35 protein-coding genes and 1 pseudogene are annotated in these 41,725 nt (G+C 70.6%); 24 read left to right on the plus strand and 12 right to left on the minus strand.

Going from position 1 to position 41,725, the window contains the following annotated elements:
* Positions 1 to 45 precede the first annotated feature (45 nt).
* The 3 genes from ABT085_RS10395 to xseA form a co-directional block, all read right to left on the minus strand.
* Positions 46 to 636 carry a malonic semialdehyde reductase gene (locus ABT085_RS10395; RefSeq protein ID WP_351604335.1) on the minus strand — a complete coding sequence of 197 codons (591 nt, stop codon included), beginning with the start codon at positions 634 to 636 and terminating at the stop codon, positions 46 to 48.
* Positions 637 to 834: 198 nt separating this feature from the next.
* Positions 835 to 1,071, minus strand: a complete 237-nt coding sequence (locus tag ABT085_RS10400; RefSeq protein ID WP_351604337.1) for an exodeoxyribonuclease VII small subunit — start codon at positions 1,069 to 1,071, stop codon at positions 835 to 837.
* A 4-nt stretch (positions 1,072 to 1,075) separates the two neighbouring features.
* On the minus strand, positions 1,076 to 2,290 hold the full coding sequence (gene xseA, locus ABT085_RS10405; RefSeq protein ID WP_351604339.1) for an exodeoxyribonuclease VII large subunit: 1,215 nt from the start codon (positions 2,288 to 2,290) through the stop codon (positions 1,076 to 1,078).
* Between the two features lie 204 nt (positions 2,291 to 2,494).
* Here xseA and ABT085_RS10410 point away from each other — a divergent pair, with 204 nt between their 5' ends.
* Both ABT085_RS10410 and ppgK read left to right on the plus strand, forming a co-directional pair.
* Positions 2,495 to 3,520: a 4-hydroxy-3-methylbut-2-enyl diphosphate reductase gene (locus ABT085_RS10410; protein WP_351604341.1), complete on the plus strand. Its 1,026-nt coding sequence runs from the start codon at positions 2,495 to 2,497 to the stop codon at positions 3,518 to 3,520.
* 29 nt (positions 3,521 to 3,549) lie between these two features.
* The gene (ppgK, locus tag ABT085_RS10415; protein WP_351604343.1) at positions 3,550 to 4,296 is read left to right on the plus strand and encodes a polyphosphate--glucose phosphotransferase; all 747 of its coding nucleotides are present in this window, start codon (positions 3,550 to 3,552) and stop codon (positions 4,294 to 4,296) included.
* A 180-nt stretch (positions 4,297 to 4,476) separates the two neighbouring features.
* On the opposite strand, the gene ABT085_RS10420 is transcribed toward ppgK, so the two are convergent.
* The gene (locus tag ABT085_RS10420; RefSeq protein ID WP_351604345.1) at positions 4,477 to 5,151 is read right to left on the minus strand and encodes a DUF6542 domain-containing protein; all 675 of its coding nucleotides are present in this window, start codon (positions 5,149 to 5,151) and stop codon (positions 4,477 to 4,479) included.
* Positions 5,152 to 5,316: 165 nt separating this feature from the next.
* Between ABT085_RS10420 and ychF the strand changes: the two genes are divergently transcribed.
* Positions 5,317 to 6,405 carry a redox-regulated ATPase YchF gene (gene ychF / locus ABT085_RS10425; protein ID WP_351604347.1) on the plus strand — a complete coding sequence of 363 codons (1,089 nt, stop codon included), beginning with the start codon at positions 5,317 to 5,319 and terminating at the stop codon, positions 6,403 to 6,405.
* Between the two features lie 133 nt (positions 6,406 to 6,538).
* Here the strand turns inward: ychF and ABT085_RS10430 are convergent.
* Together ABT085_RS10430 and ABT085_RS10435 are read right to left on the minus strand one after the other, a co-directional pair.
* Positions 6,539 to 6,709: pseudogene (locus ABT085_RS10430) on the minus strand (DNA-binding protein); the annotation flags it as partial.
* 18 nt (positions 6,710 to 6,727) lie between these two features.
* Positions 6,728 to 7,012 carry a hypothetical protein gene (locus ABT085_RS10435; protein WP_351604349.1) on the minus strand — a complete coding sequence of 95 codons (285 nt, stop codon included), beginning with the start codon at positions 7,010 to 7,012 and terminating at the stop codon, positions 6,728 to 6,730.
* 278 nt (positions 7,013 to 7,290) lie between these two features.
* Here ABT085_RS10435 and ABT085_RS10440 point away from each other — a divergent pair, with 278 nt between their 5' ends.
* The 6 genes from ABT085_RS10440 (at position 7,291) to ABT085_RS10465 (ending at position 13,832) form a co-directional block, all read left to right on the plus strand.
* Positions 7,291 to 8,511, plus strand: a complete 1,221-nt coding sequence (locus ABT085_RS10440; protein WP_351604351.1) for a DUF4190 domain-containing protein — start codon at positions 7,291 to 7,293, stop codon at positions 8,509 to 8,511.
* 147 nt (positions 8,512 to 8,658) lie between these two features.
* Complete coding sequence (locus tag ABT085_RS10445) at positions 8,659 to 9,411, plus strand: GntR family transcriptional regulator (RefSeq protein WP_351604353.1); 753 nt, start codon at positions 8,659 to 8,661, stop codon at positions 9,409 to 9,411.
* 298 nt (positions 9,412 to 9,709) lie between these two features.
* Entirely contained in the window at positions 9,710 to 9,904 is a 195-nt protein-coding gene (locus tag ABT085_RS10450) for an SPOR domain-containing protein (RefSeq protein WP_351604355.1), read from the plus strand.
* 35 nt (positions 9,905 to 9,939) lie between these two features.
* Positions 9,940 to 10,374: a (deoxy)nucleoside triphosphate pyrophosphohydrolase gene (locus ABT085_RS10455; protein ID WP_351604357.1), complete on the plus strand. Its 435-nt coding sequence runs from the start codon at positions 9,940 to 9,942 to the stop codon at positions 10,372 to 10,374.
* A 66-nt stretch (positions 10,375 to 10,440) separates the two neighbouring features.
* Complete coding sequence (locus tag ABT085_RS10460) at positions 10,441 to 10,899, plus strand: ATP-binding protein (protein ID WP_351604359.1); 459 nt, start codon at positions 10,441 to 10,443, stop codon at positions 10,897 to 10,899.
* A 320-nt stretch (positions 10,900 to 11,219) separates the two neighbouring features.
* The gene (locus ABT085_RS10465) at positions 11,220 to 13,832 is read left to right on the plus strand and encodes a SpoIIE family protein phosphatase (RefSeq protein WP_351604361.1); all 2,613 of its coding nucleotides are present in this window, start codon (positions 11,220 to 11,222) and stop codon (positions 13,830 to 13,832) included.
* A gap of 229 nt (positions 13,833 to 14,061) precedes the next feature.
* Here the strand turns inward: ABT085_RS10465 and ABT085_RS10470 are convergent, their stop codons facing one another.
* Entirely contained in the window at positions 14,062 to 15,660 is a 1,599-nt protein-coding gene (locus tag ABT085_RS10470; protein ID WP_351604362.1) for a hypothetical protein, read from the minus strand.
* 211 nt (positions 15,661 to 15,871) lie between these two features.
* On the opposite strand from ABT085_RS10470, the gene ABT085_RS10475 reads away from it, so the two are divergent.
* Together ABT085_RS10475 and ABT085_RS10480 are read left to right on the plus strand one after the other, a co-directional pair.
* Positions 15,872 to 17,194 carry a glycoside hydrolase family 18 protein gene (locus ABT085_RS10475; RefSeq protein WP_351604363.1) on the plus strand — a complete coding sequence of 441 codons (1,323 nt, stop codon included), beginning with the start codon at positions 15,872 to 15,874 and terminating at the stop codon, positions 17,192 to 17,194.
* Between the two features lie 44 nt (positions 17,195 to 17,238).
* Positions 17,239 to 17,547: a hypothetical protein gene (locus tag ABT085_RS10480; protein WP_351604365.1), complete on the plus strand. Its 309-nt coding sequence runs from the start codon at positions 17,239 to 17,241 to the stop codon at positions 17,545 to 17,547.
* Here ABT085_RS10480 and ABT085_RS10485 read toward each other — a convergent pair.
* From ABT085_RS10485 to ABT085_RS10500, 4 genes are all read right to left on the minus strand, one after another.
* Positions 17,544 to 18,314: a succinate dehydrogenase/fumarate reductase iron-sulfur subunit gene (locus ABT085_RS10485; protein WP_351604367.1), complete on the minus strand. Its 771-nt coding sequence runs from the start codon at positions 18,312 to 18,314 to the stop codon at positions 17,544 to 17,546. The two genes, ABT085_RS10480 and ABT085_RS10485, sit on opposite strands and share 4 nt — an antisense overlap.
* Positions 18,311 to 20,257 carry a fumarate reductase/succinate dehydrogenase flavoprotein subunit gene (locus ABT085_RS10490; protein WP_351604371.1) on the minus strand — a complete coding sequence of 649 codons (1,947 nt, stop codon included), beginning with the start codon at positions 20,255 to 20,257 and terminating at the stop codon, positions 18,311 to 18,313. The genes ABT085_RS10485 and ABT085_RS10490 overlap by 4 nt, the downstream gene beginning before the upstream one ends.
* Positions 20,258 to 20,308: 51 nt before the next feature.
* Complete coding sequence (gene sdhC, locus ABT085_RS10495) at positions 20,309 to 21,130, minus strand: succinate dehydrogenase subunit SdhC (protein WP_351604373.1); 822 nt, start codon at positions 21,128 to 21,130, stop codon at positions 20,309 to 20,311.
* A gap of 88 nt (positions 21,131 to 21,218) precedes the next feature.
* Positions 21,219 to 21,506 (minus strand): Rv0250c family protein, encoded by a 288-nt coding sequence (locus ABT085_RS10500; protein ID WP_351604375.1) that lies wholly within the window; start codon positions 21,504 to 21,506, stop codon positions 21,219 to 21,221.
* A 347-nt stretch (positions 21,507 to 21,853) separates the two neighbouring features.
* Between ABT085_RS10500 and ABT085_RS10505 the strand changes: the two genes are divergently transcribed.
* From ABT085_RS10505 to ABT085_RS10560, 12 genes are all read left to right on the plus strand, one after another.
* Positions 21,854 to 24,112 (plus strand): ABC transporter family substrate-binding protein, encoded by a 2,259-nt coding sequence (locus tag ABT085_RS10505; RefSeq protein ID WP_351604377.1) that lies wholly within the window; start codon positions 21,854 to 21,856, stop codon positions 24,110 to 24,112.
* A gap of 283 nt (positions 24,113 to 24,395) precedes the next feature.
* A complete protein-coding gene (gene typA / locus ABT085_RS10510; protein WP_351604379.1) occupies positions 24,396 to 26,303 on the plus strand; it encodes a translational GTPase TypA in 1,908 nt (635 codons plus the stop codon).
* Positions 26,304 to 26,764: 461 nt separating this feature from the next.
* Positions 26,765 to 27,787 carry an ABC transporter permease gene (locus ABT085_RS10515; RefSeq protein WP_351604381.1) on the plus strand — a complete coding sequence of 341 codons (1,023 nt, stop codon included), beginning with the start codon at positions 26,765 to 26,767 and terminating at the stop codon, positions 27,785 to 27,787.
* Positions 27,788 to 27,889: 102 nt separating this feature from the next.
* Complete coding sequence (locus tag ABT085_RS10520; protein WP_351604383.1) at positions 27,890 to 29,695, plus strand: ABC transporter substrate-binding protein; 1,806 nt, start codon at positions 27,890 to 27,892, stop codon at positions 29,693 to 29,695.
* A gap of 98 nt (positions 29,696 to 29,793) precedes the next feature.
* Positions 29,794 to 30,771, plus strand: coding sequence for an ABC transporter permease (locus ABT085_RS10525; RefSeq protein ID WP_351604385.1), 978 nt, complete (start codon positions 29,794 to 29,796; stop codon positions 30,769 to 30,771).
* 15 nt (positions 30,772 to 30,786) lie between these two features.
* A complete protein-coding gene (locus tag ABT085_RS10530) occupies positions 30,787 to 31,848 on the plus strand; it encodes an ABC transporter ATP-binding protein (protein WP_351604387.1) in 1,062 nt (353 codons plus the stop codon).
* A gap of 13 nt (positions 31,849 to 31,861) precedes the next feature.
* The gene (locus tag ABT085_RS10535) at positions 31,862 to 32,983 is read left to right on the plus strand and encodes an ABC transporter ATP-binding protein (RefSeq protein WP_351604389.1); all 1,122 of its coding nucleotides are present in this window, start codon (positions 31,862 to 31,864) and stop codon (positions 32,981 to 32,983) included.
* 216 nt (positions 32,984 to 33,199) lie between these two features.
* Positions 33,200 to 34,837 carry a peptide ABC transporter substrate-binding protein gene (locus ABT085_RS10540; RefSeq protein WP_351604391.1) on the plus strand — a complete coding sequence of 546 codons (1,638 nt, stop codon included), beginning with the start codon at positions 33,200 to 33,202 and terminating at the stop codon, positions 34,835 to 34,837.
* A 6-nt stretch (positions 34,838 to 34,843) separates the two neighbouring features.
* Positions 34,844 to 35,767, plus strand: a complete 924-nt coding sequence (locus ABT085_RS10545; RefSeq protein WP_351604393.1) for an ABC transporter permease — start codon at positions 34,844 to 34,846, stop codon at positions 35,765 to 35,767.
* Positions 35,760 to 36,746 carry an ABC transporter permease gene (locus ABT085_RS10550; RefSeq protein WP_351604395.1) on the plus strand — a complete coding sequence of 329 codons (987 nt, stop codon included), beginning with the start codon at positions 35,760 to 35,762 and terminating at the stop codon, positions 36,744 to 36,746. Before ABT085_RS10545 ends, ABT085_RS10550 begins: the two co-directional genes overlap by 8 nt.
* A gap of 7 nt (positions 36,747 to 36,753) precedes the next feature.
* Complete coding sequence (locus tag ABT085_RS10555) at positions 36,754 to 37,767, plus strand: ABC transporter ATP-binding protein (protein WP_351604397.1); 1,014 nt, start codon at positions 36,754 to 36,756, stop codon at positions 37,765 to 37,767.
* The gene (locus tag ABT085_RS10560; RefSeq protein ID WP_351604399.1) at positions 37,760 to 38,821 is read left to right on the plus strand and encodes an ABC transporter ATP-binding protein; all 1,062 of its coding nucleotides are present in this window, start codon (positions 37,760 to 37,762) and stop codon (positions 38,819 to 38,821) included. Before ABT085_RS10555 ends, ABT085_RS10560 begins: the two co-directional genes overlap by 8 nt.
* Before the next feature lie 243 nt (positions 38,822 to 39,064).
* Here ABT085_RS10560 and ABT085_RS10565 read toward each other — a convergent pair whose 3' ends face one another.
* Positions 39,065 to 41,182: a S9 family peptidase gene (locus ABT085_RS10565; protein WP_351604401.1), complete on the minus strand. Its 2,118-nt coding sequence runs from the start codon at positions 41,180 to 41,182 to the stop codon at positions 39,065 to 39,067.
* A 173-nt stretch (positions 41,183 to 41,355) separates the two neighbouring features.
* Between ABT085_RS10565 and ABT085_RS10570 the strand changes: the two genes are divergently transcribed.
* Positions 41,356 to 41,550 carry a hypothetical protein gene (locus ABT085_RS10570; RefSeq protein WP_162468695.1) on the plus strand — a complete coding sequence of 65 codons (195 nt, stop codon included), beginning with the start codon at positions 41,356 to 41,358 and terminating at the stop codon, positions 41,548 to 41,550.
* Positions 41,551 to 41,725: the final 175 nt, after the last annotated feature.

The raw sequence follows: 41,725 nt of genomic DNA on the forward strand, positions 1-41,725 counted from the left end.
CTCTTCAGGGGCCGGCGGGTCGCCGCCTACCAGAACATGACCGTCTCAGACGGTGGTGACGACCTCGTCGTAGGCCAGGCGCGGGGAGCGCGGGAACCAGGCGTCGGGGCCCGGCTTGCCGATGTTGACCACCATCAGCGGGGTGTGGTCGTCGTCGAGGAACTCCTTGCGGACGCCCTCGAAGTCCAGACCGGTCATCGGGCCGGCGGCCAGACCGGCGGCGCGGACGCCGATGATGAAGTAGGCGGCCTGGAGGGCGGCGTTGAGCGCGGCGCTGGGCTCACGCACCTCGCGGGCGCCGAAGAAGGCGTCCTTGGCCTGGGGGAAGTGCGGGAAGAGCTGGGGCAGCTCCTCGTGGAACTCGTTGTCGGCGGAGAGGATCGCGACCAGCGGGGCGGTGGCGGTCTTCTGCTTGTTGCCGTCGGCCATGTGCTGCACCAGGCGCTCGCGGGCCTCGGCCGAGCGGACCAGGGTGACGCGCAGCGGCGACTGGTTCATGGAGGTCGGGCCGAACTTGACCAGGTCGTAGATCGCCTGGACCTGCTCGTCGGTCACCGGCTCGTCGGTGAAGGTGTTCGCGGTGCGGGCCTCGCGGAACAGCAGGTCCTGGGCGGCGGGGTCGAGAACGAGAGACATCTGAACCTTCTCGGGATGTGCGTCCGGCCCTGAGGTGCAGGACCGGCTGACTTCACCGACCATAAGCGAGGTGAAGTTCAAGTTTCAATCAAACGCGGAGTGTGGTGATCCGCTTCACAGCCGCCCTCTCGCCGAGGGCGCCTGCCCGCGATCACCTCCCGAAGGCGCCCCTCGCCCCGGGGCCGCAGCGCCGAGCGGCTACCCCGCCGAGCCCTCGGCCTCTGCGTCCTCCGCCTCCTCGGCGAGCGCCGCGTCCAGCCGCGCCCGCGCGCCCTCCAGCCACCGCCGGCACACCTTGGCCAGCTCCTCGCCCCGCTCCCAGAGAGCGAGCGACTCCTCCAGCGTCGTGCCGCCCGCCTCCAGCCGCCGCACGACCTCGATCAGCTCGTCACGGGCCTGCTCGTACCCGAGCGCCTCGTCCACCCTGCCGGTCATTCGCTCACTCCTGGACATCGACTCGTACGTTGAACTCGCCCTCGGCGACCCGCGCCCGCAGCGCCTCCTGCGGCGCCACCTCGCCCGGGTCCCGGACGACATGCCCGTCCGCCCGCTGGAGCACGGCGTAGCCACGCTTCAGCGTCGCCGCGGGGGAGAGGGCCACCACGCGCGCGTGGGTGTGGCCCAGTTCGGAATCCGCCCGGTCGAGGAGATGACCGAGGGTCCGCCGGGCCCGGCCGAGCAGGGACGCCACCTGGTCCTCCCGCTCGTCGACCATCCGGTGCGGGTCCTCCATCGAGGGCCGGGCCAGCGCATGGGCCAGACCGCGCTCCTCCCGGTCGACCAGCCCCTGCACGCACCGCCGGGCCCGGTCGCGCAGCATCCGCACCCGCTCGTACTCCTCGCCGACGTCCGGTACGACCTTCTTCGCCGCGTCCGTCGGCGTCGAGGCCCGCAGATCGGCCACGTAGTCGAGGAGCGGGGTGTCGGGCTCGTGCCCGATCGCGGACACCACCGGCGTACGGCAGGCGGCGACCGCACGGACCAACTGCTCGTCGGAGAACGGCAGCAGGTCCTCCACACTGCCGCCGCCGCGCGCGACGATGATCACGTCCACCTCGTCGAGCGCGTCGAGCTCCTTCACCGCCTGCACGACCTGCGGGACGGCGTGCACCCCCTGCACGGGGACGTTGCGCACCTCGAAGCGGACGGCGGGCCAGCGATGCCGGGCGTTCTCCAGCACATCGCGCTCCGCCGCCGAGGCGCGGCCGCAGACCAGCCCGACGAGCTGCGGCAGGAACGGCAGCGCCTTCTTCCGCTCGGGCGCGAACAGCCCCTCCGCCGTCAGCGACTTCTTCAGCTGCTCCAGCCGGGCCAGCAGCTCGCCGACGCCCACGGGCCGGATCTCCGCGGCCCGCAGCGACAGCTGCCCACGCGGCGCGTACCACTCGGGCTTCGCGAGGACGACGACCCGGGCGCCCTCGCCCACGACATCGGAGACCGCGTCGAACACCTGCCGGTAGCAGGTGACGCTGACGGAGATGTCGTACGACGGGTCGCGCAGCGTCAGGAACACCACCCCGGCACCCGGGCGCCGCGACAGCTGGGTGATCTGCCCCTCGACCCACACCGCGCCGAGCCGGTCGATCCATCCCCCGATGAGCCGCGAGACCTCGCCGACGGGCATCGGGGCGTCCGCGGACGTGTTCACAGCCATGCGCCCGAGCGTAACGGCCGGTACCGACAATGCGGCCCGGCCCAGGCCGAGTCGGCACCGGGATCGGCACCGGGATCGGCCACGCCCGGCGACCGGCGGACGGGGAGGCCGGCGACCGGGCCGCCGACCCGCCGCCGACCCGCCGCCGGCCTCCCCGGGCGGACCGGGGGCGGGCGATCCGTGCCCCTCGGACGCGGCCTTACGATGGGTCCCATGACTGCTTCGCCTGGCCGCCGTGTCCTGCTCGCCGCCCCCCGTGGCTACTGCGCGGGTGTGGACCGCGCCGTGATCGCCGTCGAGAAGGCCCTCGAACAGTACGGGGCCCCGATCTACGTCCGGCACGAGATCGTGCACAACAAGTACGTCGTGCAGACCCTGGAGCGGAAGGGCGCGATCTTCGTCGAGCGGACGGAGGAGGTGCCCGAGGGGAACATCGTCATGTTCTCCGCGCACGGCGTCGCCCCCGTCGTCCACGAGGAGGCCGCGCGCGGCCGCCTCGCCACCATCGACGCGACCTGCCCGCTGGTCACCAAGGTCCACAAGGAAGCCGTCCGCTTCGCCAACGAGGACTTCGACATCCTGCTGATCGGGCACGAGGGCCACGAGGAGGTCATCGGCACCTCCGGCGAGGCCCCCGACCACATCCAGCTCGTCGACGGCCCCGCCGACGTCGCCAAGGTCGAGGTCCGTGACCCGTCCCGGGTCGTCTGGCTCTCGCAGACCACCCTCTCCGTCGACGAGACCATGGAGACCGTCGACGCGCTGAAGGAGAAGTTCCCGCAGCTCATCTCGCCGCCCAGCGACGATATCTGCTACGCCACGCAGAACCGTCAGCTGGCCGTGAAGCAGATGGGCGCCGAGGCGGACCTGGTGATCGTGGTCGGCTCGCGCAACTCCTCCAACTCCGTCCGGCTCGTCGAGGTCGCCAAGCTCGCCGGCGCGCGCGCCGCGCATCTGGTGGACTTCGCCAGCGAGATCGACGAGGCCTGGCTGGAGGGCGTGAGCACGGTCGGCGTCACCTCGGGCGCGTCGGTGCCCGAGGTGCTGGTCGAGGAGGTCCTGGCCTGGCTGTCCGAGCGCGGCTACGCGGACGTCGAGCTGGTCAAGGCGGCCGAGGAGTCCATCACCTTCTCGCTGCCCAAGGAGCTCCGCCGCGATCTGCGCGAGGAGGCCGCGGCCCTGGCCGCCGAGCGCGGCGGGTCCGGCGCGGTCACCGACTCCGGGGAGTGACCATCAGCCCTACGTCGTAACGTAGGGCCATGCAGATCTTCGGCGTGGACATCGGTGGATCCGGGATCAAGGGCGCTCCCGTGGACCTGGACATGGGCGACCTCGCCCAGGAGCGGTGCAAAGTGCTCACCCCGCACCCGGCGACTCCGGACGGAGTCGCCGACGGGGTGAAGCAGGTCGTCGACCACTTCGGCTGGACCGGACCGGTCGGACTCACCTTCCCGGGCGTGGTCACCGGCGGGTCCACCATCCGTACGGCGGCCAACGTCGACAAGAGCTGGGTCGACCTGGACGCGCGCGCGTTGTTCAGCGAACGGCTGGGCGGTCTGCCGGTCACCGTGGTCAACGACGCGGACGCGGCGGGCGTCGCCGAGATGGAGTTCGGCGCGGGCCGGGGCCGCCGGGGCACGGTCATCCTGCTGACCTTCGGCACCGGGATCGGCAGTGCCCTCTTCGTCGACGGGACGCTCGTCCCCAACACCGAGCTGGGCCACCTCGAACTGAACGGTCACGACGCGGAGAAGCGCGCCTCCAGCAAGGCCAAGGAGGACGGCGAGCTGACCTGGGAGCACTGGTCGCGCCGGGTCACGAAGTACCTCGCCCATGTCGAGATGCTGTTCTCGCCCGAGCTGTTCATCATCGGCGGCGGCGTCAGCCGCAAGTCGGAGAAGTTCCTCCCCTTCATCGAGGGCATCAAGGCCGAGATCGTCCCGGCCCAGCTCCAGAACAACGCGGGAATCGTGGGAGCGGCGATGCGGGCCTTCAAGGAGGGCTAGTGCCGCGGCAGCAGGGCCTGTCCGGCGGATCGGGCCGCGGACGCGGGGGCCCCGGGGCTGCGCGGCGCGGGGTCCTCGGGGCTTCGTGACGCGGGGTCCAGGGACCTCGGCGCAGTGGGTCCTGGCGGCCGCCGGGACCCCGTGGCCGTGGGTTCTGCCGTGGGTCCCCGGCCGCCGGGTTCACCTCGGCGCCGGGCTCACCGGGGGCCGTCGGCGCCGGTTCCGCGCACGGACCCGCCGCACGATCGCGATCAGCGCGGCGACGAGCGTTCCGCCGTACAGCCACCCGGCCTGGGTGGCGAGCACCGTGATCATTCCCATCAGCCGGCTGCCGAGCCCGCCGCCGCCGTCGGCCATCGACAGCGCCCCCGCCGTGAAGGCGATCGGCACCACGACCGGCGCGGTCAGCAGGTCCCCCCGGCGCACCCACAGCGCGGTCAGCGCGCACACCGGCAGGAACAGCACCCCGTACACCGTCGGCGCCCCGTCGAACAGCAGCAGGTCGAGCCAGCCGAGCAGGACCATCACCGCCCCGCAGAACAGCCCGCCGCCCAGCCCGGTCAGCCGCGGTCCGGACGCCTGCCCGGCGGGCCGGGCGACCGGGGGAGCGGGCCGTCGTAACGTCACCTGGCGGCGCTGCACGGGTCCGCCCGCGGGAGCGCTCACCCGCGCCGGGCGGACGGACGGCGCGGGCCGGGACGAGGGCGCGGGGCGGCCGGACGGGGGTACGGGAGCGGAGGACGGCCGGGCGGGCCGCGCCGCGCCCGCACCGCCGCGTCTGCCCTGCGGGGGCAGCGGCGGGGGTGTGCCGCGTCGTGGTCCGTGCTGCTGGGGGCGCGTCCTGGGTTGCTCCACTGGACCAACTTAGGTCGGTTTATGTGTCGAACGACTCCTCAGACACGCCGGTGGGCCCGGCTTGGCCATGCGTTCGACACGAATCCGGTACGGGCCCCGGCACGCCGTAGACTGGTGGATCGGCCCCCTTGTCCCCACCCCTCTCACGTAACGGGAAGTCGCAACGTGTCGCTCACGATCGGAATCGTCGGTCTGCCGAATGTCGGCAAGTCGACCCTGTTCAACGCCCTGACCAAGAACGACGTGCTGGCGGCCAACTACCCGTTCGCCACGATCGAGCCCAACGTGGGCGTCGTCGGCGTCCCGGACGCCCGGCTCACGAAGTTGGCCGAGATCTTCTCCTCGCAGCGCGTCCTGCCGGCCACCGTCGACTTCGTCGACATCGCGGGCATCGTGCGCGGTGCCTCCGAGGGCGAGGGCCTGGGCAACAAGTTCCTCGCGAACATCCGCGAGTCGGACGCGATCTGCCAGGTCATCCGTGCCTTCAAGGACGAGAACGTCGTCCACGTCGACGGCAAGGTCTCGCCCAAGGACGACATCGAGACGATCAACACCGAGCTGATCCTCGCCGACCTCCAGACCATCGAGAAGGTCCTGCCGCGCCTCCAGAAGGAGTCGCGGATCAAGAAGGACATCGCGCCGAAGGTCGCGGCGGTCGAGGCGGCCAAGGAGATCCTGGAGAAGGGCGACACCCTGTTCTCCGCGGGCATCGCCCAGGGCTCCGGCAAGGAGGAGCTGCTGCACGACCTGCACCTGCTCACCACCAAGCCGTTCCTCTACGTCTTCAACGTCGACGAGGACGAACTGGTCGACGAGGACTTCAAGGCCGAGCAGCGCGCCCTGGTCGCCCCCGCCGAGGCGATCTTCCTCAACGCCAAGCTGGAGCAGGACCTCGCCGAGCTCGACGAGGCGGACGCCATGGAGCTCCTGGAGTCGGTCGGCGCCGAGGAGCCGGGCCTGGCCACCCTCGCCCGCGTCGGCTTCAACACCCTCGGCCTGCAGACCTACCTCACGGCAGGCCCCAAGGAGTCCCGCGCCTGGACGATCAAGAAGGGCGCGACGGCCCCCGAGGCCGCCGGTGTGATCCACACCGACTTCCAGAAGGGCTTCATCAAGGCCGAGGTCATCTCCTTCGAGGACCTGGTCGAGACGGGCTCGGTCGCCGAGGCCCGCGCCAAGGGCAAGGCCCGCATGGAGGGCAAGGAGTACGTCATGCAGGACGGCGACGTGGTGGAGTTCCGCTTCAACGTCTGACGACCGATCCGTCAATGACGCTGCCCGGCCGGCCTGTTGGCCGGCCGGGCAGAGCTGTCTGTCCGGGCGGGCCTCGTCCGTGAGGTGCTGCGGCCGACGGCCACCCGGTCCCGGCGCGGCTGCGGTCGGCCCTTCAGACCTTGACGACCTCTACGGAAGGGCCGCACAGGAGTGCCAGGTCCTCGGGGTCGGAAGTGAGGACGGTGACGGGCTGGGGTGCGTCGACGGCGATGACGGCGAAGGCCGCATCGATGGCGTACTTGTGTCCGTGGAGGTGACGGGTCCGCAGCAGGGCCGCGGCCTCGGTGACCGTGCCGGCCTGTCAGCTGTTGCGTGGCGGTGTGAGCTTGTCGAGGTCCAGGCTGATCTCGAAGGGCACCGGGCGGCGGAGGGCGCCCCGGAAGATTCCGGCGGGGGCGTAGGCGCCGGTCGGCCCGTCGAGTTCGTAGACGAGGCGGCCGTGCCAGGCCCGCTGCGGCGACATCATGAAGACAAGCGCTCCGTCGATGAGCTCGGTGTGTCCCGGCGCCTCGGGGAGGCTGTCCAGGTCCTCCGCGAACCAGCCTTCCGCGCGCGGCGGGCGCATCCGGTCGGGCAGTCCGGTCATGGCCTCACGGTAGCGGCCCGCGGCCGGGCGCGAAGGGCTGAACGATCTCGGGCAGGGGAATTCCGGTGCCTCGCCTTGCCGTACCTCCGGGATCCGCGTTCGCCGCCCGACCGGCGTCACGCCCCGGGGCGGGGCGCGCTTACCATGCGCCAAGGTCGTACGTCAGTTCTCGTCTTTCGTTTCTCGTCTCTTCCGCATCCGGGAATCCTCGGCCGCCGTACCCGAGTCGCCCGCCGCCCGTCACCTGCCGCCCCGTCAGAACCAGGAGCACGGTAGCCGTGTCCATACCTCCGCCCCCCGGGACCCACGACCCCGGGCAGCCCCAGCAGCCGCAGGGTCCCTACCAGGCGCCGCCGCCCGTTCCGTACCCGCCGCAGTACGGGGTCTACGGGCAGCCTCCGTACCAGACCTGGGGGCAGGGCTACAGCCCGTTCAACCGGCCCGCGCCCGTCAACGGCCTGGCCATCGCCTCCCTGGTCCTCGGCGTCCTGTGCTTTTTGCCCGCGGCGGGACTGGTGCTGGGGATCATCGCGCTGGTGCAGATCAAGCGACGCGGCGAGCGCGGCAAGGGGCTGGCGATCGGCGGGACGGTGATGTCGTCGATCGGGCTCGTGCTGTGGGCGCTGGTGCTCGCCACGGGCGCGGCGCACGACGCCTGGGAGGGGTTCGAGGAGGGCACCACGAACAGCGTGAGCGTGCCGGTCGGCGTCGGTGAGTGCTTCGACGCGCCGGGCGCGCAGGACGGCTACACCTACGACGTCGACGTGGTCCCCTGCGAGGGCGAGCACGACGGCGAGGCGTTCGCCGTGTTCGACCTGCGCAAGGGTGCCGACTACCCGGACGACTCCTACCCCGGCGAGACCCATGTCACGGACATCGCCGACGACAGGTGCTACCCGCTCCTGGACCGTTATGCGATGGACCCCTGGGCCGTTCCCGAGGACGTCGACGTGTACTACTTCACCCCGACCGAGGAGTCCTGGGACGTCGGCGACCGCGGGATCACCTGCTTCTTCGGCAACACGGACGAGGACGCCACGCTGACCGGCTCGCTGCGCAACGACGCCTCGATGCTCGACGCCGACCAGGAGGCCTTCCTGAAGGCGGGCCGCGCCCTGGACGCCGCGCTCGCGCAGGAGCCCCTGGACTACCCCGAGAAGGACCTGAAGAACAACACGGACTGGGCGGGCGACGTCGAGGACGGGCTCGCGGCGCAGGCCGCGGCGCTGCGCGCGCACGAGTGGCCGGCCGCCGCCGAGCGGCCCGTGGCCGCGCTGGTGAAGGACGTGGAGGCCGCCCGCAAGGAGTGGGCGAAGGCCGCCGCGGCCGACGACGCGGACACGTTCTACGCGCACTACGACAGCGGGTACGAGTTCATCGACGACGCCGCCACTGTCACCGCGCGCGAGGCTCTGGGGCTGGCCACCACCCCGCCGTCGTACGACGACTACGGCGACGGTGCGGGCGACGGCGGGCGTGGGGGGAACCTCGATGTGTGAGCGCGGCCGGAGTGGGGAGAAAGTGCCTGCGTAAAGCCCTCCACAACCGCAAGTCATCACATCGAGTGATTCTCTGGCCTTTGCTTGCACGAGACGACCCACGGTTGCCAGGCTGTTGCTGTCTGTACAACCTGATGGGAGCGGCCAGTGACATTCGGTGAGCAGCCGGCGTATCTGCGCGTCGCGGGTGATCTCCGCAAGAAGATCGTCGACGGCTCGCTGCCACCGCACACCCGGCTGCCCTCCCAGGCCAGAATCCGCGAGGAGTACGGCGTCTCGGACACCGTCGCCCTGGAGGCGCGCAAGGTGCTGATGGCCGAGGGGCTCGTCGAGGGCCGGTCCGGCTCGGGGACGTATGTGCGCGAGCGGCCCGTGCCGCGCCGGATCGCCCGCTCCGGGTTCCGCCCGACCGGCGGCGCGACCCCCTTCCGCCAGGAGCAGGCCGACGCGGACACCCGCGGCACCTGGGAGTCCAGCAGCGCACAGGCGGAGGCGAGCGGCGCGGTCGCCGAGCGGCTCGGCATCAAGCCCGGCGACCGCGTGATGTGCACGCGGTACGTGTTCCGGGAGGCCGGCGAGGTGATGATGCTCTCCACCTCCTGGGAGCCGCTCGCCGTGACCGGCCGCACGCCGGTGATGCTGCCCGAGGAGGGGCCGCTCGGCGGGATGGGCGTGGTCGAGCGGATGCGCGCCATCGACGTCATCGTGGACAACGTCACCGAGGAGGTCGGCGCCCGCCCCGGCCTCGCGGAGGAACTCCTCGCGCTGGGCGGGGTCCCCGGCCATGTCGTCCTCGTCGTCCAGCGCACGTACTACGCCTCGGGGCGCCCGGTGGAGACGGCCGACGTGGTCGTCCCGGCGGACCGCTACCGGGTCGCCTACCACCTTCCCGTGAAGTAGCGCACAACCTCTGTCCACCGCCCCCGGACGGCGCTCGGTCGAGCCCGTCCGGGGCGCTGTTGTTTTCCGGTCGTTCTCGCAGGTCGTCCTGGGTGTCTCCGGCATGCCGCCGACCGGTTGCCGTGCACTGTGCGCAGGGCGCGTCCGATGGTGCGCGCCCCCGGGGCTGGCCGGTTGCGTACCTCTTTGTGAAAAGCCGTATTCGCTGCGTGAAGGTTAGGCGTAGGCTCGGGCATATGCGGATTGCGGTTTCGTTAGAAGGCGGGGCGCGGGGCGAAGCGCGGGCGGGAGGGGTGCGATGAACGACGGCGGCACGATCGCTCTTCCCTGGCTCGTCATACGGCAGGACGACAACGGCAATCGCTATCGCGTGGGCAGGTACGCGACCCGCGCCGAGGCGCAGAAGATCGCGGACAGTCTCGACCACCGCGGACACAAGCAGCTGTACTGGGTCGAGCGGATCGGGCAGCACGACGAGGCCACCCGCAACTGACCTGCCCGCCATCCCGCTCCCGTAGGCTCCGGCCCATGACGGAACGGATCGCGGTGGTCGGGGCCGCCCTGCTCGACGACGGCCGCCTGCTCGCCGCGCGCCGCAGCGCGCCCCCCGAACTGGCCGGACGCTGGGAGCTGCCCGGCGGCAAGGTCGAGCCGGGCGAGACGCCCGAGGCGGCTCTCGTGCGCGAGCTGCGCGAGGAACTCGGCGTCGAGGCCGAGGTCGTCGAGCGCGTACCGGGCCGATGGCCGTTGAGGCCGCCGTACGTCCTGTGCGTGTGGACCGCGCGGCTGCGCGCCGGCTCCGCCGCCCCGAAGCCCCTCCAGGACCACGACGAACTGCGCTGGCTCACCCCCGCCGAGATCTGGGACGTGGACTGGCTGGAGCAGGACGTGCCCGCCGTGCGGGAGACGCTCGCGCGCCTGCATGCGGACGCCGGCGCCGGGGCTGACGCGGACACCCTCTGAGCTTCCCGTACGCCGTTTGTGCCACAGTGCGCCCCCGAACGCGGTATCGCGCACCGGATGTCGGGTATGTGCCCATTAACCCCTCGAAACCGGACATGGGGCGATCCGCTTGCCCGGGAAGTGATCGGCGTGATCGACACCGAAGGCGACTGCACCGAATGGACCTTTCCCGCAGACCCCGGCGCGGCCCGCGCCGCGCGCACGGTGGTCCGGGAGCGGCTGCGGGGCTGGGAACTCGAATCCGTCAGTGACATGGCGGCCCTGCTGGTCAGCGAACTCGTGACCAACTCCCTGCGCCATGCGACCGGTCCGATCGGAGTCCGTCTCGTGCGCCCCTCCCGGCAGCGCGGAGTGCTGGTGGAGGTCTCTGACCCGCTGCCCGACCCGCCCCGCGAGCGCGCCGCCCGCCCGGAGGACGAGAGCGGCCGCGGCCTGCAGCTGGTCGCGTCCTCCTCGCGCCGCTGGGGCACCCGCCCCGGGTCCGCGGGCAAGATCGTGTGGTTCGAGCTCGCGGTGCCGGACTGAGGCCTCGCGTGCCGGACTGAGGCATTGAAACCAGGTCTTTCGAGCGGTTTCGGAGCGTATGTCGCCCGAAGTCGTCTGTACGCGCGCCCTCGTACTGTCGACTGGCCGATTCAGGTCGACGATGATCCCCCGCGGACGTGGTTCGACGGCGTGTTCGCTGGTTAGAAGACTGGAAGTGTTGTCACGGACAGGTCCGAAAAGAACCTGGACCGTGCTGTGATCGTGAACACCGTGTCGTGCGGCACCGTAGTGCTGGATACTGCGGGCAGCCGCCCCCGGTGACCGGTGCCGGGCGCGGTGAGCTGGAGGGGACGGTTCGCGTGAGCGAGATACCAGCGAAGGCGACGGAGTCCGAGGACCCGTCGGGCGGAGCGAGGGCGGATGCCTCGGGCACCGCTGCCCACGCGGAGGTGCCGTCCGGCGATCCCCTGTGGCAGATCAGTCCGCCCGGCTCGATGTACGACTACATCCGGGTCGCGTCCTTCTCCATCGGCCCCGACGGTTTCGTGGACCAGTGGAGCCTGCGGGCCGAGGAGATCTTCGGTATCCCGGCCGAGCGCGCCGTGGGCATGGATCCCATCCAGGCCTTCGTCGACCCCGACCTGCGCGAGCGCGGTCAGCGCAAGATGGCCGAGATCCTCGACGGCCGGGAGTGGACCGGGGTGGTCCCCTTCCGGATGCCGGACGCCCCGGCGGGAGAGCGCGGCGAGGAGGGGCTCGCCGAGGTCTATGTCATGCCGACCCGGACCACGGAGGGTGACAAGGCCGCCGTCTGTATCGTCGTCGACGTCCGCACCCTGCGCAGCATCGAGACCGACCTCGCCGCCTCGCAGGCGATATTCGGCCAATCTCCGTTCGGCTTCCTGCTGATCGACGCCGACCTGCGGGTGCGCCGCGCCAACCAGCGGTTCGCCTCCATCTTCGGCGGCAGCCCCGACGACCACCGCGGCCAGGGCGTCCACGACTACCTGCCGCGCGGCGAGGCCGACCGGGTCTCCGCGACCCTGCGGCGCGTCCTGGAGACCGGCGACTCCATCACGGACATGCACGTCACGGGCTTCGTACCGGGCTCCGAGGAACGCCGGCACTGGTCCATCAACCTCTACCGCGTACACAGCGGCAGCGGCCGCCCGATCGGCATCGCCTGGCTCGGCACCGACATCACCTCCCGCCGCGCCGCCGCCCGCGAGGCCGCCGCCGCCCGCCGCAACCTCGCCCTGCTGAACGAGGCCGGCGCCCGGATCGGCAACTCCCTCGACCTGGAGACCACCGCCCGCGAACTCCTCGACGTCGTCGTACCGGGGTTCTGCGACCTCGCCACCGTCGACCTCTACCAGGGCCTGCTGGCCGGCGACGAGACCCCGCCCGGCCTCGCCGACGGCAGCGCCGAACTGCGCCGCGTCGCCTTCGCCAGCGCCGTGTCCGACGTGCCCTTCGCGGGCGCCGACCAGCCCGTCGCGGTCGGCGCGGTCCACCACTACCCCTTCAACTCCCCGTGCGCGGACGCCCTGCGCACCGCCCGCCCCGTACACATCCCGGGCGAGGACGGCGGCCTGGTGCAGTCCACGCTCGCCGTCCCGATGGTCGCCCACGACACGGTCGTGGGACTGGCGCAGTTCTCCCGGACGAAGGGCAGCGAGCCGTTCGGCGACCGGGACCGGGACCTGGCGGTGGAGCTGGCGGCACGGGCCGCCGTCTGTATCGACAACGCCCGCCTGTACCGCCGCGAGCACGAGCGGGCGCTGATCCTGCAACGGTCCCTGCTGCCGCCCGGCGATCCGGTCGCCTCCGGCCTGGACATCGCCTGCCGCTATCTGCCCGGCAACGCCTCCACCGGCCGCCCCAGCGAGGTCGGCGGCGACTGGTTCGACGTCATCGAACTCCCGGGCCACCGAACGGCCCTGGTGGTCGGCGACGTGATGGGCCGCGGGCTGCGCGCGGCGGTGGCCATGGGCGAACTGCGCACCGCCGTACGGACCCTGGCCCTCCTCGACCTCGAACCCGCCGAAGTGCTCTCGGCGTTGGACGAGATCGCCCGCGGACTCGGCACCCCCGGCGGGGTCCAGCAGGCCACCCGGGCCGCCCGCCGCCCCCGCGAGGCCGACCTCTCCGAGGTGTACCTCGCGACCTGCGTCTACGCGGTCTACGACTCCGTCACCCGCCGCTGCACCTTCGCCAACGCCGGTCATCTGCCCCCCGTCCTCGTCGAACCGGGCGAGGCCGCGCTGATGCTCGACGTGCCGCCCGGGATGCCGCTCGGCGTCGGCGGCGAGCCCTTCGAGGAGGTGGAGGTCGAACTGCCCGAGGGCGCCCTGCTGGCGCTCTACACGGACGGCCTGGTCGAATCCCGCGACCACCCCCTCGACGAGGGCCTCCAGGCGTTCGTGGGCGCGCTGACCGACCCGACGCGCCCGCTGGAGGACGTCTGCGACCACGTCCTGCGGACCCTCGACACCCACCACGGCGAGGACGACATCGCGCTGCTGATGGCCCGCGTCCAGGGACTGCCCACCGAGTCCGTCGGCGACTGGACGCTGCCGCGCGAGCCGCGCAGTGTCGGCCGCGCCCGCGAGTACGCGCGCGGCCAGCTGCTCAGCTGGGACCTGGAGCCCCTGGTGGACACCACGGAACTCCTCGTCAGCGAGCTGGTCACCAACGCGCTGCGCTACGGCGAGGGCGAGATCCGGCTGCGCCTGCTCCTCGACCGCACCCTGGTGTGCGAGGTCTGGGACGCCGGCCTGGTCCAGCCCCGGCGCAGGCGCGCCCGTGACACCGACGAGGGCGGCCGCGGCCTCCAGCTCGTCGGCCTGCTCTCCGCCGCCTGGGGCTCGCGCCGCACCCCCCGGGGCAAGACGGTGTGGTTCGAACTCCCGCTCCCGGACGGCGAGACGGGCCTCATGGACCCGGCGGAGGCTCTGCTCAGCCTGTTCTGAGCCGTCCGGCGACGGCGTACGACCGCGTACCGCGTTCCGGGCGAGCGTGGTCGGCTGTACGGCGTTCCGGGCGTCCTTGGGCGGGCTGTACGAGCTGTACGGGCGTTCCGAGCGGCCGCGTACGGGGACACTGCGCCATCGGTCGGCCGTACCGGCGTTCCCGGCGTCCAGGGGCGGTCGTGCGGGCGGCGCGGGCCGGCGCACAGGCGTCCCGGACGGTTCCCCGCGGTCAGGTGGGCGCCGGTCCCCTGCGGTCGCGGGTGCGGGGGCCGCCGAAGCTCGGGGGCGTGCCGTCCTGCGCGGCGCCGGGCGACAGCAGGCCGCCGAGCACCGCCCCGGCGAGGCCGCTCTCGTGGGCGGTGGGCCCGTCGTGCGGGTTGCCGTGGGTGCGTACGTCCAGCTCGGCCAGCTCGCGGGCCTGCGTGGCCAGGTCGCCGCAGGCCAGGACATCCGTCAGGACGTCCGCCGGGACACTCACCGAGACGTCCGCCGGGACGCCGACGGGGACGTCGGCCGGGATGTCCGCCGGGACCGCCGCCGGGACGCCCGCCGCACCGTCCTGCGGGGCGCGGCCGTCTGCCCGGCCGTCCATCCGGGCCAGGCAGCGTTCCGCCGCCGCCAGCCGGGTACGGGCCTCGGCGCCCACCACCCCCCGGTGCGTCGCGACGAACCCGCCCGCGCCCGCGACGTCGGACCGGGCGACGAGCGACGCGGCGGCCGCCAGTACCCCGCCCCGCCCGGTGTCCAGCGGCGCGGTCGCCCGGACGACCCGGCGCAGCAGGCCCAGCGGATCGTGCGGACGCGGTGCGGTCACCTCCTGGCGTACGGAGTCCAGCACCGCGTCCGCGTGCAGCAGCCGTGACCGCAGCTCGCCCGAGGGCACCGCGGGCCGCGCCGCGGGACCGGCCGCCCGTACGCTCGCGAGCTGGGCCTCCGCCCCGGTGAGCGCGGCCGGAAGCCACCGCGCGGCCGTCGTCAGCGCCGTGGCGAGGCGGTGCACCTCGTCCACGAACACCGCCGCCTGGGCCACCCCGCCCTCGGCGGCCCGCAGATGCAGGGCGGCCCGGCCGGGCTCGCCGCGATCGGCGGTCTGGCGGGCCCGGTTGAGCCGGGAGGTGGCGAACACCAGCCGGTCCTTGGCCTGTTCGACGTACCCCGTGACCCCGGCGCTCGCCGCGGGCCCGTACCGGGCGGTCAGCTCGGCGAGGGTCGCCTGCGCCGCCCCGGTCCGTCCGGCCAGCTGCCGGAACCGCGCCTCCGCCGCCTCCAGCGCCGCGCCGGCACCGAACTCAGGACCGCGCAGCCGGTCGAGTCCCGCCGCCTCCGCGTCCAGCCGCCGCCCCGCCTCCGCGCACCGGCCGTCGATGCCCGCGAGCGTGTGCCGCCGGGCCGTCTCCTCCGCCGGTACGCCCTCGTCGTAGCGCTGCCGCATCGCGAAGGCGGCGGCCAGTTCGGCCTCCGCCTCCCGCACCGCCCGCGCGTACGGCGCCGCGGGCCCGGGCCCGGACAGGGCCGCCGCGCAGGCGAGTTCCTCCCGGCTGGTGCGTATGCAGTCGTCCGCCTCGACCAGCAAGGCCTGCGTCCGCCGGTCCAGTTCGGCCAGCGGTTCGACGGCGGGCGCGGTGGAAGGCCCGCCGGGGGTCGTGCGGGTCCGGGCCCGCCGGGTGCGCCGTACGTAGCCGTAGCCCGCGACCACGCCTGCCGCGCCCACCGCCGCGAGCGGCAGGACGAGATCGACGGCGGACGCCTGTGCCGCCTGGGCCGCGACCGGGGTGCAGGTGGGCCGAGGGCCGGTGATCGCAACCGGCGGGTCGTGCTGCGTCGTCATCCCTGGCAACACCAGCCACACGAGCCCGAGGACCCCGCCCAGCGCGGCATGTGCCACCTGCACGGGTATGTGCGAGGTCGCACGCCGTGGCCGGCCCCGGAACAAGGATGACGTCACATTTGGGAGCGTATGGCCGCCCATGCGGGCACGCGAGCGGTGTGCGTCCGGGACGGGGCACCAGGGGCGGGCCGAGACACGAGGGGTACATGGGATGGACCACGCAGACACGGACCCGGACGCGAACACGAACCCGGCCGCGAACCCGGCCCCGGCCCCGGACAAGGACACGGCCCCGGACGCGGCCCGGCGTCAGGGCGCAGCCCCGCATCCGGACGCGGAGGCAGCCCGGACCCCGGCCCCGGACGCAGACCCGGGCATGGCCGCGAACCCGGACCCGGCCCCGGAGGCGGACGCAGCCCCGGACGTCGAGGCAGCCCCGGACCCGGCCCCGCACACAGACCCCGACGCCCCCACCCCCGAAACCCCCGACTCCGACTCCGCCCCCGACCCCGCCAGGGGCCGTCCCCGTCGGCTTGCGCGCCGGGCGAGGCGGGTCGCCCTCGGGCTCGTCCTGGCCCTGCTGCTGCCCCTGCTCGCCGCCGAGACCGCCCTGCGGGTGAACTACGCGGGCGACCCCGCCGACGGCACGTACACCCGGGGACGGGACGCGATCTGGCTCGGTCACGCCTGGGTCGACGGGCGCAAGCGCGACGCCGACATCACAGCCCTGGCCCACCGTCTCGACGGCAGCGGCATCCGCGATCTCTATGTCCACGCGGGCCCGCTGGAGCACGACGGGACGCTGCCCAAGTCGGCGTACAAGCAGGCGGGTTGGCTGATATCGGCCGTGCACCGCGAGCTGCCGGGCGTCCGGGTGCAGGCCTGGCTGGGCGACAAGCTGGCCACCGAGGAGCCGGACGGCATGCACCTGGAGCGCACCGCGACCCGCGCGGCGGTCGTCCGCTCCACCCGCGAGGTCCTCGCCGCGGGCTTCGACGGCGTCCACTTCGACCTGGAGCCCCTGCACTCGGGCGACGGCCACTACCTCTCCCTCCTCGACTCCCTGCACAAGGTCACCGCGGCCGCCGGTGTCCCCCTCTCCGTCGCCTCCCACCAGATCGACCCGCTCCCCGCGTTCCACTCCTTCTGGGGAACCGTCGCCGGGCACCCGAAGTGGTGGTCGCAGGAGTTCTTCGGGCAGGTCGCGCGCCGGGTCGACCAGATCGCCGTGATGTCGTACGACACCATGCAGCCGCTGCCGAGCACCTACGGCGGCTATGTCGCCCAGCAGACCGCCCTCGCCCTGGAGGTCACCCCGCCCACCACCGACCTGCTGATGGGGCTGCCGTTCTTCCACGAGAACCGGTTCGGGCACTGGGCACACGCCGAGACCGTCCCCGCCGCCGTCCGGGGGGTCCGCCTGGGCCTGTCCCGCACCGACGCGGACCGCGCCGCCTTCGGGGTCGCCCTGTACGTGGACTTCGCGGCGACGGAGGACGACTGGACGGCGTACCGCACGGACTGGGTCGGCTGACCAGCCTCTTTCCACCCGCTCCCGGCCATGCGATCATCAACGCCGTGCACATGCTGATGTACGTCGCTGCAGTGATCATCGCCGTGCTGCTGGGGGCCTTCGGTATCGCCGGCGCGGCGACCGGCTGGGTCCCGCCGTGGACCCGCGGCGAGGTCCTGCGGCCGCGGCTGCTGGGCTGGGCGACGTTGCTTGCCGCGGTCGGGTTCAGTCTGTTCATGTTCCTGGGCCCGCTCGGCGGCTCCTACGGCCCGCTGCCGTGGATGGGCTGGGCCGCCTTCATGGTCGGGCTGTTCCTCCAGTCGCGTGCCCGGCGCCCCAGCATCATCCCCTTCGGCAACTGGCAGCGGTCCTAGTTCGACCGCCGCCCGATCTTCGACCCCAGCCACACCAGCGGGTCGTATTTGCGGTCGACCGCCCGTTCCTTCAGCGGGATCAGCGCGTTGTCCGTGATCTTGATGCCCTCGGGGCACACCTCCGTACAGCACTTGGTGATGTTGCAGTAGCCGAGGCCGTGTTCGTCCTGGGCCGTACGGCTGCGGTCCAGGCCGGTCTCGGCCGCCGCGTCCAGCGGGTGCATGTCCAGCTCCGCGACCCGCATCAGGAAACGCGGCCCGGCGAAGGCCGGCTTGTTCTCCTCGTGGTCACGCACGACATGGCAGGTGTCCTGGCACAGGAAGCACTCGATGCACTTGCGGAACTCCTGCGAGCGGTCCACGTCCTCCTGCTGCATCCGGTACTCGCCGGGGCCGAGCCCGGCCGGCGGCACGAAGGCCGGAACCTCCCTGGCCTTGGTGTAGTTGAAGCCGACGTCCGTCACCAGGTCGCGGACCACCGGGAAGGCGCGCAGCGGGGTGACGGTGATCGTCTCGTCCCGGGTGAACACCGACATGCGGGTCATGCACATCAGCCGGGGACGGCCGTTGATCTCCGCCGAGCACGAACCGCACTTGCCCGCCTTGCAGTTCCAGCGGACGGCGAGGTCGGGGGCCTGGGTGGCCTGGAGCCGGTGGATGATGTCGAGGACGACCTCGCCGTCGTGCACCTCGACCCCGAAGTCCTCCAGACCGCCGCCCTCGGCGTCCCCGCGCCACACCTTGAAGCGGGCCTCGTAGCTGCTCACTCGTAGAGCTCCTCTTCGGCGAGGTACTTGACCAGCTCCTCCTTGTCGAAGAGGGCGAGCAGGTCCGGTCGGATGGGATCGGTGTTCTCGCGGGTGAGGGAGATCTGCCCGCCGTCCGGGTCGGGTGCCGCCGGCTCCCCGGCCGGATCGGCCAGCCGGCAGACCAGGTTGGCGCGGCGCCACCTGCGGTCCATCGTCGGATGGTCCTCGCGGGTGTGCCCGCCGCGCGACTCGGTGCGCTCCAGCGCGGCCCGCGCCACACACTCGCTGACCAGCAGCATGTTCCGCAGGTCCAGGGCGAGATGCCAGCCGGGGTTGAACTGCCGGTGGCCCTCGACCCCGGCCCGCCGGGCCCGTACCCGCAGCTCGGCCAGTTTCTCCAGGGCCTGCTCCATCTCGGCCTCGCGGCGGATGATGCCGACCAGGTCGTTCATCGTCTGCTGGAGTTCCTGGTGCAGGGTGTACGGGTTCTCCGGCGGATGCCCCTCCCGCTCGCCCGGCTCCTGTCCCTCCGCCGAGAACGGCCGCAGCGCCTCCGCCGCCGCCCGGTCGACCTCGGCCTCGTCCACCGCAGGGCGCCCGTCGCCGAGACCGGCCGCGTGCTCGGCGGCGTGCAGGCCCGCCCGGCGTCCGAACACCAGCAGGTCGGAAAGGGAGTTGCCGCCGAGCCGGTTGGAGCCGTGCATCCCGCCCGCGACCTCACCGGCCGCGTACAGCCCCGGCACACCGCGGGCGGCGGCCGTGTCCGAGTCGACCGCGATGCCGCCCATCACGTAGTGACAGGTGGGCCCGACCTCCATCGCCTCGGCCGTGATGTCGACGTCGGCCAGCTCCTTGAACTGGTGGTACATCGAGGGCAGCCGGCGCCGGATCACCTCGGCGGGCATCCGCGTCGACACGTCCAGGAACACCCCGCCGTGCGGGGAGCCGCGGCCCGCCTTCACCTCGGAGTTGATGGCGCGGGCGACCTCGTCGCGGGGGAGCAGTTCGGGCGGACGCCGGTTGTGGTCCGGGTCCTCGTACCAGCGGTCGCCCTCCTCCTCGGACTGGGCGTACTTCTCCTTGAAGACGTCGGGGATGTAGTCGAACATGAACCGCTTGCCCTCGGAGTTCCTGAGGACCCCGCCGTCGCCGCGCACCGACTCCGTGACGAGGATGCCCTTCACCGACGGCGGCCAGACCATGCCGGTCGGGTGGAACTGCACGAACTCCATGTTCAGCAGCGGCGCCCCGGCCAGCAGGGCCAGCGCGTGCCCGTCGCCGGTGTACTCCCACGAGTTCGACGTCACCTTGAACGACTTGCCGATCCCGCCGGTCGCGATCACCACCGAGGGGGCCTGGAGGACGAAGAAGCGGCCCGACTCGCGTTCGTAGGCGAACACCCCCGAGACCCGGCCCCCGGCGTCCTTCAGGACCCGGGTGACCGTGCACTCCTGGTAGATCTTGAGGCGGCTCTCGTAGTCGCCCGTCTCGCGGTGGTCCTCCTGCTGGAGGGCGACGATCTTCTGTTGGAGCGTGCGGATCAGCTCGAGACCCGTACGGTCGCCGACGTGGGCCAGGCGCGGGTACTCGTGGCCGCCGAAGTTGCGCTGCGAGATCCGGCCGTCCTTCGTACGGTCGAACAGCGCGCCCCAGGTCTCCAGCTCCCACACCCGGTCCGGCGCCTCGCGCGCGTGCAGTTCGGCCATCCGCCACTGGTTGAGGAACTTGCCGCCGCGCATGGTGTCGCGGAAGTGGACCTGCCAGTTGTCGTGCTCGTTGGCGTTGGCCATGGCCGCGGCGATACCGCCCTCGGCCATCACCGTGTGCGCCTTGCCGAACAGCGACTTGCAGATGACGGCGGTGCGGGCGCCGCGCTCACGCGCCTCGATCGCGGCGCGCAGACCGGCGCCGCCGGCCCCGACCACGACGACGTCCCACTCCTGCCGGTCGACCACGGACATCAATAGGCCCCACTCGTTAGTAGAAGCGCGGATCGGTAGAAGCGCGGAACGTCAGAAGAAGCGGGGGTCGTCGAAGACCCCGGACGCGACGAGGTACACGTAGAAGTCGGCGAGCGCCACGCTCACCAGCGACGACCACGCCAGCAGCATGTGACGTGCGTTGAGCCGCCCGACGAACTGCCACATCCGGTAGCGCACCGGATGCCGGGAGAAGTGCTTGAGCTTGCCCCCGACGATGTGCCGGCAGGAGTGGCAGGAGACGGTGTACGCCCAGATCAGCGTGATGTTGACCAGGAAGACCAGGGTGCCCAGGCCCATGTGGCCCCAGCGGTAGTGCTCGTCGCGGAAGGAGAGCACGGTGTCGTAGGTCAGGATCCCGGCCACGACGATCGCGGCGTAGAAGAAGTACCGGTGGATGTTCTGGAGGATCAGCGGGAAGCGGCTCTCACCGGTGTACGTGCGGTGCGGCTCGGCGACCGCGCAGGCCGGCGGCGAGGCCCAGAAGCTGCGGTAGTAGGCCTTGCGGTAGTAGTAGCAGGTCAGCCGGAAGCCCAGCGGGAAGATCAGGATGATGATCGCCGGGGAGAGGGCCCACCAGCTGCCGAACAGGTCGGCGTTGGGACCCGCGTGCATGGTCCGGCAGTTCTCCGCCAGGCACGGCGAGTAGAACGGCGAGACGTACGGTGCCGCGTAGTAGTGGGCGTTCGAGAAGGCCCGCCAGGTCGAGTACACGATGAACGCGAGCAGCCCGGCGGCGGTGGCGGCCGGGGCCAGCCACCACCGGTCGGTCCGCAGGTGCGGGGCGTCGATCGCGGCGCGCGTCGCGGACCGGACGCCGCCGCTGTTCGGATGAGGTTCCGTACCAGTGGCCAACTTGAGGACTCCCGGTCGGTTCGGGGGGCGGGTCCGGTCGGGGGACGCGCCGGTTCAGGGGGCGTGCCCGTGCGCGGGGCGCCCCGGGTCAGGGGGCGTGCCGGTCGCGGGCGCCGAGGCCCTCGTCGTCCGTGTCCGTCCACAGGGTGATGTCGTAGGGCGTGTCGGAGATGGTGACCAGCTCCGGCGCGCGGGGGACGGGCTGCGCCGCCGAGGTGCGCAGCAGCTCGACGCTCTCGCGCAGATGGTCGGTGTCCGCGCGGACGCGGCGCATCTCCAGCCCGCCGGTGCCGAGCTGTCGTTCCAGGCGGCCCACCGACCGCGACAGATCGTCGAGGCTGCGCTGGACCGATATCAGGTCGTCGTGCACGGACATGACGTGACCTCACTTCCAGGGGCCGGGTGGCCGCGGGTGGTGACGTTCATGCGCCTGCGAGTGTTGCGCGTCACACCTGCCGGTGTGAAGGCGTGTGCAGCGATTGGCGGATTGCACGCCTCCCGCGCACACCCGGATGCGCTCCCTTTGCGCTCCGTAATGGCCGGGGTTCGCACGGTTGCGCCGCTCGGGTGGGGTTCCGAGCCGCCGCCGCCGTGTCGCCCCGGACCGCTGAACCCTTTCCTCTTCAGTGGGTCCATAGATCTGATCAACTCCAAAATACCGCCAGATGTGATCAAACCCCACTTGTGCCACGGGTGGGAGCGGCTCCCCGGAGGTACCCAGAGATGTCCTACGACGGCCTCGGACCGCGCGCTGTCAAGCGCTCGGTCGCCTTCCTCACCGCGGGCGTGCTCGCGGTGCCCCTGCTCGCCGCGTGCAGCTCAGAGGAAGAGGTCAGCAAGCCGCTGGCCGGGCAGGACATCGCGGCGGCCGCGCGCCCCCTGGTCGCCGACGGCGGCACCCTGCACTGGGCCGTGGACACCGTGCCGGAGACGCTCAACGCCTTCCAGTCGGACGCCGACGCCACCACCACCCGGGTCGCCCAGGCCGTCCTGCCGTCGATGTTCCGGCTGGACGCCAACGGGCGCCCGCAGCGCAACCCGGACTTCCTGGAGTCCGCCAAGGTCGTCGAGACCGAGCCGAAACAGGTCGTGCTGTACCGGCTGAACCAGCAGGCCGTGTGGAGCGACGGCCGGGAGATCGGCGCCGCCGACTTCGCCGCCCAGTGGCGCGCCCTGTCCGGCAAGGACAGCGCGTACTGGACCGCGCGCAACGCCGGCTACGACCGCATCGAGAAGATCGAGCGCGGCGACAACGACCTGGAGGTCCGGGTCACCTTCGCCCGGCCGTACGCCGACTGGCAGTCGCTGTTCGCGCCGCTGTACCCGAAGGACGTCATGGGCACGCCGGACGCCTTCAACGACGGGGCCCGGCGCAAGCTGAGCGTCACCGCCGGGCCGTTCGCCGTCCAGCAGGTCGACCACAAGAACGCCAGGGTCACCCTGGTCCGCAATCCGCGCTGGTGGGGCCACCCGGCCAAGCTGTCCGAGATCGTGCTGGCCGCCGTACCGCGCGACGAGCGCGCCGCCGCCCTTGCCACCGGCGTGCTCGACCTGGCCGACATCGCCCCCGACGACGTACGGCGCATCACGCTCGCCTCGCAGACGGGCGCCGACAGCCCGTTCCAGGGCCCGGCGGCCGGCCGGACCGCGGCCAAGGCGCTGCGCTCCTGGGCACTGCTGCACGGCTCCGACCAGGCGGCCGCCGACCGCGAGCTGCACGCCCGCCGGAAGCTGACCGGGGCGATGGCCCGGTGGCGGGCCCAGCAGGACGCGCTCGGCGGGATCGAGATCCGCAAGTCCCTGGAACCGGCCTACACCCAGCTCGCCCTCAACGGCGCCGGCGGTCCCCTCGCCGACGAGCGGGTGCGCCGGGCCGTCGCCCGTGCCATCGACCGGCAGGAGCTGGCGAAACTCGTCCTCAAGCCGCTGGGCCTGCCCGTCGCCCCGGTCGGCAGCCACCTCGCCCTCTCGGGCCAGGACGCCTACGCCGACAGCAGCGGCGCGCTCGGCGGCCAGGACACCCAGGAGGCGCAGGCGCTGCTCGCGGACGCGGGCTGGGTGCCCGGCGGCCCGCTCAAGCCGCAGCCGGCCGAGAAGGCGGCCGGGGCCGAGGGGAAGAAGCCCGAGGGGCACAAGAGCGAGGGGAAGAAGGCCGAAGGGAAGAAGGCCGGGAGCAAGATGCCCGAGCCCGAGTCCACGGGCGGCAGCGAGGGCGCGTACATCGTCGGCGAGGACAACAAGCCGCACCGCGTGGCCGGGCGGGACGAGGAGCGCGACACGGGCGACGCGGGGCCCCGGCCGCTCGCGCAGGACGGCAAGCAGTACACCGACAACCATCTGCGCCAGGGCGGCGCGCCGGGCGCGTACGCCCCCAAGGGCACCGCCGCCCCGGCGGGTGCCCTGGCGGGGGCGCTGGCCAAGGACGGCAAGCCGCTCACGCTCCGCTTCGTGCTCCCGTCCGGGGCGGGCTCGGAGCCGCTGTGGAACGTCGCCGATCACATCTCCCGCATGCTGGAGCGGGTCGGCATCCGCACCGAGGTGTCCAAGGTCGCCGACGAGAGCTACTTCAAGGACCACATCGCCTCCGGCGAGTACGACCTGGCCCTGTACTCCTGGCCGGCCAGCGCCTTCCCCGCCACCGACGCCCGCCCCATCTACGCCAAGCCGGTGCCGGCCGCGGACGGCTCCCTGAGCGTCGAGCAGAACTACACACGGGTCGGCACCGACCAGGTGGACCAGCTCTTCGACCAGGCGATCGCGACCCTGGACCAGGACGAGGAACGCTCACTGATCCGCAAGGCGGACGCGCGGATCTGGGCGGCGGCCGGATCCATCCCGCTGTACCAGCGCCCCCAGCTCACCGCGGTGCGCAAGGACCTCGTCAACGCGGGCGCCTTCGGTTTCCAGACCCCGGTCTACGAGGACATGGGCTTCCTGAAGAAGGGCGTGACCCGCCCGTCCGCGAGCCCGTCCGGCGACTAGGGCCTGTCCGGCGGATCAAGTCGCAGGAGAGCAGCGGTGCCGTGCCGGACCCCGCGTCTGCGGCATGATCCGCCGGACAGGCCCTAGACGCCTCCGGCGGGCCCGCAGGGCCCCTCTTTGCCCGTGGAAAGCGGGGCTGAGCTGGGCGGATATGCCCTGGCGCGCCCCAACCGCCGCAGCCCCGTACCATGGGGTGAGGCCGTGGCATGTCAAGCCCGGCAGGGCCCGCGTAACACTGACGTACGCGCAGGCCGTCCTCACCACTCCGGGAGTACGCCACACCATGGCAACGCGCCACGACATCCGCAACGTCGCCATCGTCGCCCACGTCGACCACGGCAAGACGACCATCGTCGACGGAATGCTGAAGCAGGCCGGTGCCTTCGCCGCCCACCAGCTCGACTCGGTCGACGACCGCATGATGGACTCGAACGACCTGGAGCGTGAGAAGGGCATCACGATCCTCGCCAAGAACACGGCGGTGAAGTACCACCCCAAGGACGGCGGCGAGCCGATCACCATCAACATCATCGACACCCCCGGCCACGCCGACTTCGGTGGCGAGGTCGAGCGCGGTCTGTCGATGGTCGACGGTGTCGTCCTTCTCGTCGACGCCTCCGAGGGCCCGCTGCCGCAGACCCGCTTCGTGCTGCGCAAGGCGCTCCAGCAGCGGCTGCCCGTCATCCTGTGCATCAACAAGACGGACCGCCCGGACTCCCGGATCGACGAGGTCGTCAACGAGACCTACGACCTGTTCCTCGACCTGGACGCGGACGAGGAGCAGATCGAGTTCCCGATCGTGTACGCCTGCGGCCGTGACGGCATCGCGTCGCTGACCAAGCCGGAGAACGGCACGGTCCCGGCCGACTCGACCAGCCTGGAGCCGTTCTTCTCCACCATCCTGGAGCACATCCCGGCCCCGACCTACGACGAGGAGGCCCCGCTCCAGGCCCACGTCACCAACCTGGACGCCGACAACTTCCTCGGCCGTATCGCGCTGCTGCGCGTCGAGCAGGGCGAGCTGCGCAAGGGCCAGACCGTCACGTGGATCAAGCGTGACGGCAGCATGTCCAACGTCCGCATCACCGAGCTGCTGATGACCGAGGCGCTCACCCGCAAGCCCGCCGAGGTGGCCGGCCCCGGTGACATCTGCGCCGTCGCCGGTATCTCGGACATCATGATCGGTGAGACCCTCGCCGACACCGAGAACCCGATCCCGCTGCCGCTGATCACGGTGGACGAGCCGGCGATCTCGATGACCATCGGTACCAACACCTCGCCGCTGGTCGGCCGCGGCGGCACCGGCAAGGGCGCGGACGCGAAGGCGGCCGTCAAGGACCGCAAGGTCACCGCCCGCCAGGTCAAGGACCGCCTCGACCGCGAGCTGATCGGCAACGTCTCCCTCCGGGTGCTCGACACCGAGCGCCCCGACGCCTGGGAGGTGCAGGGCCGCGGTGAGCTGGCGCTCGCCATCCTGGTCGAGCAGATGCGCCGCGAGGGCTTCGAGCTGACCATCGGCAAGCCCCAGGTCGTCACCAAGGACGTCGACGGCAAGACCTACGAGCCGGTCGAGCGCATGACGATCGACGTGCCCGAGGAGCACATGGGTGCCGTCACCCAGCTCATGGGCGTCCGCAAGGGCCGGATGGACAACATGTCCAACCACGGCTCCGGCTGGGTCCGCATGGAGTTCGTGGTGCCCTCCCGCGGTCTGATCGGCTTCCGTACCGAGTTCCTGACCCAGACCCGCGGTACGGGTATCGGACACTCCATCCACGAGGGCTTCGAGCCCTGGTTCGGCCCGCTCCACACCCGCAACAACGGCTCCCTGGTCGCCGACCGCGCCGGCGCGGTCACCGCGTTCGCGATGACCAACCTCCAGGAGCGCGGCGTGCTGTTCACGGACCCGGGCACCGAGGTGTACGAGGGCATGATCGTCGGTGAGAACTCCCGCTCCGACGACATGGACGTGAACATCACCAAGGAGAAGAAGCTCACGAACATGCGGTCGTCCTCGGCCGACTCGTTCGAGGCGATCGTCCCGCCGCGCAAGCTCTCCCTGGAGCAGTCGCTGGAGTTCTGCCGCGACGACGAGTGCGTCGAGGTGACCCCGGAGGCCGTCCGCATCCGCAAGGTCGTCCTCGACCAGCGCGACCGTGCCCGCACCGCGAGCCGCGCCAAGCACGGCTGACACCCCCGGCAGACGCCCTGAAGGCCCGGCTCTCCGCACGTCGGAGGGCCGGGCCTTCGACGTGTACGGGGTGTGTACGAGGTGCGCGCACAGGCGCGTGCAGAGGCGCGTGTGCGGGTTATGTGAGGGAAGTGTGAGGGAAGCGTGCAGGGCGCGATAGGAGCGCATTGTGATGCCGTGTGCCCTGTGTTCGGTTATCGGAGATTCAGCTGTCAAGTTTCGGACATGTAAACAAAAATAAGGTCGCTTATGTCCGAAATGGCAGATCGCCATCTCGCATGTCAAGCGCGCACAGGTGTCAATCGTCGCAATTTTTGCTCAAAATATTGACGATAGGGAGATCCCTACGTCTTCTTCCCTTGACGCGCGTTGAGCTCCTTGGCGAAAGTTCCCCCAAACCACAGAACCTGCCGGTATCTGTGCTGCGCTCAGCTCTCCAACCCCCCGGGGGAAAGACACACATGACCAGTCCAGTCGCCTTGGACCCGGAGCTCGACGAGTCGAAGCCCGGGGCCGACAAGGGTGAGCAGAAGCTCGAGGGTCGTTCCCCCGGCCAGTTGATGTGGCAGCGCTTCAAGCGTGACCGTACCGGCGTCATCTGTGCGTTGGTAGTGATTTTCTACTTCGTCGTCGCCCTGCTGGCGCCGGTGCTCACCAAGCTGAGCGGGACCGACCCGTACACGCTGTACGGCCAGGACCCGACCTACAACGACACCCCCGTCCTGGACGAGTTCGGCCTTCCGCTGGGCTGGTTCGGCGGGCTCTCCGGGACGCACTGGTTCGGAGTCGAGCCGCAGTACGGACGCGACGTGTTCGCCATGCTGGTGTACGGCATGCGGACCTCGCTGTTCATGGCCGTCGCCGTCACCGTCCTGCTGATGGTCACGGGTATCGTCATCGGCCTGATCGGCGGCTACTTCGGTGGTCGGACCGACTACTGGATCGGCCGCGTCACGGACTTCTTCCTGTCCTTCCCGCAGCAGCTGTTCTTCATCGCGTTCATGCCTGTGGTCACTGCCTTCTTCGTCGACCCGCGTGAGGAGACCCCCACATACTTCCGCGCGCTGGCGATGCTGATCGTGCTGTGGCTGCTGGGCTGGATGGGTATGGCGCGCCTGGTGCGTTCGACCGTACTGTCTCTGCGTGAGCGCGAGTTCGTCGAGGCCGCCAAGGTCTCCGGCGCCTCGCCGGGCCGGATCGTCCGCAAGGAGATCCTGCCCAACGTGGTGACGCCCATCCTGGTGCAGTTCACGTACCAGCTGCCCAGCACCATTCTCACCATTGCCTTCCTCTCCTTCGCCGGAGTCGGCTTCGTCGAGCCGACCCCGGACTGGGGACGACTGTTCGCGGCGGGCTCGCAGTACGCCCAGCAGGACCCGGCGTTCATCTTCTTCCCGGGTGTGGCACTGGTGATCTTCGTCCTGGCCTTCAACCTCCTCGGAGACTCGGTCCGGGACGCCTTCGACCCCAAGTCAGGGCGGTAGCTCGTCCATTGGTGGGGGGTGACTGCCGCCCCCGCGTCGGCCTACCAGCCGCGTCAGGCAGTACTCATGGATAACAACCGACAGGTAGGTGCTTACGCCAACATGAAGTCGTTCACTTCGCGCAGAGCGCGCGCCATCGTGGTCGCCATCGCGGCCGGTTCCCTCGCGCTCACCGGATGCTCGGAGAACAAGGGCAGCAAGTCCGGGGCCGACTCCAAGAAGGACCAGAAAGAGGCGTCGGTTCAGTCGAAGCCGGTCACCTACATCGACGCGGCCGGCTCCACCGGCCCCGCCGCCGAGGTCCCCGGCGCCAAGAGCGGCGGCACCGTCCAGGTCTACCAGGAGGCGGGTCTCTCCCACCTCGACCCGGGCCAGATCTACGTCTCCGACGCCGGTCAGGTCGCCAACCTCCTCTTCCGTCGCCTGACGCAGTTCCAGGAGGACGACAAGGGCAACGTCTCGGTCGCGGGTGACCTCGCCACCGACTCGGGCAAGTCCTCCGACGGCGGCAAGACCTGGACCTTCACCCTGAAGGACGGCATCAAGGACGCCAACGGCACGGCGATCACGTCCGCGGACGTCCGCCACACCGTCGAGCGTCAGTTCGCGAAGTTCATCTTCGACGGCCCGCCCTACCTGCAGACCTGGCTCGCGGGCCAGAAGTACGCCGACGACTACCGCAAGCTGCTGCCCGGCGGCGGCTTCGACGGCAAGCACCTGCCGGCCTCGGTCCTGGACACCCCGGACGCCAAGACCGTCATCTTCCACTTCGACACCGCGCGCCCCGACCTGCCGCAGACGCTGGCCATGGCGGGCTACGCCGTCGTCCCGGCGAAGACGGACACCAAGGAGTCCTACGACAAGGCTCCGGTCGCGACCGGCCCGTACAAGATCGCCTCGTACAAGGCCGGCAAGTCCCTGGTGCTCACCAAGAACACCAACTGGGACCCGAAGACCGACTCCGTGCGTCACCAGTACCCGGACAGCTTCAACTTCACCTTCGGTATCACCGAGACGACCCAGACCAAGCGTCTGATCGCCGACCAGGGCGAGGACAAGAACGCCATCCAGCTCACCGCCGGCGTCGAGTCCACCCAGATCCAGGACGTCATCGGCAACCCGGCGGTCAACAAGCGCACGGTCAAGGGCTACCAGCCCTACGTGATGCAGCTGTCCTTCAACCTGGACCGCGTCAAGGACATCAAGGTCCGCCAGGCCATCACCTACGCGGTCAACTCCAAGTCGCTCATCGCCGGTGAGGGCGGTGCCTACGGCGGCGACGTGGCGCCGAACTACTTCGCCCCGACCCTGCCGGGCTACGAGGCGGCGTACGACCCGTACGGCCGTCTGAAGATGCCGCAGGGCAACATCGCGAAGGCCACGGAGCTGGTGAAGGCTCTCCCGGCCGCCGAGAAGAAGCTCGTCTTCGCCTACTCCAACAGCGAGCCCGGTCAGAAGCGCAAGGTCGCCATCGAGGACGCCCTGACCAAGGTCGGCTTCGACGTGGTCTCCAAGGAGGTCGACTCCGCGAGCTACTACGAGCAGATCGGCAAGGTCGCCAACCCGTACGACATGTACATCACCGGTTGGGGCCAGGACTGGCCGTCGCCCGGCACCGTGATCACGCCGGTCTACGACCCGGCCCAGGTCACCGACGGTTCGCCGAACTACGCGCACGTCAGGGACCCGAAGGTCAAGGAGCTCATCCAGACCGCTCTGAGCCAGGACCCGGTCGCGGCCGCGAAGACCTGGAAGGAAGCCCAGCACTACCTGCTGGAGAAGGTCCTTCCGGCGGCCCCGCTCTGGTACACCAAGCAGTTCCAGCTCTCCGGCTCGAACATCGGTGGTGCTCGCTACGGCTCGGTGTCCAGCCTTCTCGACATCAACCGTATCTACCTGAAGTCGTAACCCTCTACGGCTGATCGCGGGGGCGCGCACCAGGCGGAGCGCGCCCCCGCACTTCCGCGAAACCCTCCACCGTCTCCGCAGAGAGCAGCCTCCCCGCCATGCTTCAGTTCATCTTCCGGCGCTCGGTCGGTGCCGTCGTCACGCTCTTCCTTCTCGGCGCCGTCACGTTCTTCCTGTTCGTCGCCGCGCCTTCCGACTATGCCTCTCTGGCCTGTGGCAAGGACTGCTCTCCCCAGAGACTGCACGACATCCGTGAGGCGCTGGGCCTGGACCAGCCCCTCGCGCAGCAGTTCTGGAACTTCATGTCCGGCATCGTGATGGGCCGCGACTTCCCGACCGGACACTGCAACGCTCCGTGTCTCGGCGTCTCGTTCTACTCGGGCGACCCGGTGTGGTCCACGATCATGGACCGCTTCCCGACCACCCTGACGCTGACCGCCGGCGGTGCCGTCGTCTTCCTCGTCGTCGGTGTCGGCGCGGGCATGCTCGCCGCCTACAAGCGCGGATCCATGGTCGACAAGGTCGCCACGGGCGCGTCGATGGTGCTCAGCTCGTTCCAGATCTACTTCCTCGGCCCGATCGTGCTGATCGTCTTCGTCTACAGCACCGGCCTGATGGACAACCCCCAGTACCACCCGTTCACCGATGACCCGGTCAAGTGGTTCACGGGCATGCTGCTGCCCACCCTGGTGATGGCCACCATCTTCACCGCGCAGTACACGCGTATGGCGCGCTCGTCGATGATCGAGCAGATGGCCGAGGAGCACGTCCGCACCGCTCGCGCCAAGGGCATGTCCAGCAAGTACGTGTTCTTCCGCTACGCGTGGCGCGGCGCGCTCATCCCGATCGTGACCGTGCTCGGCATCGACATCAGCAGCATGCTGGGCGGCGCCGTCGTCACCGAGATCACCTTCTCCCTCCAGGGGATCGGCCGCCTCGCCGTGGACGGCGCGTCCCACAAGGACCTGCCGCTGACCATGGGCGTCATGCTGTTCGGTGCCTTCTTCATCCTGATCTTCAACATCCTCACCGACATCGCGTACGCCTACATCGACCCGCGCGTCCGGCTCTCCTAGGAAGAACGAACCACCGTGACCACACTGACCAAGACCGAGGACGCCCCGGCCCCCACCGGCCCGGAGAGCTTCCTGTCGGTGCGTGATCTGAAGGTGCAGTTCTCCACCGAGGACGGCATCGTCAAGGCGGTCGACGGACTGTCCTTCGACGTCGAGCGCGGCAAGACCCTGGGCATCGTCGGCGAGTCCGGCTCCGGCAAGTCCGTCACCAACCTGACGATCCTGGGACTGCACAGCCCGCGGACCACCACCGTCGAGGGCGAGATCGTCCTCGACGGCAAGGAACTCGTCACCGCCTCGGAGAAGGAGCTGGAGCGGCTCCGCGGCAACAAGATGGCGATGATCTTCCAGGACCCGCTGACCGCGCTGTCGCCGTTCTACACGGTGGGCCGGCAGCTTTCCGAGCCGTACATGAAGCACACCGGCGCCTCCAAGAAGGAGGCCCGGGACCGGGCCGTGCAGATGCTGGAGAAGGTCGGCATCCCGCAGCCCAAGACGCGCTTCGACGACTTCCCGCACCAGTTCTCCGGCGGTATGCGCCAGCGCGCGATGATCGCCATGGCCCTGATGTGCGACCCCGACCTGCTGATCGCCGACGAGCCGACCACCGCGCTGGACGTCACCGTGCAGGCCCAGATCCTGGACCTGCTCAAGGACCTCCAGCAGGAGTTCGGCTCCGCGATCATCTTCATCACGCACGACCTCGGCGTCATCTCCACCATGGCCGACGACCTGCTGGTGATGTACGCGGGCCGGGCCATCGAGCGCGGCAGCGTGCGCGAGGTCATGCGGGAGCCGCGGCACCCGTACACCTGGGGCCTGCTCAGCTCCATGCCGCGGCTGGACAGCGACGTCGACGAGGCGCTCACGCCGATCCCCGGCTCGCCGCCCTCCCTGCTCAACCCGCCGAGCGGCTGCCCCTTCCACCCGCGGTGCGCGTTCCGCGACGAGGTGCCCGGCACGCTGTGCACCGACAGCCGGCCGCCGCTGGGCGACGGGCGGGCATCCGCCTGCCACCTGACGGCCGAGCAGAAGCAGACCATCTTCATCGACAAGATCCAGCCCCGGCTGCGCTAGGGAGAACCGAGACATGAGCGACAACCTCACCCTCCCGGCACAGCAGGGCCCCGCCGACGCCACGCCCGCCGAGCCGTTGCTGGAGGTGCAGGGCCTGACCATGCACTTCCCGATCTACGGCGGCTTCCCGATCAAGCGGAAGGTCGGCGCCGTGCAGGCCGTCGACGGCGTCGACCTGACGGTCGGCGTCGGCGAGAGCGTGGGCCTGGTCGGCGAGTCGGGCTGCGGCAAGTCGACCACCGGCCGGCTCATCACCCGTCTGCTGGAGCCCTCCGCCGGCAAGATCACGTACGCCGGCCGGGACATCACCCACGCCTCGCGCCGGGAGATGGCGCCGGTGCGGTCCGAGATCCAGATGATCTTCCAGGACCCGTACTCCTCGCTGAACCCGCGGCAGACCGTCGGCACGATCATCAAGTCGCCGATGGAGGTCAACGGGATCGAGCCGGCCGGCGGCCGGGAGAAGAAGGTCCGTGAGCTCCTGGAGCTCGTCGGCCTCAACCCGGAGCACTACAACCGCTTCCCGCACGAGTTCTCCGGCGGCCAGCGCCAGCGCATCGGCGTGGCCCGCGCGCTCGCCCTGAACCCGAAGCTGATCGTGGCGGACGAGCCGGTCTCCGCGCTGGACGTGTCGATCCAGGCGCAGGTGGTGAACCTGCTCAAGAAGGTCCAGGACGAGCTGGGCATCGCCTTCCTGTTCATCGCGCACGACCTCGCCGTCGTCCGGCACTTCTCGCAGCGTGTCGCGGTCATGTACCTCGGCAAGGTGGTCGAGGTCGGCGACCGGGACGCGATCTACAACCGGCCCCGGCACCCGTACACCCACGCCCTGCTCTCGGCGGTGCCCGAGGTCGAGATGGACGACGACGCGGAGCCCCGCGAGCGGATCCGGCTCTCCGGCGACGTCCCGTCCCCGATCCACCCGCCGTCCGGCTGCCGCTTCCGCACCCGCTGCTGGAAGGCGCAGGACAAGTGCGCCACCGAGGAGCCCCCGCTGCTCCAGATCTCCGGCAACCGGGCCGGCCACCTGACGGCCTGCCACTTCCCGGAGGAGCCGACCACGGAGGCCCGGGACGAGGACGTCATCCTCGACCCGGCGCTCCAGGCGCTGGAGGGGTCGGCCGACCAGGGCTGACCCGCGCAGGAAAAACGGACCGCCGACCGGGGCGGGGCTTTCACGCCCCGCCCCGGTCGCGTGTCTCCGGCGGCCGTCCGGCAGCGCCTGCCCTCCCCGGAACGGGTGAAGTGCATGTGCGTTGTGCGCCGTTTGAGGTGATATTGGCCGGTAAAGGATCAGCGCTACGGCGCTGCCGGCACAGCGCAGTGATGCGCGACCTTGAGGAGGCACTCCATGCGTGGAGCCACGCACGCCAAGTGGGCCGCATGTGCGGCGGCGGCAGCGCTCACGGCGACGGCCTGCGGAGGCGGCGGAGGCGGTGGTGGCGGCGGCGGTACGTCCGGCGGTGTGCTCAGTTCCTCCTGGGGCGACCCGCAGAACCCGCTGGAGCCTGCCAACACCAACGAGGTCCAGGGCGGCAAGGTCCTCGACATGATCTTCCGAGGGCTGAAGCGGTACAACCCCGAGACGGGCGCGGCCGAGGACATGCTCGCCGCGAAGATCGACACCCCGGACTCCCAGAACTTCACCATCACGCTCAAGCCCGGCTGGAAGTTCAGCAACGGGGAGGCCGTCACCGCGTCCTCCTTCGTGGACGCCTGGAACTACGGCGCGAGCCTGAAGAACAACCAGAAGAACGCGTACTTCTTCGGCTACATCGACGGCTACGACAAGGTCCACCCGGAGGACGGGAGCCAGCAGACCGCCCAGACGCTCTCCGGTCTGAAGGTGGTCGACGACAAGACCTTCACCGTCAAGCTCACCCAGAAGTTCTCCACCTTCCCCGACACCCTCGGCTACGTGGCCTACGCCCCGCTGCCGAAGGCGTTCTTCAGCGACCACGCGGGCTGGATCAGCAAGCCGGTCGGCAACGGCCCGTACACCATCGACTCCTACACCAAGGGCTCCCAGATGGTGCTGAAGAAGTGGGGCGGCTACCCCGGTGACGACAAGGCCCAGAACGACGGCGTCACCCTGAAGGTCTACACCGACAACAACACCGCCTACACCGACCTGCTGGCCGGCAACCTCGACCTGGTCGACGACGTGCCCGCGGCCCAGCTGAAGAACGTCAAGAACGACCTGTCCGGCCGGTACATCAACACCCCCGCCGGCATCATCCAGACCCTCGCCTTCCCGTTCTACGACCCCGCCTGGAACAAGAGCGGCTCGGAGAAGGTCCGCAAGGGCCTGTCCATGGCGATCAACCGCGCCCAGATCACCGACACCATCTTCCAGAAGACCCGCACCCCGGCCAGCGACTGGACCTCACCCGTGCTGGGCAAGGCCGGCGGCTTCCAGGACGGCCTGTGCGGGGACGCCTGCGACTACAACCCGACCGAGGCGAAGAAGCTGATCCAGGAGGGAGGCGGGCTGCCGGGCGGCCAGGTCAAGATCACGTACAACGCGGACACCGGCTCGCACAAGCAGTGGATCGACGCCGTCTGCAACTCCATCAACAACGCCCTCGGCAACGACAAGGCCTGTGTCGGCAACCCGGTCGGCACCTTCGCCGACTTCCGCAGCCAGATCGGCGACAAGAAGATGAGCGGCCCCTTCCGGGCCGGCTGGCAGATGGACTACCCGCTGATCCAGAACTTCCTCCAGCCGCTCTACTACACCAACGCCTCCTCCAACGACGGCCACTGGTCCAACAAGGACTTCGACAAGCTCGTCGACCAGGCCAACGCCGAGACCGACGGCGCCAAGGCGATCAGCATCTTCCAGGACGCCGAGAAGGTCGTCCGGGACAACATGGCGGCCATCCCGCTGTGGTACCAGAACGGCAGCGCGGGCTACTCGGAGCGGTTGTCCAACGTCAAACTCAACCCGTTCTCCGTCCCCGTGTACAACGAGATCAAGGTCGGCTGATCCGCCGTGGGACGCTACGTCGTCCGGCGCCTGCTCCAGATGATCCCGGTGTTCATCGGCGCCACTCTGCTGATCTTCCTCATGGTCAACGTGATGGGCGACCCCATCGCGGGCCTGTGCGGCGAGCGGCAGTGCGACCCCGCCACGGCCGCCCAGCTGAAGAGGGATTTCGGCCTCGACAAGCCGGTCTGGCAGCAGTACGTGACCTACATGGGGAACGTCTTCACCGGCGACTTCGGTACGGCGTTCAACGGCCAGCCCGTCACCGAACTGATGGCGAGCGCCTTCCCGGTCACCATCCGCCTGACGATCGTCGCGATCCTCTTCGAGATCATCATCGGCATCGCCCTCGGTGTCGTCACCGGCCTGCGCCGTGGCTCGCCCGTCGACACCGGGGTACTCCTGCTGACCCTCGTCGTGATCTCCATCCCCACCTTCGTCACCGGTCTGCTGCTCCAGCTGCTGCTGGGCGTCAAGTGGGGCTGGATCAAACCGTCGGTCTCGCCCGACGCCACCTTCGGCGAGCTGATCGTGCCGGGCCTGGTGCTGGCCTCCGTGTCGCTGGCCTACGTCACCCGGCTGACCCGTACCTCCATCGCCGAGAACAAGCGCTCCGACTACGTCCGTACGGCGATCGCCAAGGGCCTGCCCCGGCACCGGGTCGTCACCCGGCACCTGCTGCGCAACTCCCTCATCCCGGTGGTCACCTTCATCGGCACCGACATCGGTGCCCTGATGGGCGGCGCGATCGTCACCGAGCGGATCTTCAACATCCACGGCGTCGGCTACCAGCTCTACCAGGGCATCCTGCGCCAGAACACCCAGACCGTGGTCGGCTTCGTGACCGTCCTGGTGATCGTCTTCCTGGTCGCCAACCTGCTCGTCGACCTGCTGTACGCCGTACTCGACCCGAGGATCCGCTATGTCTGACCACCAGGACACCGGCGCACCCGAGGGCGTCATCGCCCCGACCGGCATGGGAGGGGCCATGGACCTCGCCGCCAGCGAGGCCGAGACCCTGGAGAAGACGCCCGGCGGCCCCCTGGGCACGGGCCCGGCCGGCAAACCCCGCTCGCTGTGGTCCGACGCCTGGCGGGACCTGCGCCGCAACCCCGTCTTCATCGTCTCCGCGCTGGTCATCCTCTTCCTGGTCTTCATCTCCCTGTGGCCCTCGGCGATCGCCTCCGGCTCCCCGCTGAAGTGCAACCTCTCCAAGGCCCAGCAGGGCTCCCAGCCGGGCGCCCCGTTCGGGTACGACGGCCAGGGCTGCAACGTCTACACCCGCACCGTCTACGGCGCCCGTACGTCCGTCACGGTCGGCGTCTGCGCCACGCTCGGGGTCGCGATCCTCGGCAGCATCCTGGGCGGCTTCGCGGGCTTCTTCGGCGGGTTCTGGGACTCGATCCTGTCCCGGATCACCGACGTCTTCTTCGCCATCCCGGTCGTCCTCGGCGGTCTGGTCCTGCTGTCCGTGGTCACCAGCAACACCGTCTGGCCGGTGATCGGCTTCATGGTGCTGCTGGGCTGGCCGCAGATCTCCCGGATCGCCCGCGGCTCCGTCATCACCGCCAAACAGAACGACTACGTCCAGGCCGCCCGTGCGCTGGGCGCCTCCAACTCCCGCCTGCTGCTGCGGCACATCACCCCGAACGCGGTGGCGCCGGTGATCGTCGTGGCGACCATCGCGCTCGGCACCTACATCTCGCTGGAGGCGACCCTGTCGTACCTCGGCGTCGGCCTGAAGCCGCCCAGCGTGTCCTGGGGGATCGACATCTCCGCCGCCTCCCCGTACATCCGCAACGCCCCGCACGCGCTGCTGTGGCCCTCCGGCGCCCTGGCGGTGACCGTCCTGGCCTTCATCATGCTCGGCGACGCGGTGCGCGACGCCCTCGACCCGAAGCTGAGGTGACGGCGACATGCTGCTCGAAGTACGCGACCTGCACGTGGAGTTCCGGACCAGGGACGGTGTCGCCAAGGCCGTCAACGGGGTCAGCTACGGCGTCGACGCGGGCGAGACGCTCGCCGTGCTCGGCGAGTCCGGCTCCGGGAAGTCCGTCACCGCGCAGGCGATCATGGGCATCCTCGACATGCCGCCGGGCCGGATCACCGGCGGCGAGATCGTCTTCCAGGACCGGGACCTGCTGACCCTGAAGGAGGAGGAGCGGCGCAAGGTCCGGGGCGCCGGGATGGCGATGATCTTCCAGGACGCGCTGTCGTCCCTGAACCCCGTGCTCTCCGTCGGCGACCAGCTCGGCGAGATGTTCGTCGTGCACCGCGGGATGAGCCGCAAGGACGCCCGGGCCAAGGCCGTGGAGCTCATGGACCACGTCCGCATCCCCGCCGCCAGGGAGCGCGTGAAGCAGTACCCCCACCAGTTCTCCGGAGGCATGCGCCAGCGCATCATGATCGCGATGGCGCTGGCCCTGGAACCGGCTCTGATCATCGCCGACGAACCCACCACCGCCCTCGACGTCACCGTCCAGGCCCAGGTCATGGATCTGCTCGCCGAGCTGCAGCGCGAGTACGACATGGGGCTGATCCTGATCACCCACGACCTGGGCGTGGTCGCGGACGTGGCCGACCGGATCGCGGTGATGTACGCCGGACGGATCGTGGAGCAGGCGCCCGTGCACGACATCTACAAGGCGCCCGCCCACCCCTACACCCGGGGCCTGCTGGACTCCATCCCGCGCCTGGACCAGAAGGGCCAGGAGCTCTACGCGATCAAGGGGCTGCCGCCCAACCTCATGGACATCCCGCCGGGCTGCGCCTTCAACCCGCGCTGCCCGATGGCCCAGGAGGTGTGCCGCATCGACGTCCCGCCGCTGTACGAGGTGTCCGCGCACGGGGAGCCCGAACACGTGGTGGCCGAGCCCGGCGCGGAGCGCGTGAGCGCCTGCCACTTCTGGCGGGAGTGCCTCCATGGCTGAGCCGATCCTGGAGGTCAGCGGCCTCTTCAAGCACTACCCGCTCACCCAGGGGATCCTGTTCAAGAAGCAGATCGGCGCCGTGAAGGCCGTCGACGGCGTCGACTTCGCCCTGCTGCGCGGCGAGACCCTCGGCATCGTGGGGGAGTCCGGCTGCGGCAAGTCGACGGTCGCCAAGCTGCTGGTCAACCTGGAGAAGCCGACGGCCGGCGCGATCCGGTACAAGGGCGAGGACATCACCCGGCTGTCCGGGAAGGCGCTGAAGGCCGTACGGCGCAACATCCAGATGGTCTTCCAGGACCCCTACACCTCGCTCAACCCCCGGATGACCGTCGGCGACATCATCGGGGAGCCGTACGACATCCACCCCGAGGTGGCGCCCAAGGGCGACCGGCGCCGCAGGGTCCAGGAACTGCTGGACGTGGTCGGTCTCAACCCCGAGTACATCAACCGCTACCCCCACCAGTTCTCCGGCGGTCAGCGCCAGCGCATCGGCATCGCGCGGGGGCTGGCGCTGCGCCCCGAGGTGATCGTCGCCGACGAGCCGGTGTCCGCGCTGGACGTGTCGGTGCAGGCACAGGTCATCAACCTGATGGCGCGTCTCCAGGACGAGTTCGAGCTCTCCTATCTCTTCATCGCGCACGACCTGTCCATCGTCCGGCACATCTCGGACCGGGTCGGCGTGATGTACCTCGGGCGGATCGTGGAGATCGGCAGGGACGCGGAGATCTACGACCATCCCACCCACCCCTACACCCAGGCCCTGCTGTCCGCCGTCCCGGTCCCCGACCCGGACGCCCGCGAGCACCGCGAGCGGATCATCCTGGCGGGTGACGTGCCGTCCCCGACGAACATCCCCTCCGGCTGCCGCTTCCGCACCCGCTGCTGGAAGGCCCAGGAGCGCTGTGCGCTGGAGGTGCCGGTGCTGGCCGTGCCCGCCGAGTTCCGGCACGCGAAGGGTCCGCAGGCACACGACTCGGCGTGCCACTTCGCCGAGGAGAAGCAGGTCGTGCCGCCCGAGGGAGCCTCGGACGATCATGGTGGCGATGTGCCATAACGTGCTGAACCCACACCAAGTGCGTTAACACGCAGGCAACTTGGCCGACGCGATTCCGATATACGGACGCGTCAGTCTGAACAGCGTACGGCCGTGCGGGTGCCGTAAGCGGGCCGGGAGCGCCATGTCTCCCGGCCCGCTGCCGCATTCTGCGCCTGAGCCGGCGCCGCTCTCGCGGACGTGGCCGGCGTTTCGTCGTGGTTGCTCGATCGACGGTTGCAGTGCGTCCTAAAGTGCTGCCGCTCAGGTCAGGTTCAGGGCGCGGCGGAGGAAGTCCACCTGGAGCAGGAGCAGGTTCTCGGCGACCGTCTCCTGCGGGGTCATGTGGGTGACGCCGGACAGCGGCAGCACCTCGTGCGGACGGCCGGCGGCCAGCAGGGCCGAGGACAGCCGCAGGGTGTGGGCGGCCACCACGTTGTCGTCGGCCAGCCCGTGCACGATCATCAGCGGGCGGTGCGGCCCCTCGGCGGCGGACAGGCCCTCGTCCGTGACCAGACCGCTGCGCGCGTACGCGTCCGCATCCGCGTCCGGAGTGCCCAGGTAGCGCTCGGTGTAGTGGGTGTCGTACAGGCGCCAGTCGGTGACCGGGGCGCCGGCGATGCCCGCGTGGAAGACGTCCGGGCGGCGCAGCACGGCCAGCGCCGCCAGATAGCCGCCGAACGACCAGCCGCGGATCGCCACCCTGGACAGGTCGAGCGGGTACGACTTCGCGAGGTCCTGGAGCGCTTCGACCTGGTCGTCCAGCGACGCCGTGAAGTCCCGGTGGACCGCCTTCTCCCAGCCCGGCGAGCGCCCCGGGGTGCCCCGCCCGTCCGCGACGACGACCGCGAACCCCTGGTCGGCGAACCACTGCGAGGTCAGATGCGCGTTGTGCGCGGCGACCACCCGCTGGCCGTGCGGGCCGCCGTAGGGGTCCATCAGGACCGGCAGGGGAGTGTCACCGGGGTAGTCCGTAGGCATAAGCACGGCGCACGGAATTCTCCGTGCGCCCCCTTCGGTCAGAGTCACGCGCGGGGACATACCAGGATCTTCGGCGTACGACCGGACAGTCGCCGTCCGCTTTCCGCCACGCAGCACCTGCACCTCCGTCCCCGGCCGGTCCGGCGTGGCGGAGGCCAGTACGGTCACGCCTCCGGCGCGTACCGCCGTATGCACGCCGGGCACCTGCGAGACGCGCTCCAAGCCCCGCTCGTTGACTCGATACACATGTACCTCACCGGTCTCGGGCGCCGTCGCGCCCTCCCCGGCCGAGGCCGAGATCAGGACGTCCTCGTCCGCGACGTCGAGTACCGCTCGCACGTGCAACTGCGGTCCGGTAAGCGGCCGTTCGCCGACCGTGAGGACCCGCGCGCCGCCCTCGTCCGCGATCCGGATCAGCTTTCCCGACGGGCTCCAGCAGGGCACGCCGGCGAAAAGATCCAGCCAAATCCGATCTTCATCCGCGTGCACCATCCGGGTCGCCCCCGTGTCCGGGTCCACGGCCAGGAACAGCTGGCTGCGCTGGTCCCGCGCCTGCACGAGAAGCAGCGGTGCACCCGCCGCTGACCAGTGCACTCGCGCCAGGTACGGATAGCGCGCCCGGTCCCAGGAGACCTCCGTGCGGCTCCCGTTGAGGTCGATGATCAGCAGCCGCACCTCCGCGTTGGGGGTGCCGGCCGCCGGGTACGGGACGTGTTGTGGGTCACGTTCAGGATGCGCGGGGTCGGAGATCCACCACCGCCGCACCGGCGTGTCGTCCACCCGCGCGACCAGGAGCCGGTCCGACTCGGGCGCCCACCAGAAGCCGCGCGAACGGGACATCTCCTCGGCCGCGACGAATTCGGCCAGTCCGTAGGAAATCGAGGCCGAATCGGGCTCGGCGAGCGCCCGGTCCCCCGCGCCCTCGGCGTCCACCACGCGCAGGGCGCCCTCGTGGACGTAGGCGACGTGTCGTCCGTCGGGGGCGGGGCGGGGGTCGATCACCGGCCCCGGGACGGGGAGTTCACGTGCCGTACCGGCCCGCAGCTCGGCCGTGAACAACCGCCCGGACAGAGCGAACGAGGCCAGCTCCACGGCCTCGTCGGTGGCGTAGCCGACGATGCCGGCGCCGCCCTCGCGGCTGCGCTCGCGGCGCGCCCGCTCCTCGGCCGAGAGGTTCTCCGAGGCCCCGCCCAGCAGGGCCCGGGGATCGGCGACCACGCGCTCGCGCCCCTCCGGAAGGTCCAGTACCCAGAGGGAGTTGGCCCGGTCGGTGCCGGAGCCGGAGCGCAGGAACACGACCCGCGCGCCGTCGGGAGCCACGGTGTACGAACGCGGCGCGCCGAGCGTGAAACGCTGGGTGCGCGCGTGCCGACGGGGAAAGGAATCAGGCTCGGTCGTCATGCCTTGACCATATTGGCCATGCGCCCCCTTGTGCGGCAGTGCGCCGACGGATGCGCGCGCACGGATAGTTATGATCACTAGCGCTGCGTGGGTATGAACCCGCTGGCTGCTGTACGGATTTACAAGTTCCCCTGCTGTGCCCCCACGTCCCCGGTCCTTGGAGGTGAGCCGCCGTGGCACTCTCGATTTCGGCGGTAGTGCTGCTGGCGATCGTCGTCTTCCTGCTGATCAAGAAGTCGGGCCTGAAGGGCGGGCACGCGGTCGTGTGCATGCTCCTCGGGTTCTACCTGGCCTCGTCGACGGTGGCGCCCACGATCAGCGATCTGACCACGAGCGTCGCCAGCATGATCGGCAGCCTCAAGTTCTGAGCGGTACGGGTGTGCGGGCTCCGGTGGGCTGCTGACCGGAGCGGTCCGTCGGCCCTCGGGCGCGTACGGCGCCAGGGCCTGCCCGGCGGATCAAGTCGCAGGAGAATCGCGGTGCCGTATCGGCCCAGGCGTATGCGGCAGTATCCGCCGGGCAGGCCCTTGGCCGGCCCAGGCC

Source organism: Streptomyces sp. NPDC002265, from assembly GCF_040296125.1.
Lineage (GTDB): Bacteria > Actinomycetota > Actinomycetes > Streptomycetales > Streptomycetaceae > Streptomyces.

Excerpts from the sequence above, each read along its gene's own strand:
- ABT085_RS10395 (WP_351604335.1), bottom strand. The coding sequence starts at position 636 with ATGTCTCTCGTTCTCGACCCCGCCGCCCAGGACCTGCTGTTCCGCGAG.
- ABT085_RS10400 (WP_351604337.1), bottom strand. The coding sequence starts at position 1,071 with ATGACCGGCAGGGTGGACGAGGCGCTCGGGTACGAGCAGGCCCGTGAC.
- xseA (WP_351604339.1), bottom strand. The coding sequence starts at position 2,290 with ATGGCTGTGAACACGTCCGCGGACGCCCCGATGCCCGTCGGCGAGGTC.
- ABT085_RS10410 (WP_351604341.1), top strand. The coding sequence starts at position 2,495 with ATGGGTCCCATGACTGCTTCGCCTGGCCGCCGTGTCCTGCTCGCCGCC.
- ppgK (WP_351604343.1), top strand. The coding sequence starts at position 3,550 with ATGCAGATCTTCGGCGTGGACATCGGTGGATCCGGGATCAAGGGCGCT.
- ABT085_RS10435 (WP_351604349.1), bottom strand. The coding sequence starts at position 7,012 with ATGACCGGACTGCCCGACCGGATGCGCCCGCCGCGCGCGGAAGGCTGG.
- ABT085_RS10450 (WP_351604355.1), top strand. The coding sequence starts at position 9,710 with ATGAACGACGGCGGCACGATCGCTCTTCCCTGGCTCGTCATACGGCAG.
- ABT085_RS10455 (WP_351604357.1), top strand. The coding sequence starts at position 9,940 with ATGACGGAACGGATCGCGGTGGTCGGGGCCGCCCTGCTCGACGACGGC.
- ABT085_RS10460 (WP_351604359.1), top strand. The coding sequence starts at position 10,441 with ATGTGCCCATTAACCCCTCGAAACCGGACATGGGGCGATCCGCTTGCC.
- ABT085_RS10470 (WP_351604362.1), bottom strand. The coding sequence starts at position 15,660 with ATGACGACGCAGCACGACCCGCCGGTTGCGATCACCGGCCCTCGGCCC.
- ABT085_RS10475 (WP_351604363.1), top strand. The coding sequence starts at position 15,872 with ATGGACCACGCAGACACGGACCCGGACGCGAACACGAACCCGGCCGCG.
- ABT085_RS10490 (WP_351604371.1), bottom strand. The coding sequence starts at position 20,257 with ATGTCCGTGGTCGACCGGCAGGAGTGGGACGTCGTCGTGGTCGGGGCC.
- ABT085_RS10500 (WP_351604375.1), bottom strand. The coding sequence starts at position 21,506 with ATGTCCGTGCACGACGACCTGATATCGGTCCAGCGCAGCCTCGACGAT.
- ABT085_RS10505 (WP_351604377.1), top strand. The coding sequence starts at position 21,854 with ATGTCCTACGACGGCCTCGGACCGCGCGCTGTCAAGCGCTCGGTCGCC.
- typA (WP_351604379.1), top strand. The coding sequence starts at position 24,396 with ATGGCAACGCGCCACGACATCCGCAACGTCGCCATCGTCGCCCACGTC.
- ABT085_RS10515 (WP_351604381.1), top strand. The coding sequence starts at position 26,765 with ATGACCAGTCCAGTCGCCTTGGACCCGGAGCTCGACGAGTCGAAGCCC.
- ABT085_RS10520 (WP_351604383.1), top strand. The coding sequence starts at position 27,890 with ATGAAGTCGTTCACTTCGCGCAGAGCGCGCGCCATCGTGGTCGCCATC.
- ABT085_RS10525 (WP_351604385.1), top strand. The coding sequence starts at position 29,794 with ATGCTTCAGTTCATCTTCCGGCGCTCGGTCGGTGCCGTCGTCACGCTC.
- ABT085_RS10535 (WP_351604389.1), top strand. The coding sequence starts at position 31,862 with ATGAGCGACAACCTCACCCTCCCGGCACAGCAGGGCCCCGCCGACGCC.
- ABT085_RS10540 (WP_351604391.1), top strand. The coding sequence starts at position 33,200 with ATGCGTGGAGCCACGCACGCCAAGTGGGCCGCATGTGCGGCGGCGGCA.
- ABT085_RS10550 (WP_351604395.1), top strand. The coding sequence starts at position 35,760 with ATGTCTGACCACCAGGACACCGGCGCACCCGAGGGCGTCATCGCCCCG.
- ABT085_RS10555 (WP_351604397.1), top strand. The coding sequence starts at position 36,754 with ATGCTGCTCGAAGTACGCGACCTGCACGTGGAGTTCCGGACCAGGGAC.
- ABT085_RS10560 (WP_351604399.1), top strand. The coding sequence starts at position 37,760 with ATGGCTGAGCCGATCCTGGAGGTCAGCGGCCTCTTCAAGCACTACCCG.
- ABT085_RS10565 (WP_351604401.1), bottom strand. The coding sequence starts at position 41,182 with ATGACGACCGAGCCTGATTCCTTTCCCCGTCGGCACGCGCGCACCCAG.